Origin of the sequence: Sagittula marina (assembly GCF_014196795.1) — a bacterium.
Lineage (GTDB): Bacteria > Pseudomonadota > Alphaproteobacteria > Rhodobacterales > Rhodobacteraceae > Sagittula > Sagittula marina.
In genome coordinates this window covers 113,982-171,652 of the sequence record NZ_JACIEJ010000008.1, presented here as the reverse complement: position 1 = coordinate 171,652, position 57,671 = coordinate 113,982, and the positions used below count along the sequence as shown (strand labels likewise).

Here is a 57,671-nt window from a genome sequence, read left to right as displayed (position 1 = left end):
CGGTGTTTTCCAACGCCTCGGGCAGGTCGGCGAACAGCACGGCCATCTCCTGCGGCGTCTTGAGGTAGTGCTGCGCAGTCAGGCGGCGGCGCGGCTCGTTCTGGTCGACATAGGCGCCTTCCGCGATGCAGATCATCGCGTCGTGGGCTTCGTACATCTCGGTTTTCGGGAAATACACGTCGTTGGTCGCCACCAGGGGGATCGACAGCTCGTAGGCCATCTCCACCAGACCACGCTCCGTCAGCTTTTCCGCCTCGGGCAACTGGCCGTCTTCTTCGGGGTGGCGTTGCAGCTCCACATAAAGCCGGTCGCCAAAGATATCGCCGAGCCGCCGCAGCAGGACCTCTGCCGCGCCGCGCCCGTTAACCCGCAGCAGGCGGCCAAGCGGCCCATCCGGCCCCCCGGTCAGACAGATGATATCCTCGGAATGCTCTGCCAGTTCATCGACCGTGATGTGGCCAAGCTCGTTGTCCCGCCGCATATATAGGCAGGAGTTGAGCTTCATCAAATGTTCGTAACCGCGCTCCGTCTGGGCCAACAGGACGATGGGAGCGGGATCTTTGACACGCTCACCCGGCTGCGGATCGACGTAGCGCAAATCCATCTGGCAGCCGATGATGGGCTGCACGCCCGCACCCGCCGCACCGACTGAAAATTCCAACGCGGCAAAGAGGTTATTGGTGTCCGTCACCGCCACGGCGGGCATGCCCATCCCGGCAATGGTGCCGGGCAGCTTCTTCAGGCGCAACGCGCCTTCGAGCAGGGAATATTCGGTGTGAGTGCGGAGGTGAATGAATCGAGGATCTGACATGCGCGCACCCTAAAGCGCGGCCACCGCGCCGAAAAGCCTGTTCGTCGCGGCAGGAACGATTACATAAATCGGAAACAGTACCGCCCAACTCACGCCATTTTCATGGTAAACGATTAAGCTTAATACGCAGGCCTGCCGACCGTTCACCAGGGACGACATATGAGTGATGTCACAAAGCACGACCAATCGTTGGTCAGCCAGATACCGGCCGGCGGCATCCCCACGCCGACCACCCCCAAAGCCAAGCTGCGGCGCGCGGCACTGCTGACGCTTGCGCGGCTGGCGCCCGGGCCTACGGCGCGGTTGCTCGCGCGCCGTTCCCTTTACGCCTCGCATGGGTTTCTGGACGGGCTGACAGACCGTGGCGACAAGCGTTTCAAGGTGGTGCAGCTCGCACCAGACCTTGCAGTGCTGCGCCATGCCCCCGCCGGCGCAACAGGGCCGCGCGTCCTGTTGGTGCCCGGCCACAACGGCCACTACCGGCAATTCGCCCGCCTGCTGCGCAGCCTCGAAAAGGCGCAGGCCAGGGTCGATGTGATTGTGTTGCCCGGACATATGAAGGCGGACCACACTGTCTGCTCCATGCGCCATACGACCCACGCGATCTTGCGCGCTGTCGCCGCCGAAGGCCCTTATGACAGCATGGTAACCCATTGCGTCGCCGGAAATTCGGCCCTTGCCGCATTGGAAGAGGGGCTGAAAATACCGCGCATTGCGATGATTTCAACGCCGCTGGACCTCGTGCGTCTGGCCCGTTTGAGCGGCATGCACTACGGGCTGTCCGGCCCGCGACTGGACCGTTTCGTTGCAGAACTGGATGCCCTGTGTACGCCCTATCACCTCGACACACCCTGGCAGCCGATCGCCGAATCCCGCACCGAAGAGATCCTGATCGCTCATTCAAAGGAAGATTACGCCGCCCCGGTGCAGGACGTGAAGCGCTTCGCCGAACTGTCCGACAGCGCGCGCATCGCCCTGTTCGACCGCGCCGGGCACAACACTATCCTGTCGAACAAACACGCCGCAGCGGAGGTTACGGCTTTCCTGATGGCCCCCAAGGTCTGAGCGGACACAAAAAAGCCGGCTCTCCTCTTGGTTCAGAGAGCCGGCAGGTGCGAACGCTGTGCGTTCGGGGGAGACACCTTTGAATTCTGTCAGTTGGCCAGTGGCAGTTCCCGCAACCGCGTCGACAACAGGCAGGCCAGCAGGGCGGCTGTCGCGGCGATCCAGAACACCGGGTGCAATGCCGCGCTGAACCCTTCCATCACGCGCAATTGCATCTCTGGCGGCATGGCGCGCACGGTCTCTGCCCCCAGTGACCGCAGGCCGCCCTCCATCGCGCCAGGCACATGCCCGGCAAGGTTGCGCGCCAGACCGGCGCTGAACACCGCCCCAAAGAACGCTGTGCCCAGCGCACCGCCGATCAGACGGAACATGTTCGCACTGGCCGTGCCGACGCCCATCAGGCTGCGCGGGATGGCGTTCTGGATCGCGGCCACACCGACAGAGAACACCGGCCCAAGGCCAAGACCAACCAGCACCATCGTGCCCGCGATCATCCACAGCGGCGTGTCCTGCGACAGCGTCGTCAGCGCCACCATCGCCATGGCGAGCAAGCCGGTCGACAGCGTTGGCATCAGTTTGTACCGGCCGGTCTTCGACATGATCCGCCCCGCGCCGGTAGAGGCAAAGATCAGCCCGCCCATCATCGGCACAAGGAACAGACCGGACGTGGTGGGGGTGACGTCTTTGACCACCTGCAAGAACAGCGGCAGGAAGGTAATCGTGCCGAACATGCCCATGCCGACAAGAAAGCCGACCGTATTAATGACGATGAAAGTGTTGTTGCGAAACAGGCTCATGGGCAGGATCGGCTCTTCGGCGCGGGTCTCCGTCAGCACGAAGCCGGCCACGGCCGCGACGCCCAGCACCGCCAGTGCGGCGACCACCGGACTGGCCCATCCACCACCGGCTGCCGCTGCGTTGGGCAGCAAAACCACCGTGGACAACAGCGTCGCCAGCAGCGCCGCGCCAACATAATCGACCTTTCGTGTATTGCGGTCCGTGCGCGTCGGCAGGGCCATACCAAGAATGACAAAAGCCAACACACCCACCGGCAGGTTCACGAAAAAGATCCAATGCCAGTTCCACGTCTGGACGATAAAGCCCCCCAGCAGCGGTCCCACCACCGTCGACACGCCAAAGGCCGCGCCCAGAATGCCCTGCGCCATGCCCCGCTGGCGCGGCGGCAGCAGATCACCCACCGTTGCCATGGAGGTCACGATCAATGTGCCCGCGCCGAACCCCTGGACCGCGCGTCCGGCGATCACCATATTCATCGACGACGCAAGCCCGCACAGCACCGCCCCCACCATAAAGACAGCGATGCCCGACTGCAGCACCAGCTTGCGCCCGTACATGTCACCCAACTTGCCTGCGAGCGGCGCCGCCACGGTGGACGCCAGCAGATAGGCCGTGATGACCCAGGTGATATGATCCATCCCGCCAAGGTCGGCGACCATGGTGGGCAGTGCGGTGGACACGATGGTCTGTCCCAGCGAGGCAAACAGCAAAGTCGCCGCCACCGCCCCGAGGATCAACCGGATCATCGCCGGGTCCGCCTCGGTTTGCGGCCTCGGCTGTTCCAGATTGGCGGTATCAGTGAGTGACATTTGATCAAGTCCTTGGGTATATTCGTTCAAATTCGGCGACACGAATGGACCTTTCAGATGGGGTGCATCAAAAAAGCCGTCATTGAAAAGGGCCGGTGTTGGCAGTAAATATGTGCTCAGGGCAGATGCATGTCAACGGCATGCAAAACCGGAACTGAGACAAATGATGCGCACAAGCGCAGACAGGGTGTGTAAGAATGACCGATCGCGACGAGATCCTGAAGCAGAAGCTGGCCCACGCTGGCGTCGATGCAGAGCACGCGCAATCGGCGCTCGACATCGACGCCATCCTGCAGGCCTGGCGCCGCAAGGTGTTCAAGCGCGAACTGGGCTATCGGGCGCTGTCTGAACTGGATCTGCCGCTGGACCTGCCGCAACTGGACGTCTTGATGGCGGTCTGGGCCCCGGCCAATGAATTCGGCGGCGAGGATGGGTCAGAAACCATGGTGTCGACCGTGGCGCAGCGGTTGCATATCGACCCCTCGCGTGCCTCCCGCATGACGTCCGAGCTGATCACGCGTGGCTTTCTGAAACGCGCCGTCAGCCAAGCCGACGCCCGCCGCACCGTGCTGGAGCTGACCGACCAGGGCGCCCGCGTTGTCGACGCGGTGCGGACCTATAAATTCCTCGTGCTGGGCAGCTACCTGCAAGACTGGAGCGCGGAGGAAATCGCCACCTTCCTGCCGTTGCTTGAACGGTTCAGCCAATGGTCCGAAACCGCCGCTTGCCCCGGTGGCCTTGTGACCGAGGAAATCAACAAGCTGCGCGGCTCGTTGTCCGATCTGTCCCCGGATGAGGCTGTCAAAGAGGGTTGAGTGCGCCAACTTTTGCAGCATCTGGCGCAAGAGCGCATCTGAGACGGGCAATTTCCTCTTGCCAACCTTTATACGCCCCGCCTAGCCTGTCGGGAACGGGACATTCGCGCGCCTTCTACGCCGCATCGAGGGCGCGCACGGCAGTATCAACTGTCGGAACGGCACAAACCGTTCACGGTACTGCGGCGGATTTGCACGATGAACATCACCTTTCTTCTGAACGGAAGAGAAGTGTCTCTTGCGGACGTTCCTCCCACCCTGACCTTGCTGGATTGGCTGCGTGATGTACGCGGCCTGACCGGTACGAAAGAAGGCTGCAACGAGGGCGACTGCGGGGCCTGCACCGTCATGGTCACCGATCACAACGGCGCCCGCACGCTGAACGCCTGCATCCTTTTCATGCCACAGCTTGATGGCAAGGCGATTCGCACGGTCGAGGGGCTGGCCGATCCCGAGGATGGCGCTCTGCATCCGGTGCAGCAGGCGATGGTGGATCTGCATGGCTCGCAATGTGGTTTCTGCACGCCCGGGTTCGTCGTCTCCATGGCGACGGCGCATCTGAACGGCGACACGGGCCATGATGATGCGCTGGCGGGCAATCTGTGTCGCTGCACGGGCTATGCGCCGATCATCCGCGCCGCCGAGGCCGCGACCTCGGCACCCGTCCCGGCGCACATGACCGACACGCCGCCCGCCCCTGCCACAAACAGCTTTGCGCCCGACAGTGCCGACGCGCTGGCGCGGCTCTATGCCGAACATCCGGACGCGACGCTGGTCGCCGGGGCCACGGATGTGGGCCTTTGGGTGACAAAGCAGATGCGCGACCTCGGACCGACAATTTTCCTGAACCGCTGCACCGACCTGCAACAGATCGACATCACCGACGAAACGATCACAATTGGCGCGGGCGTCACCATGGACCGCGTTCATGCGCTCATGCAGGATCACCACCCAAGCTACGCCGAGATGATCCGCCGCTACGGCTCCACCCAGGTCCGCAATGCCGCCACCATCGGGGGCAATATCGCCAATGGATCGCCCATCGGGGACAATCCGCCCGCGCTGATCGCACTTGGGGCTTCGGTGCATTTGCGTCATGGCGAGACCCGCCGCACCCTGCTGCTGGAAGATTTCTTCATTGATTACGGCAAGCAGGACCGCGCCCCCGGCGAGTTCGTCGAAGCGCTTTCGATCCCTCGCCAACCTGACCGCCTGAAGGTCTACAAGCTGTCCAAACGCTTCGATCAAGACATCTCGGCTGTCTGCGGTGCCTTTAACATCACCGTCACAGACGGCATCGTGGCCCACGCCTGCATCGCCTTTGGCGGCATGGCGGGCATCCCGAAACGCGCCTGCGCGGTGGAGAACGCGATAACAGGCATGGCCTGGACCAAGGAAACCCTGATCGCCGCGCTCGACGCGTGGGACATGGACTTCCAACCCCTGTCCGACATGCGCGCCTCCGCCGACTATCGCATCAGCGCCGCCGCCAACATGCTGTCGCGCGCCCTGCTCGAAGACCTCGGAGCGACCACCAATGTGTTGGAGGTGACGCCATGATCGCACGCCGCGCCAACGCCCGCCTCACAGGAGCGCCCGCATGAGCATTCGCAAACCGCTCCCCCATGACGCCGCCAAACTGCATGTGACCGGCGCTGCCCGCTATGTGGATGACATCCCGTTGCCCGCCAACGCGCTGCACCTTGCCTTCGGCCTCTCGCCCATCGCCCGGGGCCGTTTGACCGCCATGGACCTCGACCCGGTGCGCGCCGCGCCCGGCGTCGTGCAGGTCTGGGCCTATGGCGACCTGCCCTCTGATTGCGATTGTTCGCCCTCGGCGCATGACGAACCGCTGCTCAGCGACGGTACGGTGCATTATCTCGGCCAGCCGTTGTTTCTGGTGGCCGCCACAAGCCACCATGCCGCCCGCCGCGCCGCGCAACGCGCCCGCGTGGAGATCGACGAAGACACGCCGATCCTGACGATCGAGGACGCCCTCGCCGCCGACAGTCGGTTCGAAGACGGCCCCGTGATCTGGTCCAAGGGCGATACGGGCAGCGCCATCGCCGCTGCGCCGCACAAGGTCGAAGGCCAGATCGACATGGGCGGACAAGAGCACTTTTACCTCGAAGGTCAGGCCGCCGCCGCGCTGCCGATGGACGACGGCGGGCTGCATGTGCACAGCTCCACCCAGCACCCCTCGGAGATCCAGCACAAGGTTGCGCACGCTCTGGGCCTGTCCATGCATGATGTGCGTGTGGAAACCCGCCGGATGGGCGGCGGGTTTGGCGGCAAGGAAAGCCAGGGCAACGCGCTGGCCATCGCTTGCGCCGTGGTCGCAAACGCCACCGGCCGCCCGGCAAAGATGCGTTATGACCGTGACGACGATTTCACGATCACCGGAAAGCGACACGATTTCCGTATTACCTACACCGCCGGATTCGACGAGGACGGCCGGCTGCGCGGCGTCGACTTTACGCACTACACCCGCTGCGGCTGGGCGATGGATCTGTCGCTGCCCGTGGCCGACCGCGCCATGCTGCACGCGGACAACGCCTACCACCTCGAACATGCGCGCATCGAAAGCCACCGGCTCAAGACCAACACCCAATCCGCCACCGCTTATCGCGGCTTTGGCGGGCCGCAGGGCGTGCTGGGGATCGAACGTGTGATGGATCACATCGCGCATCACCTTGGGCTGGACCCGCTGCAGGTGCGCCAACGCAACTACTACGCGGACCACATCGCCCACACCACACCCCCCACTCCGCAGGAGGCGCCGCCGGCCCCGGACCCCAACCAGGATATGACCTCGCGCGGGGCGCAGTCCCACACGCCGCCGGGCAAGGCTCCGCCGGAAACGCCCTCGGTGCAGACCACGCCCTACGGTCAGCCGGTCGAGGGTTTCATCCTCAATGAGCTGACAGAACAACTCGTCCGCAGCGCCGACTACACCGCCCGCCGCGCGGCGGTCGCCGAGTGGAACGCGCAGAACCCGATCCTGAAACGCGGGCTTGCCCTGACTCCGGTAAAATTCGGCATCTCCTTCACGCTCACCCACCTCAATCAGGCCGGTGCCTTGGTCCACGTTTACCACGACGGGTCTGTCGCCATGAACCATGGCGGCACCGAGATGGGTCAGGGCCTTTTCCAGAAAGTCGCGCAAGTGGCTGCGCATGGCTTCGGTGTGCCCTTGGACACCATCCGCATCACAGCCACCGACACCGCCAAGGTGCCGAACACCTCCGCCACGGCGGCATCCTCCGGGGCGGATCTGAACGGTGCGGCTGTGGCCATCGCCTGCGAGACCATCCGCGCCCGCATGGCTGCCCATGTCGCCGAGACATACGGTGGCGACGCCAGCGATGTGCGCTTTGCCGACGGTCATGTCACCACCTCCGACACGCGCCTCACCTTTGCCGAAGCCGCCGCGCTTTGCCATCAAGGGCGCGTCAGCCTCTCCGCCACCGGCTTTTACAAGACACCGGACATTTCGTGGGACCGCGTTGCCGGACAGGGCCGGCCTTTCTATTACTTCGCCCACGGCGCGGCCTGTACCGAGGTCGTGCTCGACACGCTCACCGGCGAAAACCGCATCCTGCGCACCGACATCCTGCACGACTGCGGCGAGAGCCTGAACCCCGCGCTCGACCGTGGCCAGATCGAAGGCGGCTATGTGCAAGGCGCGGGCTGGCTCACCACCGAGGAACTGGTCTGGGACGGCAAAGGCCGCCTGCGCACCCATGCCCCCTCCACCTACAAGATCCCGGCCTGCTCTGACCGGCCGGACATCTTCAACGTCGCGCTTTGGGACGGGGCAAACCATGTGCCCACGGTGTACCGGTCCAAAGCGGTGGGAGAGCCGCCCTTCATGCTGGGCATTTCCGCTTTCCTTGCCCTGTCCGACGCCTTGGCGGCAGCTGGAAAGGCCTACCCAGCCCTCGACGCCCCGGCCACGCCAGAACGTCTGTTGACGGCTTTGCAGGATTTGCGCGCCACGGGCACCGCTGTATGAGCTTTGATCTGCACAGCCTGCGTGCCGCCGTGGATGCCCATGGCGAAGTTGCCCGCGTCGTTGTCGCCGAAACCGCCGGCTCCACCCCGCGGGAGGTCGGCGCGGCGCTTCTCGTCTGGCGCGACGGCGACGGTTGGGGGCAAAGCGGCACCATCGGCGGCGGCGCACTCGAACTGGACGCCGCGCAACAGGCGTTCGCCCGCGACGGGTTCACCAGACATCCCCTCGGCCCCAATCTTGGCCAATGCTGCGGTGGGGCCGTCACTCTTCTAACCGAACACTTTACTGCCGCGACCCTGCCGCCCGAGGCTCCCTTCGCTCGTGGTCCCGGCGACATGCCCCTTGCCGTGCGCCGCCTGCTGGACCGCGCCCGCGCCCAAGGGTCAGCACCAGCGCCGCAACGCATCGACGATTGGATGGTGGAGCCGATCAGCACGCCCTCTCGTCCGCTGTGGATCTGGGGGGCGGGTCATGTGGGCCGCGCATTGGTCGACGTGCTCAGCCCTGTGCCGGAGCTCGCGCTGACATGGGTCGACACCGCGCCGGATCGCTTCCCCGATGCGATTCCCCAAGGTGTCACTCATATCCCGGCCGCCGACCCGGCGCGGCTCATGGCACATGCGCCTGCTCATGCGGAGCACCTGATCCTGACCTATAGCCACGCGCTTGACCTGGCCCTCTGCGACGCAGCGCTCTCGCGGGGGTTCGCCTTCTGCGGTTTGATCGGGTCGGACACCAAAAAGGCGAGGTTCATCCGACGCTTGCGCGCTATGGGCCACACTGATGCTCAAATAAACCGCATCTGCTGCCCGATTGGGCGAAAACATCTGGGCAAACACCCTCAAGCCATTGCCATCGGCGTTGCAGGCCAGATACTCAGCGCCTCATTCAGCCGCGACAGACAGAAGGATGAGACGTGGACAGCCCCCTCCTCCGCATCGATGGCCTGACCAAGGCCTACCCCGGCGTGATCGCCAACGACCAGGTGTCCTTCGACATCGGGCGCGGCGAAATCCACGCGCTCCTTGGTGAAAACGGCGCGGGCAAATCCACGCTGGTCAAGATGATCTACGGGCTGGTGAAGCCCGACACCGGCACCATGACGCTGGACGACAAGCCCTTCGCGCCAACCAAACCCTCGGAGGCGCGCAGCAATGGCGTCGCCATGGTGTTCCAGCACTTCTCGCTGTTCGACGCGCTTTCGGTCGCGGAAAATGTGGCGCTGGGCATGGAAACCCCCCCCGCCCTGCGCGACCTCGCCCGCCAGATCCGTGACGTGTCCGAGGCCTACGGCCTGCCGCTTGACCCCTCGCGCACCGTTGGCACGCTGTCCGCCGGTGAACGTCAGCGGGTGGAGATCATCCGCTGCCTGCTTCAGGATCCCCGCCTGCTCATCATGGATGAGCCGACCTCTGTGCTGACCCCGCAAGAGGTCGACATCCTTTTCGAAACGTTGCACAAATTACAGGCCGAGGGCACCTCGATCCTCTATATCTCGCACAAGCTCGAAGAGATACGGACCCTCTGCGACCACGCCACCATCCTGCGTCTGGGCAAGAACGTGGGTACCTGCACCCCCAGGGAGACCACCGCGCGCGCCATGGCCGAACTGATGGTCGGCAGCAGTTTTGCCTCCCCCGTGGCGCGCGATACGGAAAAAGGCGCGGTGCTGCTGGAAGCGCGCGCCCTCTCCCTGCCCGCGCCCGGTGCCTTCGGCACGCCGCTGCGCGACATCTCCTTTTCGGTGCAAGCGGGCGAAGTGCTCGGCCTCGGCGGCGTCGCGGGCAATGGGCAGGACGAGTTGCTCGACACGCTGACTGGCGAACGCAGCGCGCCCAAGGGCACATTGTTCCTCAAAGGACACGACATCAGCCAGACCGGCCCGGTGTACCGCCGCAACGAAGGCTTGCTGACCGGTCCCGAAGAACGTCTCGGCCACGCTGCCGCGCCGAACATGAGCCTGACAGAGAACGCCGTGCTCACCGCGGCCCAGCGCAAAGGGCTGATGGCGAACGGCTTTATCTCGTGGCCAAAGGCCCGCAGCTTTGCCGAAGAGGTCATTGCCCAATTCGACGTGCGCACCCCCGGGGCCAGCACCGCCGCCCGCGCGTTGTCAGGCGGCAACTTGCAGAAGTTCGTCGTGGGTCGTGAGATCGCGCAGGCGCCCGACGTGCTGGTGCTGAATCAACCCACTTGGGGCGTTGACGCCGCCGCCGCCGCTTTCATCCGGCAAGCCATTCTGGACGTGGCCGCCCGCGGCGGAGCGGTGGTCGTCATCAGTCAGGATCTGGACGAACTCATGGAAGTCTCTGATCGCTTCGGTGCCCTGAACGAGGGAAGGTTGTCCAAAATCCGCCCCGTGGCCGAGCTGAACATCGAACAGATCGGCCTGATGATGGGTGGCGCCGAGGATATGGAAGACGCTCATGCGTGACCCGGTCCTCAAACCCCGCGGCAGCGTCGCTTTGAGTATTTGTGAAACAGAAAAACAAGCGGCCCAAGGTCAGGCGTCTCTGCTTTCCAAATACTCACCTTTGCCCTCCTCCATCGGAGCCACCGCATGATCCGTCTTGAGAAACGACCGCAACCCTCGCGGCTGATATCCGCGCTAACGCCGGTTATTGCTGTTCTGCTCACCATGATCGTCGGAGGCATTCTGTTTGCCGCTCTCGGCGCAAACCCGTTCGAGGCCATCCGCACCCTGTTCTGGGACCCGCTGTTCCACCCGCAGTTCGCCGCCTATTCGCGACCACAACTTCTGGTCAAGGCAGGACCGCTGATCCTGATCGCCATTGGCCTCAGTATAGGGTTTCGCGCCGGCATCTGGAACATCGGTGCCGAAGGTCAGTACATCATGGGCGCCATATGCGGCGCAGGGGCAGGACTGGCGTTTTACCCGTCAGAGAGCCCACTGATCTTTCCGCTAATGATCCTTGCGGGCGCACTCGGCGGCTGGGCCTGGGGCATGATCCCGGCCATTCTGAAAACGCGGCTGGGCACCAACGAAATCCTCGTATCCCTGATGTTGGTCTATGTTGCGGAAACGCTTCTGGGCTCGGTCTCGACCGGTCTCCTGCGCAACCCCGAAGGCATGGGCTTTCCCGGATCGCGCAACTTCAAACAGTGGGACGCCGCCCACAACGCCGAAATCGTCTCCAACACCGGGGCGCATTGGGGCGTCATAGCCGCCTTCATCGCCGTGATCTTTGCCTATGTCCTGCTGAGCCGCCACATTCTTGGCTACCAGGTCCGCCTCACCGGAGAGGCCCCCCGCGCCGCGCGCTTTTCCGGGGTGAAGCCCGCCCGCATGGTGCTTTTCTGCCTCGGTCTGTCCGGGGCGCTGGCCGGTATGGCCGGCATGTTCGAGGTCACAGGCCCCGCGGGTCAAATCAGCATCGACTTCAATTCCGGCTACGGCTTTACCGCGATCATCGTCGCCTTCCTCGGTCGCCTGAACCCGATTGGCATCCTTCTGGCCGGGCTGCTCATGGCGCTGACCTACATCGGAGGCGAGCTTGCGCAACTGATGCTCGGCCTGCCCGCCGCCGCGATCCAACTGTTCCAGGGCATGTTGCTGTTCTTTCTGCTCGCGATGGATGTCTTTACCAATTTCCGCATCCGCATCGGACAGGGGGCAAAGGCATGAGCCCATATCTCTGCGAGCCTTCAACAGTCGCGCGCCGTCGCCGCAAAGCGGCTCTTTCCCCCTATCAAAAGGCACCCTCATGGACCTGAGCTCGATCAACCCGATCCTCCTTGTGGCCTCCATCATGGTATCCGCCACGCCCATCCTGTTTGCCGCGCTTGGCGAGCTGGTGGTGGAAAAATCCGGCGTGCTGAATCTCGGGGTCGAGGGGATGATGATCACCGGCGCCGTGGTGGGGTTCGCCATCGCGGTGAACACCGGCTCACCGCTGGTGGGCTTTGTCGCCGCCGCCGTGGCAGGCGCAGCGCTGAGCCTCGCCTTCGGCCTGCTGACGCAATTCCTGCTGTCGAACCAGGTGGCCACCGGCCTTGGGCTGACACTGGTCGGCCTTGGATTGTCCAGCCTGATCGGCAAACCCTATGAGGGCATCAAATCCCCGACCCTGCCAAAGCTCAACCTCGGTCCGCTGTCGGATCTGCCCATCGTGGGGCGCATGCTGTTCAGCCATGACATCATGGTCTACGTCTCGCTTGCGCTGGTCGTCGCCACATGGGCCTTTCTGAAGTTCACACGCGCCGGTCTGATCCTGCGCGCCGTGGGGGAAAGCCACGACAGCGCCCATGCGCTCGGCTACAAGGTCGTGCGCATTCGTCTGCTGGCAATCCTCTTCGGCGGGGCCTGTGCGGGACTTGGCGGAGCCTACCTGTCCCTCGTGCGCGTGCCGCAATGGACCGAGGGCATGACCGCCGGCGCGGGCTGGATCGCGCTGGCACTGGTGGTCTTTGCCTCCTGGCGTGCCGGCCGCGTGCTGATCGGCGCCTATCTCTTTGGCGGCGTCACCGTGCTACAGCTCAACCTTCAGGCCGCCGGGGCCGACGTCCCTGTGGCGCTGCTGTCCGCCTCGCCATACCTTGTCACCATCCTCGTTCTGGTGGTGATCTCGGCAGTGGGCAAACACGGGGCACCAGCCTCGCTTGGGCGCCCATTCCACGCAGCCTCATGACCCGGGGCCCCGCCCGTTCCACGGCCAGGCGCCCCGTCGCCTTGCAAAGTCATCCGAACATCGCAATCATCAAAAAGACCACCCATGGGAGCTAACCAAATGCAAAGACGCACTCTTCTGACCACCGCCGCCCTCGCCCTGACGTTGGGCGGCGCAGCCTTCGCCGAAAGCCACGGCGATCCCGTAACCGCAGGTTTCATCTACGTCGGCCCGGTGGGTGACGGCGGCTGGACCTATGAGCACGATCAGGCCCGCCAGAAAGTCGAAGCCGAATTTGGCGACAAGGTGAAGACCATCTATCAGGAAAGCGTTCCAGAAGGCGCAGATGCCGAACGCGCCATCACCCAGATGGCCCTGTCCGGCGCGGACATCATCTTTACCACGTCCTTTGGCTACATGGACCCGACTGTCGCCGTGGCCGAGAAATTCCCGGACGTGAAGTTCGAGCACGCCACCGGTTACAAGACCGCTGACAACGTGTCCGTTTACTCCGCGCGCTTTTACGAAGGCCGCGCCATTCAGGGCCACATTGCGGGCTCCATGACCAAAACCAACAAGATCGGCTACATCGCGTCCTTCCCGATCCCCGAGGTCATCCGCGGCATCAACTCCGCCTACATCCACGCCAAGAAGGTGAACCCGGATGTCGAATTCTCGATCATCTGGGCCTACACGTGGTTTGATCCCGCCAAGGAAGCCGACGCTGCCAAGGCGCTGATCGAAAACGGTGCCGACGTGATCTTGCAGCACACCGACTCCACCGCGCCGCAGGCCGCCGCGCAGGAAGCCGGTGACGTCATCACCTTCGGCCAGGCCTCCGATATGCTCGACTACGCGCCAAGCCCGCGCGTCTCCTCGATCATCGACGACTGGGCGCCCTACTACATCGAGCGTGTGCAGGCGGTCATGGATGGCACGTGGGAAAGCTCCAGCACCTGGGCCGGCATCGGCGCTGGCATGGTGGGCATCGGCGAAATCACCGACGCCGTGCCTGCGGACATCAAGGAAGAGGCGCTGGCGCTCAAAGAGTCCATCGCATCGGGCGAGTATCATCCTTTCACCGGCCCCCTGAACAAGGCGGACGGCTCGGTCTGGCTGGCCGAGGGCGAGACCGCGTCTGACGCGGATCTGGCGGGCCTGAACTTCTACGTCGAAGGGCTCAACGCGGAAATCCCGCAGTAAGCGATCTCGATCAAGACAAAGGGGCCCTCGCGTGAAAACGCGGGGGCCTTTGCGTTGCAGCCCCCCTGACAGGGTCCCCGCCAACGCCAGATGAACCGTTTAATCCGCGCTGCGCATTCACGCTGCCAAAGGCAATCCTCGCCGCGACCTGCAACAGTCGGTTTGCACGCTGGCAGGGGCTGCCGCCGCAGGTATAAGTCCGATCGGTTACCAGCATCACGTCGCCGCAACCTCCTACGCCCGCCAAAACGGCGGCGGCCCTGCACACCGCGTCGCTCAAGTCCGTCTGACCCGCCGGCTTGAGGCGCCCCCCTTCCGTCAGGATCGACCCGTTGGCTTTCCACTGTGGTCGCATGACGCGAAACCAGCTGTCGCTTTTCCCGCGGACGCGCCTATCTATCCGCCATGACAGAATTACCCAAAGCCTTGCAGGAGTGGTTTGACGGGCGCGGCTGGTCCGTGCACCCGCACCAGCGCGACATGCTCGACCGGTCCCGCGCGGCCCAATTGCTGCTGATCGCACCAACTGGCGGCGGCAAGACGCTGGCCGGTTTTCTCCCCACGCTGGCCGAATTGACAGAGGCTCCGCGCCAAGGACTTCACACGCTCTATATCTCTCCGCTCAAGGCCTTGGCGGCAGATATCCGGCGCAACCTCCTGATCCCCATCGAGGAGGCGGGCTTGCCGATCCGCGTCGAGGACCGCACCGGTGACACCCCCTCCTCGCGCAAACGCCGCCAGCGCGCCGACCCTCCGAACATCCTGCTGACCACACCGGAATCGCTCGCCCTGCTCACCAGTTACGAGGACGCCGCCCGCACCTTTCACGGGGTCGAGCGCGTCATCATCGACGAGATCCACGCCCTGTCCGAAAGCAAACGCGGCGATCAGCTGATGCTGGCACTTGCCCGGTTGCAAACGCTCGCGCCCGATCTGCGGCGCGTGGGTCTCTCGGCCACGGTCGAAGACCCCCAAGCCATCGCCCGCCTCATGTCCCACGGCGAAACCCCGACCGAAATCCTGATGGCCGACCCGGGCCCCGATCCCGACATCTCCATGCTGCAAACGGATGTTGCCCCGCCGTGGTCAGGCGGCGGCGCGGCCTATGCCATCCCGGCGGTGCTGGAGCAGGTGAAACAACACAAGACCACGCTGATCTTTCACAACACGCGCGCCCAGGCCGAGATCTTCTTTCACAACCTCTGGCTGGCAAACGAGGACAGCCTCCCGATCGGCATCCACCACGGCTCGCTCGATCGAGGGCAGCGTGAAAAGGTCGAGGCTGCCATGGTCGCAGGGCAATTGCGCGCCATCGTCTGCACCGGCTCGCTCGATCTGGGGATCGACTGGGGCGACGTGGACCTGGTGATCCAGGTGGGCGCACCGAAGAACGTGAAACGCCTTGTGCAGCGGATCGGACGGGCGAACCACCGCTACAACGCGCCGTCCAAGGCGCTGCTGGTGCCCGCCAACCGCTTTGAAATCGTCGAATGCGTGGCCGCGCTGGAGGCGGTGAAGGCGCATGATCTGGATGGTGAGCCACGTGGCCCCGGCCCGCGTGATGTGCTGTGTCAGCATATCCTGATCGCGGCCGCCTCCGGTCCCTTCGACGCGGACGATCTGTACGCGGAAATGGCCGCCGCCGGCCCCTATCACGGGCTGACGCGCGATGCCTTTGACGCCTGCCTGAATTTCTGCGCGACCGGCGGCTACGCCCTGCGGGCCTATGACCAATGGCAGCGCCTGAAGCAACGCGAGGACGGGATGTGGCAGCTGCGTGACCCGCGCTCCGCCGTCCGCATCCGGCAAAACGTCGGCACGATCCAGGACACCGACACGTTGAAGGTCCGTTGGCGCGGTCGTGGCGGCGCCCCCCTGGGCGAGATCGAAGAAGGCTTTGCCGCCTCGCTGACCAAGGGCGACACCTTCCTGATCGGCGGTCAGATCGTGCGCTACGAAGGATTGCGCGAACTCACCGTCGAAGTCAGCCGCGACGCGCATAAAAAGCCCAAGATCGCCACCTTCATGGGCACGAAATTCGCCACATCGACGCAACTGTCCGACCGGATCCTGCATCTGTTTCAGCAAAAGGACTGGCCGCAGCTGCCGCGCCACACCGCCGACTGGCTGCGCCTGCAACGCGACCGCTCGCGACTTCCCCAACCGGGGCGGCTGCTGGTGGAGAGCTTTCCCCACGACGGGCGCGAGCAATTTGTGGCCTATGGCTTTGCCGGGCGCAATGCGATGCAGACGCTTGGACTGCTCCTGACCAAACGGATGGAGGAGATGGGCCTGGCCCCCATGGGTTTTGTGGCCACCGATTACGCCGTGCTGATCTGGGGGCTGGACGCCGTTGTCGACCCCCGCTCCCTGTTTGACGCCGAGGCGCTGGAGGATGGGCTGGATGGGTGGCTGGCGGGAAACGCCGTGATGAAACGCACCTTTCGCGCCTCTGCCACCATCTCCGGGCTCATCGAGCGCCAGCTGGGCGGCCAGCGCAAGACCGGGCGTCAGGCGACCATGTCGTCGGACATCCTGTACGACACGCTGCTGCGCTATGACCCGGACCACCTGCTGATGCAGATCACCCGCGAAGAGGCCATGCGCGGGCTGGTCGACTTTTCCCGCATCCGCGACATGTGCGAACGCGTCGGCGACCGCATCGACCATGTCCGGCTGGACCGCGTAACCCCGCTGGCGGCACCGCTGTTCCTTGAACCCGGCCGTGTGCCGGTCAAAGGCACCGCCGAGGAACGCTTGCTCGAAGAAGAAGTCACGCGCCTGCTGAACGAAAGCGGCCTGGCCGCCGTGGATCTCACCGCGCGGCCTACGCCTGCTTCAACCGGGTAAAGGGCAGCCATCCATCAACCGCAGCATCTGGTCTACATCGTCACTGCGGATCGGTTTCTCAAAGTAGCCCTGAACCAATGGCATATCAGCCGCCCGCGCCTTGTCATTGGCTGCACTCGAAGACGAAACCATGACCACCACAACGTTGTCGGGCCACCCCAGCTTGATCATGCGCGCCCGCAGCGCGTCAACCGTCTCGAACCCGTCCATGTAAGGCATGGAAATATCCATCAGGACCAGCGGTCCCTTTTCACCCACCGGGTAGACGTCCTTGAACAGCTTTTCCAGAAAGGCTCGCCCATCTTCAGCCTCGTGCACAGCGGAAAATCGACCGCACTTGGACAGGCGACGCCGCGCTGTGTAGCGATCCACCTCGCGGTCATCGACAATATACGCCTGCATCATGTTTCTTGCTCTCTTACGACGGGGAGGCGGACTTTGAACGTCGCGCCTTCGCCCAACACGCTGGTCACAGTGATTTCACCGCCCAGTCGCTCTACATTGCGTTGCACCAGGTTCAGCCCGATGCCGGATCCCCCCTGATCGCCCAGTCGTTTAAACAATCCGAAGACCTCGGGAAGGAAATCCTCCGGAATACCAAGGCCATTGTCGGTCACGAGGAAATCTACAAATGTATTGTCCTGCCGTGCACTCACCTCAACCTGCAAGGCAGGCTTGCTCGGATCGCGATAGCGTAGGGCGTTGGACAAAAGGTTGCGCAGGATGCTGCGGAATGTGGCGACCTCGGTGTCGAAAGGGACCCTATGCGCCAGCGTCAGCGTCAATTCCTCCGGCCTGCCGCCCAGATCCTCCCAAAGCTGCGTCACCAGTGCCGCGACCTCCACCTGAGCGCTCTGGATGCCCCGCTCTGCGGTCAGGGCCACGCGCAACAGTTCTTCGATATCGCCTATGCTGCGTTCTGCAATGGCCTGCGCGCGGGTCAGCGTGCTGTCCAGATCATCGAAACTGCCATCCACCAGATCCTCGCGGCACAGGCTGAGCAGTCCGGCAATCGACGACAGCGGCGCCTTCAGGTCGTGACTGACGCAGCGATTGAACTGCTCCAGATCGGAATTCAGCCGCTCCAGCTCCCTCGCCCGTTCTGCCATCAACTTTTCGGTGGCAATGCGTTCGGACAGATCGACCAGCGTGACCACAACGCTGCGCGCGCCATCGACCTCGATCTGGTTCAGGCTTCCCTCCACCGGCACCTCGTAGCCATCGCGATGCCAGCCGCAAACCGTCCGCCCGGGTGCCATGGCGCGCTGATCGGCAAGGCTGGCGAAACTTCGGCGGTACACCTGATGCGCAGAATGCAGATGTGGCGGCACCAGCATCTCGACCGTTTCCCCCAGCAATTCCTGCGGCGTGTACCCCAACAATTCCGTGACCGCGCGGTTGACGAACTCAATGCGCCCCTCGCCGTTCACAACCAACATCGCGCAGGACGCCGCGTCCAGAATAGCGCCAATGCGCGCCTTTCCCGCCATGCGCGCCCGCAAATCCAGCGCCGTGACGATCACCATGGCCTCATCTTCGAGGCAAACCGGCTCCAACCCCAATTCAATGGGCAAGACGGTCTTTGTGGCAGTCAGCCCGTTGATGACACGGTCCACACCCATGCGGCGTTTGGCAGGCAACACGGCAAATGCATCGCGCAGCACAACATGCTCTTCACGCATCCCCTCGGGAATCAGCGTCTCTATGACCCGACCGATCAATGCGCCATCATCGTAGCCGAACAGCTTGTCCAATTCGCGATTTGTCAGGCAGATCTTCCCATTTGAGTTGACCAGAAGCATCGCAACTGGACTAAGCTCAAAGGCAAGCTCCACGGTGTCAAAAGTTGTCACCGGCCCACCTTGTAGCCGAGCATGTTCTCCCCTTTCGTTGATCATGTCAGGCCACGCCATTTTTTCAGGCGCTTGAGTGAATTGATGCATTTGAGACTGGACTGAAAACATGAAGATTCCCTTGTCGCCTCCGCGACACATCGAATTTTCGGCCGTATCTAAGGCAACTTGAACAGCCCATCGAACGGTTAGTCGCTTGCATTTGCCTCACATTTTCCAGAAGCGTCCGGGCTTGCTCTTTCCCGGCGAGGCTGTCAAAAACAAAGCATGAACACCCTGGAATTCACCTTTTCCGGCGAAGCCTTGACGGCCCTGCCCTCCGGCGGCCTGTACTGGGCTGACGCGGATTTGTTGGTTGTCTCCGACCTGCATCTGGGGAAGTCCGCACGGCTGTCCGCGGTGGGCGGCGCGCAACTCCCCCCCTATGAGACCCGCGCCACCCTGGATCGGTTGAACGCCGATCTGGCGTGGACCGGTGCGACAGAGGTGCTGTGTCTTGGTGACAGTTTCGATGCGCCGGGCCTGGACCAGTGCCTGCCCGAGGACGACCTGCTCTGGCTCACACGCCTGCAAGCCGGCCGGCGCTGGACATGGATGGAAGGCAACCACGATCCCGGCCCCGTGGCTCTGGGCGGCGCGCATCGGGCCGATCTGACGCGCGGCCCGTTGACCTTCCGCCACATTGCGGCAGCCGCACCTCGGGGTGAAGTCTCCGGCCACTACCATCCCAAAGCGCGCGTGCGCCTACGCGGAACCACACTGTCTCGGCCCTGCTTCCTGATGGATGCACAGCGACTGATCCTGCCTGCATACGGCACCTACACCGGCGGGCTTTTCAGCCACGATGCCGCGCTTTGCGCGTTGATGGGGCCTGAGGCGCAGGCCATCCTGACCGGGCCGCGCCCAATGGCCATGCCGATGCCCCGCGCCGGTCGCGCCTCGGCCTGAGGGCGGGGCCGAAGACCCGCCCTCAGCCGCATCAATACGGCATGGGATGCGCCTTGTGCGCCTCGTCCAACGCCGTCAGCACCTCCTCCGACAATGCCAAATCGGCAGCGGGCAGCAAGTGGTCCAGCTGCGCCAATGTTGTTGCGCCAAAGATCGAGGACGCCACGAAAGGCCGCTGTGCCGACCATGCCAATGCCATTTGCACCGGGTCGAGCCCGAAATCTGCGGCCACTTTCAGATAGGCCTCCGCCGCTTCGAAGGCGCGCGGCGTCTTGCGACCGCCCATTGTCTCGTTCAGTGACATCCGCGACCCTTCCGGCACTGCGCCACCCTGATACTTGCCGGTCAGGAACCCAGCGGCCAGCGGCGAAAACGGCAGCAGCGCCACGTCTTCATAAACCATCAGCTCCGCCAGATCGGTGTCCGCGAGGCGGCACATCAGCGAATATTCGTTCTGGATCGAGGCCACCCGCGGCCCGTTCACGCGCTTTGCCGCATCGAGCCACATCTGTGTGCCCCAGGCGCTTTCGTTCGACAGGCCAAACGCACGGATCGTGCCACGCTCCACCTCGGCCTGCAGCGCGCCAAGGCAATCTTCCATATCCTCGATGACCTGCTGTTTGGTCCAGCCGGATTGGGATGGGTCGTAGGACCAGTTCTTGCGGAACATATAGCTGCCCCGGTTTGGCCAATGAAACTGATACAAGTCGATGTAGTCGGTTTTCAGTCGCTTCAGGCTTTCCTCTACCGTCTGGCGAATGGTCTTCGACGAGATCAGCGCACCGTCGCGCGCATGGCTGCCTTCGCCGGAATGCTTCGTGGCCAGGATCCAATCCTTGCGCCGCCCGGTCTTTTCAAACCAATCGCCAATGACCTTTTCGGTGTTGCCCATGGTCTCTGCCGCCACGGGGTTCACCGGATACATCTCGGCGGTGTCCATGAAGTTGATCCCAGCGTCGAAGCTGCGTTCGATCTGGGCAAAGGCGTCCTCCGCCGGGGTTTGGTTGCTCCAGGTCATCGTGCCAAGGCACAGTTCCGAGACCATCAGACCTGTGCGGCCCAGCGGATTCATTTTCATATCGAATGTCCTGCGGTTTGCATGCGTTTGGCACACAATGACCCGACGGCTCGGCAAGTTCAAGGAAGCGACTGCCCGCCCGAGGCATCAGCCCCACGGTCTCCGTCATGTCAGCGTCCATCTTAAACCTGTCAAAAGCAGACAGACCAAGTTGCACGACATGCCACAGGACGTGCAGCACTGCTTGCGCCCACGCCCCTCCGGCCAACACGTAAAACAGGACGCCCATCGTCACCTCCCCGCAACCACCACAGCTTTCGTGCCTCCGACCCCTACAGCGCAATTGAGAACATTTCGCGAACATGCTAGACTGAATCGCATGAAAACCAGCGCCCTCCTCACCCGTGGATCTCATCGTTCCCCGCCCAGTCTGTCCTTGGTGGAGGGGATCGACTTTGCCCTTTCCCGCGTGCATGAAATCTGCGGCGCGGCGCGGCGTACACTGGCTTTGCAAGTCGCCGCACGGGCCTTGCAAGGGCGCGACGGGCCGTTGATCTGGATCACCGCCGACCGTGACCGGACGATGCTTTGCGCCCCTGCCGTTGCGGCCTTCCTGCCACCGGGGCGGGTGCTGTTCGTAACGCCAGAGCAGCGGCGCGACGGGTTGTGGGCCATGGAAGAGGCCTTGAAAGATGGCGGCGCGCCGGTTGTCGTCACAGAAGTGGCGGAGCCTCCGGGCATGACACCGGTTCGCCGTCTGCATCTGGCTGCCGAAACAGGGGCGACCAGCGGCCCACACATCCCGTTGGGACTGCTTTTGACGCCCGGCGACGGCGGCGCACCGGGGATCGAAACCCGCTGGCGCTGCGATCCGGCCCACATGGAGACACGCCCCGGATGGCGCCTGGAACGGTTGCGCGCCCGCATGTTGCCGCCCAGCACATGGCACTGGACCGGCACAAAGGCGACCGCGTGGACGCCGCCCCCCCAGCAGGCGCCGCCGGGGCACCCCGCACCCGTACGGCTCGGCAAGGTGTAGAACAAGGCACGCCGCACGCCCTCCCCGCGGTCGGGCAAGGCACGCGGTGTCACAGGCTGCGACCACCTCGTTGATGGGGTATCCACCGCGCCATAAGGTCAAGAGCCCGCGCAGCTCGGGATTAATCCCGAGCTACCCACTGGCAACGCCGCGCCGCCTCGGCTATTCCCTGCACCAAACCTGCGCCCGAATTTCTGCCGAGGACATCCCATGGCCCGCCACCTGATCACATCCGCGATTCCCTACATCAACGGCATCAAGCACTTGGGCAACCTCGTCGGCTCCCAACTGCCCGCCGACCTGTACGCCCGGTATCTACGTGCCCGCGGGCACGAAGTTCTGTACCTCTGCGCCACCGACGAACACGGCACGCCCGCCGAACTCGCCGCCACCAAGGCAGGCAAACCCGTCGCCGACTACTGCGCCGAGATGCATGAGGTGCAGTCCAAGATCGCCGAGGGGTTCCGCCTGTCGTTCGACCACTTCGGCCGGTCCTCGTCGGAGGCGAACAAGACCCTGACCCAGCACTTCGCAAAGGTGCTCGACGAACAGGGCCTGATCCACGAAGTCTCTGAAACGCAGATGTATTCCAAGGCCGACGGCCGCTACCTCCCTGACCGCTACATCGAGGGCACCTGCCCCAACTGCGGCTTTGACAGCGCGCGCGGCGATCAGTGTGACAACTGCACCAAGCAGCTTGACCCAGTGGATCTGATCAACCCGCACTCCACCATCTCCGGCTCCACCGATCTGGAAATGCGCGAGACAAAGCACCTGTATCTCGCGCAAAGCCAGATGAAGGACCAGATCGAAGAGTGGATCGACACCCGCGTCGACTGGCCGGTTCTGACCACCTCCATCGCCAAGAAATGGCTCAACGACGGCGACGGCTTGCAAGACCGGGGCATCACCCGGGATCTTGACTGGGGCGTGCCGGTGCAAAAGGGCGACCAGCCGTGGCCCGGCATGGAAGGCAAGGTGTTCTACGTCTGGTTCGACGCCCCCATCGAATACATCGCCTGCGGTCAGGAATGGGTCGACGCCGGCAAAGGCACCGACTGGGAACGCTGGTGGCGCACCGACAAGGGCGCCGACGACGTGCGCTACACCCAGTTCATGGGCAAGGACAACGTCCCCTTCCACACCCTGTCCTTCCCGGTCACGATCCTGGGTTCGGGCGAACCGTGGAAGCTGGTGGATTACATCAAATCCTTCAACTACCTGAACTATGACGGCGGTCAGTTCTCCACCTCGCGCGGGCGCGGCGTCTTCATGGATCAGGCGCTGGAGATCCTGCCGGCGGACTATTGGCGCTGGTGGCTGCTGTCCCATGTGCCGGAAACCTCGGACGCGGAATTCACATGGGAAAGCTTCCAGTCTGGCGTGAACAAGGATCTGGCCGACGTGCTGGGCAACTTTGCCTCCCGCGTGACGAAATTCTGCCGGTCCAAATTCTCCGAAGCGGTGCCCGAGGGCGGCACTCCCGGCGCGGCCGAAGCCAAGCTGATCGCAGACATGACCGCCAAGATCCGCGAATACGAACAGCACATGGAAGCGATCGAGATCCGCAAGGCCGCCGCTGCGTTGCGCGGTGCCTGGGTGCTGGGCAACGAATACCTGCAGGAGGTCGCGCCCTGGACCACCTTCAAGACCGACCCGGAACAGGCCGCGATGCAGATCCGCCTCGCCCTGAACCTGATCCGTCTCTACTCCGTGATTTCCGCGCCCTTTATCCCCGACGCCTGTGCCGATCTGCTCAAGGCGATGCAGACCGATGACGACAGCTGGCCCACGGATGTGCCCGCCGCGCTGGAACTGTTGCCCGCCGGACACGCTTTCACGGTGCCGGACGTGACCTTCCGTAAGATAACCGATGACGAACGCGCGGATTGGCAGCAACGTTTCGCCGGGACGCGAGGCTGACTCGCGCCCCATAGCCTGGGAGAGTTCGGCGTGTTGGTGAAAAGCATCGAGGATGCGCTGCGACTGGTCCTGACCTGGGCGGGACGGGCTGATCTTCCAGTGCCGCCCCGACTTGATCCTCCCGGCCTGCCTTCGGGCCTCGCGTCGGTGGTTTCAGTCTCCGACGCGCTTGGCGTCGGGGCCTTTACGCCAAACGCCTCCCCCCTGCTCACCACCCAGGACCGCATCCTGCGCCCGGATGTGATGCGCACGGACAAAGACGGCTACACCACCTTCATCGTGGAGAACCAGGGCGCGTTCAGCCTTGGCTTTCGAAGCGACGACCCAGACAGACTTTTCCTTTCCGGCGACTGGTACACCGTTCCCGATTGTCCCGTCCCGACGGGGTGGCGCAGCCTGCCCATGCTGCCGGAAGAGGCGCTGATCCTCACGGTTCTCACCAATGGCTTCATGGGGCTGACAGGGCGCCTGAAGACCCGTGACGAGCCGGATTTCGACAGCGTGCCTGCCGACTGCGGCATTCAGGTCTGGCGTCATGACGCCATGGGCGCGCTTTGGCCGGGCTTCTGGACGGACGCGGATCGCTCGCGGCTGTATTACGGCGGCATGGGCATGACCCTTTTGCTCTGACCCGTCAGGCGACACAACCGCTTCACCCCTGCCAAAAACTGCAATCGCCGCCGCCGCCGCGCCCATTTGCGACGGCTTGCCACCCGTCGCGCGAAATGCGCAGCCTCCGGTCCGGCGGGTTGATCGGAAACGGTTTTGAGGATGGGGAACGGATGCATGATTTTCACCTATGAAAGCCAAAGGGCCATATTCCACAGGCTGACACCCGACATCTGTTGAAAATAGCCGCGCTTTGCGCAACGCTACTTTCATGAATGAAACCCCGAGCCTTGACGATCTGGCGCTGTTCCAACGCGTGGCAGAGCACGGCAACCTTACCGCCGCCGCGCGGGAGGCCGGCGTCCCGTTACCCACCGCCTCGCGTCGCATGACCCGGCTCGAGGCACAGACAGGCCGCATCCTGTTCCTGCGCGGCAAGGCGGGATACGCCCTCTCCGCAGAGGGCCGTGCCCTCGCTGCCGAAACCGCCGGGCTGACCACTTTGCAACGCAGGCTTTCCCGCCATCTCGACAGCACACCGGGACCGCGCCGGGTGCGCATAACCGCCGGGGTCTGGACCGCGCGCTGTCTCGCGCAACGCCTCCCCCCGCAGCCAACCCCGACCTGGCTGCCCGAATTCATCCCCTCCAACACCCACCTCGACCTCGCCCGCCGCGAGGCCGACATCGGCATCCGCAACCGCCCGCCGGATCACCCCTGGCTCGCTCGACAGCGCACCCGCCAGGTGAGCTACGCGGTCTACGGCCTGCCCGACGCGCCAAGCGGCTTCGTGACGCTCCCCGGCGAGCCCTTGCCGCCCTCACAGGCATGGGTGCATGCACACCACGGTGACGCCATCGCGACCACCGCCACCGACCCGCGCCTCTGCCTCGATCTGACCCTCGCGGGGCTTGGCCGCATGGTGCTGCCGGACTTCACCGCCGCGACAGAGCCGCGCCTCATCCGCCTGTCTCCGGTCATCGACGCGCTGACCCATGACGAGTGGCTCGTGTCCCACCACGAGGCACGCCACGACCCGCCGATTCGCCTCGCGCTCGACGCCCTGATGCAGGTGCTGACCTAGACTGCGTGCAGGGGCGCACAGATCCCCTTCGGAAATAGCCTTGCCTTCGCGTCCATGCGCTACATTTCCGGCCTCATGGCAGATCGCAACCTGAACAAGGGCCCCGTGGCCCGCGCGCTCTGGCGCGTCTCCGCGCCGATGAGCATCGGCATCCTTGGCACCCTTTCCGTGGGGCTTGCCGACGCGGCGTTTCTCGCCCGCGCGGGGGAGGCCGACCTGACCGCCGTGGGCTTCATCTATCCCGTGACGGTGGCGTTGACCTCGCTCAGCATCGGCCTTGGCGCGGGCACCTCCGCCGTGGTCAGTCAAGCGCTTGGCCGTGACGGCGACGACGATGCCACAGCCGCGCGGCTCGGCCTGCACGCGCTGATCTTTGCCACCGCTCTCGGGCTGCTGGTGGCCTTGGCCTTCTGGCTCACCGCGCCGTGGATCTACGGCCTCATGGGCGCCACCGGAGAGGTCGAGGACAAGGTTCTGGCCTACGTCCCATGGTGGTGCGCCAGCTTCCCCTTCCTCGTCGCGGGCATGGGGCTGAATGCCGTGTTCCGCGCGGGCGGTGAAAGCCATATCTCCGCCACCGTCATGGTGCTGCAGGCCATCATCAACATCGCCGTCACCCCGGTGTTCATCTTCGGCTGGTGGCTGGTGCCCGCCCTCGACACCGAAGGCGCGGCCATCGGCACCTTCATCGCCCGCGCGCTGGGGTTCGTTGGGCTGATGCTGTTTTCCCTGCGCAGCGGACGTTTGTCCCTGACGCCAGGCTGCCTGACGGGCCTCCGCGCCAGCCTGACCAAGATCGCGCGCATCGGCGGCCCCGCCGCCGCCTCCAACGCCATCAACCCGCTGGGCCTCTTGCTGGTGACCTCCGCTGCCGCAACGCTGGGCGATGCGCAGGTCGCGGGCTTTGGCGCGGCAACACGGGTGCAATCGCTGCTGATGGTGCCGATGCTGGCGCTGTCCGCCGGAATTGGCCCCGTGGTGGGCCAGGCCTGGGGCGCAGACCGCATCGACCGCGCCCAAGGCGCGGTCAGGCTGACCTTCCTCACCTGCCTGACCTATGGCGCGGTCCTTGCCGCTGCCCTCTTCTTCGGCGCGCCGTGGCTTGCCAAGGTGATGACCGACGGCAGCGCCGCGGCGGACCACGCCACCACCTACCTGCGATGGGGCGGGCTGAGCTTCTTTGGCTACGGCATTCTCGTCACGGCCAACGCGGCGATGAATGCACGCGACAAGGCGCTCTGGTCCATGGGGCTCTCCGCGTCCCGCATCGCCGTGGTCTACGTTCCGCTGGCATGGCTCGGCGCAACCATCGCGGGCTTCCCCGGCATTGTCGCCGCCTTCGTGGCCGCGAACCTCTGGGCCGTGGCGGGCGCACTCTTTCTCACGCGACGGGCCGACATTCTGCGCTTCGATCCGCCCGAAACAACCAAGGCCGCCGCCGCCGATTGACAGCCCAGCGCGCCCTTGCTACCTCCCGCGCCTCAATCACCCGAGAGGCAAGACATGGCACGCAAGCGCAAGGGCCGCGATATTTCCGGCTGGTTGATCGTCGACAAACCCGCAGGCATGACCTCGACTGCCGTGGTGAACAAAGTCCGCTGGTCGCTTGAGGCGAAAAAAGCTGGCCACGCAGGCACCCTCGATCCGGAAGCCACCGGCCTGCTTGCCGTGGCTTTGGGCGAGGCGACAAAGACCGTGCCCTACATCACCGACGCGCTCAAAGCCTACAGCTTTGTGGTGCGCTGGGGGCAAGCCACCAACACCGACGACACAGAGGGCGAGATCATCGCGGAGAGCGACAAGCGTCCCTCCGATGACGAGATCAAGGAAGCGCTGCATGGCTTCGTCGGCGACATCCAACAGGTGCCGCCGCAGTTTTCGGCGGTGAAGATCGACGGCGAACGCGCCTACAAGCGCGCCCGCGATGGCGAGGAAATGGATATCGCCGCCCGTCCGCTCTACGTCGATGAACTCCTGCTCATTGATCGCCCCAATGCGGACACCGCGGTGCTGGAAATGACCTGTGGCAAGGGCGGCTATGTCCGCTCCATCGCGCGCGACCTTGGCAACACGCTGGGCTGTCATGGCCACGTTCTGACCCTGCGCCGCCTGTGGTCCGGCCCCTTCACGCTCGATGATGCCATCACCATCGAACAGGTCGATGCCCTCGCCCGCACCCCGGACCTCGACGCCTTCATCAAACCCCTCGAGCTGGGTCTCACCGATCTGCCGGAACTGCGCGCCACGCATGAGGGCGCCACACGTCTGAAAAACGGCAATCCGGGCATGGTCATCGCGTCGAACGTCGAATACGGCGACGAATGCTGGGCCAGCCTGGATGGCAAGCCGCTCGCAGTCGGACGTTACAAAGCGGGTGAACTGCACCCCAGCCGGGTCTTCAATCTCGACTGACGGCATGGGGGCGCTGCCCCCGTCCCTTCGGCACTCGCCCCGGAGTATCTGGACAGCAAAGAAGCCGACGCACGCTGCGGCGTCTGGCTGACTGCCGTCCTTCACTGTCCGGCAGCGCATTGCCGGTTTGAGACCGTTTGATCCGCCTCAATCACCGCAACCCCAACGCGGAAGTGGACTTCGGGGCAAGATGCCTCCGACCGGGACCCACGTCTTGACGACCGCCCCTCGACGCTTTCGACAAACCGCTAAACCATCTCAATCCAGCGGCGCAGCGCGGCGAGGCTCTCCGGCTCATCGAGGAACGGGATATGCCCGCGCCCCGGCACCTCGGTTGTCACCGCGTCGGGCCTGCGTCGCAGCATCTCGGCGTAGGTCTCCGGTGACAGAAGGTCGGAATTCGCCCCCCGGATCACGCACAACGGCAAATCCACCAAGGCGTCGTAGAATGGCCAAAGATCCGGCACCGGCTGCGCCCCGCCGCCCAAGACCGCATCGCGCAGCTTGGGATCATATGTCAGCGACAGACCGTCCTCGGTTTCCACAAACAGCCGCTCTGCCTCCGCACGCCAACGCGCGTCCGGCAGATCAAAGCCCGTCATCACTTGTTTGCGCCGCGCCGCCACCTCGTCCAGCGTCTTCATCGCAGGCACCTTGCCCAGATATCCCTTGATGACGTCCAGCCCTGCGTCCGCAATCACCGGGCCCACGTCGTTCAGCGCCACACCCATCAGGCGGTCCTTTGCGCCGAACGCCAGGCCCATGGCGATCAGCCCACCCCGCGATGTGCCCAGCACCGCCGCCTTCTCCAACCCCAGATGATCGAGCAACTCCACCGCGTCGCGACCCTCCACCGGGATCTGATAGGTCTCCCACGGGGCCCAGCCGGATCGCCCGCGTCCGCGATAATCCATACGGATCAGGCGCACACCCATATCCAGCAGATGCGGCGCGACGAAATCGAAATCCCGCCCGTCGCGCGTCAGCCCGGCAAGGCACAGCACCGGCACCCCTTCGCCCTCATCCGTGTAATACAGGTCCACCCCGTCCGAAGTCTTGAAAGTCGCCATCACACCAGATCCTCTATCGTGTTCAGATCGCTCAAAATATGCGCAGGTTCCGCCATCAGCCTGTCCACCGGCGCGCCCGCACGGTTCACCCAGGCTGTCTCGAACCCATAGGCCGCCGCGCCCGCCACATCCCAGCCATTGGACGACACGAACAGCACATCGCCCACCGCACAGCCCATGCGCGCGCCGACAAGGTCATAGACCGCTCGAGCCGGCTTGAAGATGCCCGCACTCTCGACCGAGATCACCTCTTCGAGAAAGCTCCCAAGGCCCGAGGAGTCCACCGCGCCCTCCAGCATGTCCTTGTTGCCATTCGACAGGATCGCGCACCGCACCCCAGCCGCCTGCAACCGCGCCAAAACAAAAGGCGCTTCCTTGAAAGCGGGCAATTCCCAATACAGCGCCAGCAGGCGCTCACGCAGTTCAAGGTCGTCCAGACCCGCGCGTGCCATCGCCCAGTCCAGACCATCCTGCGTCACCTGCCAAAAGGTCACATAATCCCCGGTGATCGCGCGCAGCCACGAATACTCCAGCTGCTTTGCCCGCCAGTCCGCCGCGATCTGCGGCCAGACCTCTGCCAGCGCCTCGCGCCCCGGCTCCTCCGCCGCAACCCGGGCCGCTGCTGCCACGTCGAACAACGTCCCGTAGGCGTCGAAAATGCAAACCTTGGCCACCGCACAACTCCCCTGTTGCTGCAAAAAATTCACCGAAACCCTAAGCCGATCCACTTGGAAATGGCCACCCGGTTTGCAATTTGGCACAGCAAGCCCTATCTTTGTGGGGATCGACAGAGCACCCGGGCGATGCACCGGCCTCTCAAACCCTTCCCCAAAGACTACAGGATACCCCATGACGCAGGTAAAATCCGGCGACACCGTGCGCCTTCATTACACCGGCACCCTTCAGGACGGCTCCGAGTTCGACAGCTCGCGCGGGCGCGATCCGCTGGAATTCGAAGTCGGCTCCGGCCAGATCATTCCCGGCCTCGACAAGGCCCTGACCGGCATGACTGTCGGCGACCAGAAAAAGGTCGAGATCCCCGCGGACGAAGCCTACGGCCAGCCTGATCCGCAGGCGCTTCAGGCCGTGCCGCGCGCCGACATTCCCGACGACATCCCGCTCGAAGTCGGCCTGCAACTGCAGGTTCAGACCCAGACCGGTCAGGTGATGCCCGTCACCGTGCAAGAGGTCTCCGAGGAAACCGTCACGCTCGACGCTAACCACCCGCTGGCCGGCAAGGACCTGACCTTCGACATCGAGCTGGTCGCGATCGCGTAAGCGAACCGCCCGCAATACAAAGGCCCCGCCACCCCGGCGGGGCCTTTTCGTTTCAGGGCCTCTCGGTTCGGTCTCGCCGCCGCCCCGTCGCGGAATGTGTCTTCCCGATGCTCGACCAGATCACACTCGGCGCGAATGATGGCTCCGACGAGGTGAACGAGCCTCTTGCCCGCCGCGAAGAGGCAAACGGCTTCCTGGCCTGCCGACGTGGGTCAAAAGGCAACAGGAGCGCGCTTTGCCCCCCTTGGCCAAGCGGACCGAACCACCTTTCTCAGCGTCTTTGCTTCGCAACACTTCCGGGCGACGCCGCACTACTGCCAGCGCCACCCGCTTTCTCCGCCCCTGACAGCGCCCGGCAGACAACCACCCCAAACCATCCTCTTCCTTCCAGCGGGCACAGCCGCTACACAGCACGCAAACCCGGAGGACCATACATGCAGATGGCACAGATCGGCGATATTCGCCTGCATTACGCGCTGACCGGCCCCGAGGACGGGATGCCCGTCGTCTTCGCCAATTCCCTCGGGACGGATTTCCGGCTCTGGGACAAGATCCTGCCCCTGCTGCCCGAGGGTCTGCGCATCCTGCGTTTTGACAAGCGCGGCCACGGTCTGTCCGAAGTGCCCGACGCCCCCTACTCCATGGGTGCGCTCATCACCGACACCGAACGGCTGATGGACCATGTGGGGATGAAAAACGCGGTCTTCGTCGGCCTGTCCATTGGGGGCATGATCGCCCAGGGTCTGGCAGCCAAGCGGCTCGACCTTGTGCGCGCCATGGTTCTGTCCAACACCGGGGCAAAGATCGGCACCCGCGACATGTGGGCCGACCGCATCGCGGCCGTCAATGAAAACGGGCTGGGCTTTATCCTCGACCCCACGATGGACCGCTGGTTTTCTCAGTCCTTCCAACAGACCGAAGAATTCCCCGGCTGGCAGCAGATGTTCCTGCGCACCCCCGTCGCGGGCTGGACCGGCTGTGCCGCAGCCATCGCCGGCACGGATTTCATGAACTCGACCAGTGGCTTGCGCCTGCCGACGCTGGCCATCGCCGGATCAGAGGACGGCTCCACCCCGCCTGATCTGGTGTTCGAGACCGCCGACCTGATCCCCGGCGTGCAAAAGCACCTGATCCGTGGCGCAGGACATCTGCCCTGCGTTGAAAACCCAGAGGAATACGGCCGCGTTCTCAGCGACTTCCTCAAGGCACAAGGCGCGTAATGGCCCGTTTCCTACTGGTCCACGGCGCATCGCACGGCGCATGGTGCTGGCGCGATGTGATCCCGGCCCTGCAGGCTTTGGGGCACGAAGCGGTTGCCATAGATATGCCAGGTCACGGCGACGATCCCGCCGACATCGAACAGGTCAGCCTGCGCGATTACGGCCAGCGCATCGTCGAGCATCTGGACCAGCCCACGATCCTCGTCGGCCATTCCATGGGCGGCTATTCCATCACGCAGGCCGCAGAATTGTCAGCTGACAATATTCGCCGCCTCGTGCATCTGTGCGCCTACACGCCCTGGCCCGATCACAGCCTGTCCCAGATGCGGATGCAGGCGGACGAACAGCCGCTCGTGCCACTGATCCGCCCCTCGGGGACCAAGCGCAGCTTCACCTTCGACACCTCCGGCGGCACCCATGCCTTTTACCACGATTGCCCGGCAGAGACGGTTCTGTTCGCCGTGGCGAACCTGTGTCCCGAAAGCACCGCCGCCTCCAACACCGCCATCGCGCTGACCGAGCAATCACAAAGCCTGCCAAAGAGTTACATCATCTGCACCGAGGACGGGGCCATTCCACCCGCCTTTCAACGTGTGATGGCAGACCGCTTTGATCCACAGGATGTGAGCGACCTGCACAGCTCACATTCGCCCTTCTTTTCCATGCCTGATCGGCTGGCCGCGCGTCTTGATGAGATCGCGCGCCAGACCCACGACCTAGACGGACTTTGACACATGCCCGCAACGCCCTTTGACAGCATCCACCTCAGCGGCCTGTTTCCCACCGGGGACACCGCCCGCCTGTTCTCTGACAGCGCCGAGGTGCGCGCCATGATGCTGGTCGAAGGCACGCTGGCACAAGTTCAGGGCGCGCATGGCGTCATCCCCGAAACCGCCGCCGTCGCGATCCACCGCGCCAGCCTGGAATGTCAGATCGATCCCGTTGGTCTGGCCAAGGCCACGGCGCAGAACGGCGTGACCACGCCCGCGCTGGTCGCCGCCTTCCGCGAAGCGATGCAAGCGCCGGAGCACGCCGCCTACCTGCACTGGGGCGCGACCTCGCAGGATATTCAGGACACCGCGCTGATGCTGCGGCTGCGTCAGGCGCTGACCCAACAGGCGGAGCGTCTGACCGCCACGGTCACGGCGCTTGGCAAACTGGCAGCGGCCCACGCCGAAACCCCCATGGCCGCGCGCACCTACGGTCAGCACGCGACGCCCACATCCTTCGGGGCGCAGGTGGGGCAGTGGGGCTGGCCGCTGCTGTCTCTGGCCAAAGGCGCCGACGCCGTGCGCGGCAACCTCTATGTCTCGCTCTCCGGCGCGGCCGGAACCGGTTCTGCGCTGGGGGACAATCCGGCTCGACTGCGCGCCGATCTGGCGGAGAAACTCAACCTGAGCGACCCCGGCCACAGCTGGCATGCGGACCGCTCCCCTGTGCTGAACATCGCGGCATGGTTCACCCGGTGCGCGCTGGCGGCGGGCAAGATGGGCGAGGACCTGATCCTTGCCACGCAATCGGGGATCTCAGAGGTCACACTGGGTGGCTCCGGCGGCTCCTCCACCATGCCGCAAAAGCAAAACCCGGTTCAGCCTTCGGCCTGTGTGGCACTCGCCCGCCATGCCCAGGGACTGCACAGCACGCTCGAAGGTGCCAGCCTGCACCGCCAACAGCGCGACGGGGCGGCGTGGTTCACCGAATGGCTGGTGCTGCCGCAGCTGATCCTTGCCTGCTCCGCCGCCATGACCCACGCGCAACAGCTGGCCGAGACACTGGCACCCAACCAGCAAGCCATGCAGGACACGCTCGACGGCACCGGCGGCCTGTTGCTGGCGGAGGCGCTGACCTTTGCGCTGACCGACCAGATGTCCCGCCCCAAGGCTCAGGCCGCAGTCAAAGAGCTTTGCACGCAGGCGCGCACCACCGGAAAGCCGCTGGCGGAGCTGGCTCTGACCGCCTACCCGGAGCTGCCCGGCAGCTTGTTCGATGCCAGGAACACGCTTGGCACCGCGCCGGACGAGGCGCGCGCCTTCGCCAAAGCGTCCACGGACCTCGGCTGACATATGGCCCTGCCGAAACTGCAATTGCCGGTCGTCTTCCTGCTTGTGACCGTGGCCATCGACGCCATGGGGATCGGGCTGATCCTGCCGGTGATGCCCGACCTGATCTCGGAGGTGTCGCATCGCGGCCTGTCGGGCGCGGCGGTCTGGGGCGGCGTGCTGGCCACGGCCTATGCCATGATGCAGTTTCTGTTCGCCCCTTTCCTGGGCGCCCTGTCGGACGCGGTGGGGCGCAGACGCATCCTGCTGGCGACGCTGGGACTGATGGTGGTGGACTACGTGGTCATGGCGATGACCAACGACCTGACGGTGCTGCTGATCGCACGCATCATCGGAGGCTTTGCCGCTGCCACCCATTCCACCGCCTTCGCGGCCATGGCGGACCTGTCGCCGCCTGAGAAACGCACGCAAAGCTTCGGGCTGATCGGCGCGGCCTTTGGCCTTGGCTTTGTCCTTGGTCCCACCATCGGGGGCCTGCTGGGCGAATTCGGCACCCGCGCGCCGTTCTGGCTGGCAGGGGCCTTGGCCGCCGCAAACACGCTGCTGGGGTTGGCCGCCTTCCCCGAGACCCACAAGCAGGAGAACCGCCGCCCCTTCAACTTGCGCGAAGCCAACCCCTTTGGCGCGTTCAAGGCCCTGTCCAGAATGCCCGGTATCACACGCGGCATGTCTATCATGTTCCTCTACCATGTGGCCTTTGCCGTCTATCCGGCGGTCTGGTCGTTCTTCGGTCACGCCCGTTTCGGCTGGAGTGCGAGCATCATCGGCATTTCCCTGGGCATTTTCGGCCTGTCTTACGCGGCGGTACAGGCGGGCATCATCCGCCTGCTGCTGCGCTGGTTCGGTGAAGGTGGCACAGCCGTGTTCGGGCTGCTGTGTGCCGGGACTGCCTTTGCGCTGATCCCCTTCATCGACAACGGCATGACTGTGCTGGCGCTGACACCCGTGGCCGCCATGGGCGGCACCCTCGGCCCCGCGATGCAAGGCATGATGAGCCGCTCGCTGACACCCGACCGCCAGGGGGCGTTGCAAGGGGTCCTGTCCTCGACCGCGGCGCTGGCCTCTGTTGTGTCGCCGTTGATCATGACATCGGTCTTCGCCGCCTACACCGCGCCGGGCCGCGATCCCTTCCCCGGTGCGCCGTTTCTGGTGTCTCTGGCGCTGATTTTCGTGGCGCTCGGGCTGTTTCTGACCCGTGAAAAGCAAATCCTTTCCTCGTGAAAGATCGCGCCGCTTTCTGCGCGCCTGCAAAAATCATCCTGAACGAGGGGTGACACGCCGAAACCAGCCACCTACATGACCACGTGTTCGCGACCGCGTTCCAAGTTCCACCCTCATGGCACTGACCTCAGCCGTTCTCGCCTTCCGTGATGACAAGCTGTATAATATGACAATTGCGTGAGGCAGCGAGATCGAGACATGGACACCAAAGCGCCCCCGGCCCCGCCGGAAGAAATGGAAACCAATGCCCAAAATGCCGCCGCGTTCCTGAAGACGCTGGCGCACGAAGGGCGGCTGATGATTCTCTGCCATCTCGGCAGCAGCGAGAAATCCGTGGGCGAGCTGGAATCCCTGCTGGGCATCCGACAGGCCGCGGTCAGCCAGATGTTGGCACGCCTGCGCGAGGAAGGTCTGGTCAAGACACGGCGCGAGGGCAAGACCATCTTCTACAGCCTCGCAAACGAGAACACTTCTCGCGTGATCGGCCTTTTGTATGAAATGTTCTGCGCAGGTCCAAATGACGCGCGCTAAGCCTGCCTTCACCGGCCCCGACCTTTGTGGCCTGAGCGCCTGCGACGCGGTCAAGGCGCTGCGTGCCGGGGAGGTCTCCGCCAGTGAACTGGTCGCCGCCAGCCTGACGCGCATCAATCAAACCTCGCCCGCGATCAACGCCATGGTCACCCCCTGCCCGGAGCGCGCCAACACGGCTGCGCAACGGCTGGATCAGACAAGCCTGCTTGCCGGTCTGCCCATCGGCATAAAGGACCTGACGCCCGTCGCCGGGGTCCGCACCACCTGGGGCAGCGCCGCCTTTGCCGATCATGTCCCGGAACGCTCCGATCCCCTCGTCACCCGTCTGGAAGCACGTGGCGCCATCGTCATGGGCAAGACCAACACGCCGGAAATGGGCGCAGGCGCCAACACGTTCAACGCCGTCTTTGGGGCGACCCGCAACCCGTGGGACACACGGATGAACGCGGGCGGGTCCTCTGGTGGGGCGGCGGCCGGGCTGGCGGTGGGAGAGGTCTGGCTCAGCCATGGCTCTGACTTTGGCGGCTCGCTGCGCACGCCCGCCAGCTACTGCGGTGTCGTGGGCCTGCGCCCGACACCGGGCCGCGTGGCCTCTGGCGGGGGCGCGGACAGCTTTGATCCCTTCGGGGTGGAGGGGCCGATGGCGCGCAGCGTGTCCGACGTGGCCCTGTTTCTCGACGCGATGACGGGCTTTGACCCGCTGGACCCGCTGTCCTACCCCGGTGACGGGTTCCTCGACGCCTGCCAAAGGGACGCAGGCCCGGTGCGCGTCGCGTTCTCTGACGACCTCGGCCAGCTGCCGGTCACCGCAGAAATCCGTGATGTTCTGACCGGGGCGCTGACCCGTGTGCAGGCCTCCGATCTCACCGTGACGGAGCATCGGCCAAAGCTGCCCGGTCTTGAACATGCCTTTCGGACGCTGCGCGGCGTGAGCATGTGGACCAAGGCGCAGGTCACGCCCAAGCGGGTCTCTGACCATTTCAAACCGACGCTCGCCGCCAATATCGCCCAAGGTGGCACGCTGACGGTGGACGACATCGCGCAGGCCAATATCACGCGCGCCCGCAGCTATGCCTCGATGATGGATCTCTTTGCCACGCATGACGTGCTGGCCTGCCCGGTCACCGGCCTTGCGCCTTTGCCGGTCGAGATCGAGTACCCCACCGAGATCGCGGGCCACCCGGCCAGGGATTACCTCGACTGGCTCGGCTTTGCCTTTCTGGCCACGCTCACCGGTCTGCCCGCGCTGAGCCTGCCTGTGGGCTTCACCCCAAGTGGCCTGCCCGTCGGCCTGCAACTGATCGGCCCCCCGCGCGGCGAAGCTCGCCTGTTGCAGATTGCCCGCCGCCTGGAACAGGCGCTGGCACTTTCGGCCACGCCCATCGACCCGAACATCACCCACTGACAGGCCGCCATCACGCGGGTCGGGACGCCCTGCGTCGGTCGCATTGAATACAGAAACCCCGCGCAGAGGTCTTTTCCCTGCGCGGCCATCCTGTAGGTTCTTGGCAAAACCATCGGAGCGGACCTCATGAGCACATTGGAAACACGCATCGCACAAGGCAAGGGCGACGCCCCGGCGGACAAGGTGCTGCGCGGTGGCAAGATCTTTGACCTGATGACCGGCGAGCTGCTGGACGGCGACATTGCCATCTGCGGCGACACCATCGTCGGCATCATGGACAGCTACGACGCCGCCGAAGTGATCGACGTCACCGGCCTGATCCTTGTGCCCGGCTTTATCGACACGCATCTGCATATCGAATCCTCGCTGGTCACACCGTTCGAGTTCGACCGCTGCGTCGGTCCGCGCGGCGTCACCACGGCCATTTGCGACCCGCATGAGATCGCCAATGTGATCGGCTCCGACGGCATTCGCTATTTCCAGCAGGCCAGCGAACACACTCTGATGGACATCAAGGTCCAGCTGTCTTCCTGCGTGCCCTCTACCCACATGGAAACCGCCGGGGCGGAGCTGCACGCGCCTGAAATCGCCGCGCTCAAGGGGCATGCCTCCGGCCTCGGGCTTGCGGAGTTCATGAATTACCCCGGCGTGATCTTTCGCGACACCGGCTGCATGGAAAAGCTGGCCTTGTTCGAGGGCGGGCACATTGACGGCCATTGCCCGCTGCTGACGGGCAAGGATCTGAACGCCTATATCTCCGCCGGTATCCGCACGGAGCATGAGGCGACCAGCGCCGAAGAGGCGTTGGAAAAGCTGCGCAAGGGGATGCGTGTGCTGATCCGCGAAGGGTCGGTGTCCAAGGACCTGCACGCCTTGCAACCTCTGCTGAGCGAGCGCACAGCGCCCTACATGTGCCTGTGCACCGACGACCGCAACCCGCTGGACATCGGCGAACACGGGCATCTCGACTACATGATCCGGGAGCTGATCCGGCTGGGCACGCCGACCCTGGCCGCCTATCGTGCCGCGTCGCTGTCCGCCGCCGAGGCCTTTGGCCTGAAGGACCGCGGCCAGATCGCACCGGGAAAGCGGGCCGACATCGTCGCCCTGCGCAGTCTTGAGGCCTGCGATGCGCAGATGGTCATGGCGGGCGGCGTGGTGGTGACGGATGCGGCCTTTGCCGCGCGCCAGATCGTGCCGCCCGTGGGCCGCAGGTCAGTGAAGGCCCCGACCGTCAGCGCCACGGATTTCCGCCATCGCGGCAACAAGGTCGAAACCGATGTGATTGGCATCCGCGAGGGGCAGATCCTGACCGATCATCTGCACGAGGACATCGAGATCGCGGATGGCGACAAGCGGCCCGATCCGGCGCGAGACCTGATCCGCATTGCCGTGGTGGAACGGCATGGAAAGAACGGCAACATCGCCACGGGGTTCGTGAAGGGGTTTGGCCTGAAGGCGGGGGCCATTGCCTCTACCGTCTGCCACGACCATCACAACATCGCCTGCGTCGGTGCGTCCTACGATGACATGGCCGTCGCCGCCAACCGACTGTCGGATATCGAAGGCGGCTTTGTCGTGGTCAAGGACGGCGCGGTGCTGGCAGAGCTGGCGCTGCCTGTGGCGGGCCTTATGTCATTGGAACCGTTCGAGGTGGTTCGGGATGCGCTGGAACAGTTGCGGGCCGCGGCAACCTCTCTGGGTGTCACGCTGGAGGAGCCGTTCTTGCAGTTGGCGTTCCTCGCCCTGCCTGTGATTCCCGCGCTGAAGATCACCGATCGCGGCATGGTCGACGTGGTGAAGTTCGAGATCATTTCCTGACCGACCCACCGCCCGCCGGATCAAAGGCGGGCGGTTCCGGGACGGCGCGGGGTCAAGCAGCGCGCAGGACGTTCCTGATTGGCGCTTGCCCGAGGAACGCCCTGCTGGATTGGCAAGCGTCCTTAGAGACGGTTCAGAAGATCTGCGGTCGGCCACGCATCGGCGGGCATCCCCAGTTCGCGCTGCACCTCGCGCACCGCATCGCGCGTGCCGGAGCCGAGGATACCGTCCACTTCCCCCACATCGTAACCGCGCGCCTGAAGCTTGGATTGCAGCGACTTCATCTGTGCCCCGGAAAGGCCCGGCTCGGGATTGCCCGCGTCGTAGACCGGCGCGCCCTCCAACCGAGTGCCAAAGTAGGCGGCGGTCAGAACGTAGGTAAAACTTTGGTTCCATTCGAAATATACCCGAAAGTTCGGATAGGCGATGAAGGCCGGGCCACGGCGCCCCTGTGGAATGATGATCGACGCATCAAGCCGCGCGTCGTCCAGCGGGCCATTGCGCCCGCGCACGCCAAGCTGCTCCCACTCGGCCACGGTTTTGGTGTCATGCAGGCCGGTGTCGTACCAGTTCAGGTCATCGGGCAGCTCGACCTCCTGCAGCCACGGCTCATTCGGACGCCACCCCAGATTCGACAGCATCTTGGCCCCGGACAGCAGCGCATCGGCCGCGGAGGTTTTAAGCGTCACATGTCCGTCGCCGTCACCGTCCACACCGTTTTCGAGGATATCCTTTGGCAGCATCTGCACTTGCCCGATTTCGCCCGCCCACGCGCCCGTGGTGGTCGACGGGTTGAAGTCACCGTTCTCGAAAAGCTGAAGCGCGGCAAAGATCTGCGGCCGGAACAGCTCTGGTCGGCGGCAATCGTGTGACAGGGTCACCAGCGCATTGAGCGTGTTGAAATCCCCCTGAAACGCGCCGTAATCGGTTTCGAACGCCCAGAACGCCAGCAGCACGCCCGGTGCGATGCCATAGTCCTGCTGGATCCGGGCGAACACATCAGAATAGCGGCCTGCCAGTTGCCGCCCCTTGTCGAGACGGCTTTGCGAGATCAGCTTGCGGGAAAAGGTGATGAAAGGATCCTGAAAGATTCCTTGCCTTTGATCGGCTTTCAGCACCGACGGGCTTTGCTGCACACCGGAGAAGAACCGCGCCACGCTGGCCGAATCAAATCCCATGGAGATGGCTTCGTCCTCCAGCCCGTTCACAAAGCCCGAAAAACTGCCACCGCAGGGCACATCCTGCGCTCTGACCGGGGCACCAAGGGCCACTGCCATGAGGGCAGACCCGATAAAGGTCGAAAAACGCATGATATCCTCCCGCGCGATGTTTGCGCGCAACCTAGCAGAGGGGTACCAGCGGGCAAGCAGATCGCGCCTTGAGTGGCGGCAAAAAACCGGCATCGGCATCGGCGGGTTGTCGCCAGGTTTACACACAAGGTGTCTAGCCGACGCTACGGAAGGTGAGGTTAACCCTTTGTTCATATCTGTAAAATAAATTTATAAAAGTACTAAGGACCTCGGGTTCGACCTAGCAACATTCCCTTTTCGATTGGACGCATCGTGCGCATTCTCATCGTTCAGAGCAACCTGAAGTTGGCCGAATTGTGGCAGACGAGCCTCGTGGCGAGCGGCGCCGATGTCACAATCGCCGCAACGGAATTCGACGCGTTCGGCGCTCTCGAAGAGGCCAGCTTTGATGTGATTATTCTCGATATCGTCATCCAGGACCGTGCGGCGCTGGGGATCAGCGATCTGGCCTGCGTGTTGCAGCCAGATGCGCGCCTGCTGTTCGTGACCGCGTCGAACTTTTTCTCCGACGGGTCCATTTTCCTCATGTATCCAAATGCTTGTGCGCATCTGCACTGTGACACCAAACCAGATGATCTGACGGCGGTCGCAGAACACTACGCCGCCGCCTGACTGATACATCGCCTTGCCGTCACTTCATGTGGTCGCGCCCGTGAGGCTCGGCGAGATTTAGCGACGGACCGATGGGTATGATACGGTTCGGGTTCACCGTTTCGTGGCTGTAGTGGTAGTGGCGGACGATGTGATCCATGAATACGGTTTCTGCCACACCCGGCCACTGATACAACTCTCGCGTGTACGCCCACAGGTTCGGGTAATCCACGATTCGCGCGCGATTGCATTTGAAATGACCGTGATAGACCATGTCGAAACGGATCAACGTGGTAAACAAACGCCAGTCCGCTTCGGTCAGCCTGTCTCCCATCAGATAGCGGTTCTCGGCCAGAATGCCTTCGATCCAGTCGAGGCTGTCGAACAAGGGATGCACGGCGGCGTCATAGGCGCGCTGCGACGTGGCAAAACCTGACTTGTAAACACCGTTGTTCACCGTGTCGTAAATGCGGTCATTGATCGGCTCGATCGCGTCACGCATGGCTTCGGGCCAGTAATCGTCGGTGTTGCCGGTGATCCCGTCAAAAGCCGAATTGAACATGCGGATGATCTCGGAGGATTCGTTGGAGACGATGGTCTCACGCTGCTTGTCCCACAGGATCGGCACCGTCACCTTGCCCGAGGCCTGCGGGTCAGCCTTGGTGTAAATGTCACGCAGGAATTCCTTGCCGTAAAGCGTGTCGCCCGTTGCCCCGGAAAAGGTCGCGTGAAGTGTCCAGCCATCGTCCAGCATATCGGGGTGCACCACATCGACGGTGATCAGGTCGCGCAACCCCTTGAGGGCACGGAAGATCAGCGCACGATGCGCCCACGGGCATGCGTAAGACACGTAAAGGTGGTAGCGCCCGGCCTCTGCCTTGAAGCCGCCCTCGCCGGACGGTCCTGCGCTGCCGTCTGCGGTGATCCAGTTGCGAAACCCGGTGGTGGTGCGCTGAAACTCGCCCCCCGTGGATTTCGTGTCATACCAGCCGCTGTGCCATTCGCCGTTTTGCAATTCGCCCATAGGGTCCTCCCTTTCGTTGAAAGAGAACCTAGGGCTGCGCGCGACACCGGCCAATCCCGGTCACCGCATAGGATCAGTGCGTGCCCGCACAGGGCCGGGATTAGCGCCGCGTGCCCCAGCGCCAGAGCGCGAGCAGCAGAATGGCCCCAAGCACAGCCCCCACCAGTCCCGCAGCAGCGCCCGTCAGCACCAAAAGGAAGCGCAACACCAGCCCGCCCAGAAGCGCGCCGCAGATGCCAATGGAGATGGTCGGGATGATGCCCGCCTCGATCCCCATCAACCGCGTTGCGATAAACCCCGCCGCCGCCCCGATGATCACAAGAAAAAGGATCGACATGGCTCTAACGTCCCCGGCGCTTGCGTCTTGAGACTGGGCGATAAGACGCAGGCACCAGCAACAGCGCCCCGAGAGAGGCCACGATTGCGTTCCATGCCGGCGTGCGAAAGCCGATGCCGAACATGATCTTCATGAAATAGAACAGGAAGGCGCCGCCGACGCAGATGATGATGGAGGCCAAGACGCCGTTGCGCGTGAAGCCCGTCTTTTCAGACAGGTAACCGACGATACCCGCAATCACCACGGTGCCGGTCAGGACTGGGAACATGGGCGTCTCCTTTGACCCTGAGTATGGGGGCGCAGGCGCAGTCTGCCAAGGTTTAACCGCCAAAGACCGTGCCTGCCGGAACGGTCTGGCCACGCAGGAATGTCGCTGCATCCTGAACGGATTTACCCGCGCGCTGCGCTGACAGCACCCGAAGCGCGCCCTCGCCGCAGGCGATCATCAAGGCGTCGTCCAACGCGACGCCCGCAGCGCCGGTGCCCGGTGCCTCTGCGGCTGCCAGCAGTTTCACCCGCGCCCCGTCCAGCATCGTCCAAGCCCCGGGAAAGGGAGACAAGCCATTGATCTGGCGCACGATGTCGGAGGCCGGGCGGGTCCAGTCAATGGCGGCCTCTGCCTTGTCGATCTTGCTGGCATAGGTCAGTCCTGCGTCAGGCTGCGGCACGGGACACAGGTCGGGCAGCTTGTCCAAAGCTTCGACGATGGCCGCCGCGCCGATCTGGCTGAGCCGGTCATGCAGCTGGCCCGTTGTCTCGCCCGAGCCGATGGGCGTGGCGTGACGCAGCAGCACCGGGCCGGTGTCCAGCCCGGCTTCCATCTGCATGATGCAAATGCCCGTCATGTCGTCGCCCGCCATGATGGCGCGATGGATGGGGGCGGCCCCGCGCCAGCGCGGCAGCAGCGAGGCGTGGATGTTCAGGCAGCCATGCGTCGGAGCATCAAGGATCGCCTGAGGCAAGATCAGGCCATAGGCCACGACGACAGCCGCATCGGCGTTGAGTGCGGCAAAGTCCTGTTGCGCCTCTGTCCCCTTGAGAGAGACGGGATGGCGCACCTCCAGCCCCAATGCCTCGGCACGGGCGTGCACCGGCGTCGGTCTTTCCTTCTTGCCCCGTCCAGCGGGGCGCGGCGGCTGACAATAGACGGCGGCCACGTCATGGCCCGCTTCGACCAGAGCGTCCAGGACCGGAACCGAGAAGTCTGGAGTGCCCATGAAAATCAACCGCATTCGCCTGCTCCTTATCGTGGAAAAGCGGGTTGCCTCCCGCCATGCATATCGCTGCCCTGCTTGCCGTATCGCGCGACAAGGAACAAGGTGCGGACTTTGACGGGCGCTTTCAGAATTGATGATGTGCGCCGCGCCTTCCGGCGGCGGCAGACGCCCATGTCGGCCGCTCTTTTACCGATCCGCCGCCGCGCGACTGAGGCGGTCGTTGATAGCAACGCCCAAGCCCAGATGCGGGATCGGAGAAACGGCAATGCGCTCTGCTCCGGTGGCGTCCAGACGGTGAAGGTATTCAAACAGGTTCGCCGCCGCTTCGGTCAGGTTTTCGGCCTCTGACAGGTTCAGATCGCAGTCCGTTGCCCCAAAGCCCAGCCGGGCTTCGCCGTCCACGAAATCCACCGCGTTCAGGCGGACCTCGGCATTCGGCGCGTAATGCGAGCGGATCTGGCCGGGGGCGGTGATGCCTTCGGTGGCGTGACGCTCTGCCACACCGCCACCCAGCACGTGGGCCAGCGCTTCGCGCGTGATGCCGCCGGGCCGCAGCAGGGTTGGCCGCCCCGTCAGACCAAGGATCGTCGATTCCAGCCCGACATCGCAGGCCCCGCCCATCACAAGGCCGTCAATGCGCCCGTCGAGGCTGTCGAGCACATGCGTTGCGCGGGTCGGGCTGATCTGTCCAGACCGGTTGGCCGAGGGCGCGGCCACGGGAATCGCCGCCTGCGACAGCAGGTCGCGCGCAATGGGCGCGGCGGGCATCCGCACCGCCAGCGTGTCCAGCCCGGCCGTCACCAGACGCGACACGCCAGCCCCCTCACGCAAAGGCAGCACAAGCGTCAGCGGACCGGGCCAGTAGGCCTCTGCCAGCGCGTCAGCCTGCTCGGACCAGACCACCAGCTCCTTTGCCGCTTCGACGCTGGAGACGTGTACAATCAAGGGGTTGAACGACGGTCGCTGCTTGGCCCCAAAGATCGCGGCCACCGCCTGATCGTTGCGCGCATCGGCGCCAAGGCCGTAGACTGTCTCTGTCGGGAAGGCGACCAATTTGCCCGCACGCAGCATTTCTGCGGCACGGGCCAGTCCGTCGGAAGTTGGCGAAAACTGCTGTGTCATGCGTCGATCCCGTGGGTGTCTGCCCGTGACGTGGCGTTCCTGTGGACGCGCCCCGCTGCGTGCATACGCTTGTTCTAACGGGCCGCTTGCTACTAGGTCGTGGTGGGCTTGCCAAGCCGGAGGAGTATTTTGATGACTTATCGCGCACCATTGGGTGATTTTTCCCGCATTCTGAAACATGTGGTCGGTTACGACCGGGTCGCCGAGACGACGCTTTTCGAAGAAGCCTCGCTCGAGACCGTAGAAGCTGTTCTGGGCGAGGCCGCAAAGATGTGTGAGGAGGTCATGGCACCTCTGCAACGCAACGGCGACACCGATCCGGCGGTGCTGGAAAACGGTGTGGTGCGGACTTCCAAGGGGTTTGCCGAGGGGTACAAGGCCATCGCCGAGGGCGGATGGATCGCGTCTTCGGCGGACCCCGCGCATGGTGGCATGGGCCTGCCGATGGTGGTCACCACCTGCGTCAACGACATGATGTCGGGGGCCTGCCTTGCGCTGCAACTGAACCCGCTGATGAGCCAGGGCCAGATCGAAGCGCTGGAGCACCACGCCTCTGACGCGCTGAAGGAGATATACCTCCCCAAGCTGGTCACCGGCGAATGGCAGGGCACCATGAACCTGACCGAACCGCAGGCAGGTTCCGACGTGGGCGCGCTGACCACCAAGGCGGAGCCGCTCGACGATGGCAGCTATGCCATCACCGGTCAGAAGATCTACATCTCGTGGGGCGACAACGATTTCACCGGCAACGTCTGCCATCTGGTGTTGGCGCGCCTGCCCGATGCGGTGCCGGGCACGAAAGGCATTTCGCTGTTTATCGTGCCAAAGTTCATCCCGGACGAGACAGGCGAGCCGGGCCAGCGCAACGATCTGCGCGTGGTGTCGCTGGAGCACAAGATGGGGCTGCACGGCTCCCCCACCTGCGTCATGAGCTACGAGGGCGCAAAGGGCTGGATCGTGGGCGAACCCAACGACGGAATGCGCGCCATGTTCACCATGATGAACAACGCGCGTCTTGGCGTCGGCGTGCAAGGCGTCGGCGTGGCCGAAGGCGCGTATCAGCACGCGCTGGCCTATGCCAATGACCGCAAGCAGGGGCGCTCTGACACCGGGACGATCCTTGGCCATGCCGATGTGCGCCGGATGCTGGCAGAGATGAAGGCCGACACTTTCGCCGCGCGGGCCATTGCCTTGGCGCTGGCCGTGGCGCTGGACATGGGACGTGCCACAGGCGACGCCGCATGGAAAGCGCGCGCCGGGGTATTGACCCCCATCGCCAAGGCGTTCGGCACCGACACCGGCATCGACGTGGCCTCCAAGGGGGTGCAGGTGCATGGCGGCATGGGCTACGTCGAGGAAACCGGCGCCGCTCAATACATGCGCGATGTGCGGGTCACGTCGATCTACGAGGGCACCAACGGCATTCAGGCGATGGATCTGGTGGGCCGCAAGCTGATGGACGGCGGCGAGGCGGTCTTTTCCCTGCTCGACGAAATCGAAACCCACGCCGAAGCGGGCAAAGAACACATGCCAGATCTGGCCGAAGCCGTCTGGCAGGCGACGGAAACCCTGCGCGAAACCACCGAGGACCTCTTGGCCCGCGACATGGCGGACCGCTTTGGCGGGGCGGTGCCCTATTTGCGCGCCTTTGCCCGCGTGCTGGGGGCGGACGCGCACCTGCGCGTGGCCTGCGCCGAACGCGGCGGTGCCGTTGAACGGCTGGCCCGGTTCTACATCACGCGCCTGCTGCCGGAACATTCCGGCCTGTGCGCGCAGGCCCGTGCAAGTGATTTGCCTGCAGCCGAAGACTTCGCCGCGTGATGGACGGTAGCCTCCACCCGATCCGCACGCCCTTCGACACGCCCCCCGAACACGGTGCGGCGGTCGAAGTGGCGGACGGCGTGCTCTGGATGCGGCTGCCGCTGCCGCTGAAGCTCGACCATGTGAATGTCTACGCGCTGGATGACGGCGACGGCTGGACCGTGGTCGACACCGGCATGGCGTCAGATCACTCTCGCGAGATCTGGGAGACCCTTCGTGCCGGCCCGCTGGGCGGCAAGCCGATCAACCGCGTGCTGGTCACGCATCACCATCCCGACCATGTGGGACTCGCCGGGTGGTTTTACGAGAACGGCGCGCAGGTTGTGGCGTCGCGCACCGCATGGTTGCTGGCACGGATGTTGCAGCAGGACCCACATGACACGCCTGCCCCGGAAATTGTCGCCTATTGGCGCGCCGCAGGCATGGCGGAGGACGTGATCGCCGAGCGCATGACCGAGCCGCCTTACATGTTCCGTGCCACGGTTCACCCCATGCCCTACGGCCACAAGCGGTTGGCGCAGGGGGATACGTTTGTGGCTGGCGGTCGGACATGGGACGTGCACAGCGGCGGTGGCCACGCGCCGGAACATCTGACGCTGTGGTCACGCGACGACATGCTGATCGTTGCAGGGGATCAGGTGCTGCCCTCGATCTCTCCCAATCTTGGAGTTTATGCCACGGAGCCGGAGGCCGATCCGGTCGCCGACTGGCTGGAAACCTGCAAGCGCTTTCAACCGATGGCGCGCGAGGATCACCTTGTGCTTGGCGGTCACAAACTGCCGTTTACCGGATTGCCGGCACGCCTGAAGCAGATGATCGACAATCACCACAGCGCTCTGAGCCGGCTCGAAGCGCATCTGACCACGCCTGCCACGGCCGCAGAGTGTTTTCATGCGCTGTTCAAGCGCCGTATCCGCCCCGACGAATATGGCCTCGCACTGGTCGAAGCGATGGCGCACTGCCTGCACCTTTGGCACGAAGGCCGCGCCACGCGTGAGATCTGCGCCGATGGTGCCTGGCGTTTCCGCTGTCCTGACTGACCCCTGCCCGCGTGGCTTGCAAACGCCTTGAAGGCGAAGCGTAATCTTGCGTCTGCCAGCGATGCCCCAAGCGGGTCGCTGGCAGACGCAGGCGAATATTCTCAGGCAGTCGCCTTTTCCTCTGCCCACTCCCATGGACGGGTGAAGTCACCCAGCACGCGCCCGACATCGTGTTCAGAGGCGCCATTCGGCTTCAATTGCGCCACCAACCCACGAGACTTGTCGTCCACAACCGAGACCACCCGCGCGGGGCACTCCGCCGCCTGCAACGCCGCATTGTAAACCCGCGTGATCGCATGTTTGCGCAGGTCGGGCTTGAACACCTTGCCCACAGCGGTCTTTGGCAGTTCGTCGAGGATCGTCATGTGCTTTGGCTGCGCCGCGCGTTCGTGAACATGGACCTTGGCGTATTCCAGAAGCTCCGCCTCGGTCACGGTCGCACCGTCCACCAGCTCGACAAAGGCACAGGGCAGTTCGCCGGAATGCGCGTCCGGTTGACCGATCGCACCGGCAAAGCAGACCGCCGGATGGGTCAGCAACGCCTCTTCGATCTCGGCGGGGTCGATGTTGTGGCCGCCGCGAATGATCAGGTCCTTGGCACGTCCGGTGATCCAGAGGTAACCATCCGCATCCAGACGCCCCAGATCCCCGGTCCGCAGATGCGTGCCGAAGTGAAAGAGACCCTTGTTCTTGTCGACCTCGGTGTAGGTCTTGCCCGCGTAGACGCCGGGGTTGGACACACAGATCTCGCCGATCTCATCAGGGCCACAGTTGACCGGCTGGCCGTCCTTGACCTTCAGGATCTTCACGTCCGTGTACGGGAACGGAATGCCCACGGAGCCGACCTTCTTCTCGCCATCTGGCGGGTTCACCGACACAAGGCAAGTCGCCTCTGTCAGGCCGTAGCCTTCGCAAATGGTTACGCCACAGGCGGTCTCGAAGCGTTTGAACAGCTCCATCGGCATGGGCGCGGATCCGGAAAACGCCGTTTTCACCGTCGAGATATCCGCATCCACGGTGCGCTGCATCAGCGCCGACACTGCCGTCGGCACGGTGATCACGAATGTCGTCTTCCACCGTTCGCACAGCTTCCAGAAGTTGTCGAACACCCCCTCCCCGCGGTATCCCGCAGGCGTGGGGAACACCACATGTGCGCCGGACCGTACCATCGCCATCAAGATCACATGGCAGGCAAACACGTGGAACAGCGGCAGCGGACACATCACGCTGTCTTCCTCGGTGAACAACAGCTTTGAGCCGAGCCAGCCGTTGTACAGCATCCCGGAATACAGGTGCTGTGCCACCTTGGGCATTCCGGTGGTGCCGCCGGTGTGGAAATAGGCCGCCACGCGGTCGCCTTTGGAATCGGCAAAGGTGAGTGTCTTCGGCTGCTTGGCCACTTCCTTGCGGAAGCACTTGTAATCAGTGTGGCGCGGGCCTTCGAGCTTGGGCCGCACAAACGGCACGATCCACTTCTTCGGCGGGGTCAGGTAGCGGTTGAGATCGACCTCAAGCACCGTGGTGACGCCCGGCGCATGGCGCACGGCCTCGTGGACCTTCTGCGGCACGTCGGTTTTCGGAAAGGGCTTGAGCGTGACCACCACCTTTGCCCCCGTCTCCCGCAGGATGGAGGCGATCTGTTCCGGCTCCAGCAAGGGGTTGATCGGGTTGACGATGCCTGCGACGGCACCGCCCAGCAAGGTGGTGACCGTCTCGTTCGCGTTGGGCAGAACATAGGCGATCACGTCGGTCTCGCCGATCCCCAGGCTGCGAAAAAGGTTCGCCACCTGCGCGGTCCTGTCCCGCAGTTCTGCCCAGGTCAGGGTTTCCGCCTTGTCGTTTGGTCCCGACAAAAGCTGATAGCTGACCGCAGGTCGGTTCGGAAAAGCCTGCGCCGTGCGCTCCAGCTGTGCCCAAAGCGTGTCGGGCACATCCCGCTGCTCATAGGGCTTCTCGGCCTCCAGGGCCGCGCGATCCTCCATCGTGGCAAACGCCATGCCAGTCCTCCCCTCATGTCTCCGACTTTAGTGTTGGCCTGTACGCGGCTCTGGCGCAAGGCTTGGCGACGTGGCGTGAGCGGCTTCGTGACGCAGCGTTTCACATGGCGCCTTTTCCGACATGACGGTCTGTGGCACTTTGGAGCCATGGACCATCCGCTGATCGACCTCATCAATGCGCGCATCGCAAGGGCAGACGCCGACGGCATGTTCGACAACCTGCCTGGCGCGGGCAAACCGCTGCCGCGCATCGACGACCCCGACACGACCGTGTTGAATCGCATCCTGAAGGACAACGGCGCGGTGCCAGAGGCAGTCGCCGTTGCCCACGAGCTGTCACGGTTGCGCGCCGAGCTGCTGGAGTGTTCCGACCGCACCGAACGCCGCCGACTGATCGCCGAGATCGCGGTGATGGACACGCGCCTGGAGATTGCAAAAAAGCGCTAATCCGCCTGCTGTCATCACGCACTCCCCGTTTCTATGCTTTCCAAATAGCTCTGGGGGGGGCCTATGGGGCGGGGGCAAAGCCCTTTCTGGACGCTTTCTACAGCCCCCCGGCCTCTCTGGTCTTTCGCGCTGCCATGCGGCAAAAAGGCCGCGAACACGAGGGGGTGCACATGGTTACGGTCAAGGAACACTACGAACACTTCCCCTACCCCGCCCGCGATCCCGCGGATGAGGCCAAACGGCTGATCTCAGGCTCCCCCTCGCGCCCGTCCGAGATGGATCACTTTCTTTGGGGCGGGCAACGCGACTGGTTCAGGCCCTTGCGCGCCCTGATTGCCGGGGGTGGCACCGGCGACGCGCTGATCCAGCTGGCACAGATGATGACCTCCGCCGGTGCGCCCTATGACATCACCTATATCGACCTCTCCACCGCCTCCCGCGAGATTGCCGAGGCGCGGGCCCGCGCACGCGGGTTGACGGGCATCACGTTTGTGACCGGCTCGCTGCTGGATGCGCCCGACCATGGCCCTTTTGACTACATCGACTGCTGCGGGGTGTTGCACCACCTGCCCGATCCCGACGCGGGCTTTCGTGCCTTGCGCGCCGCGCTCGCGCCGGGGGGCGGCATGGGCTTCATGGTCTACGCCACCTACGGACGCTCCGGCGTCTACCCCCTGCAGGAGGCGTTCGGCGCATTGTTCGACGGGCTGCCCCCCGGCGAAAGACTGGCCCGCGCCAAAGAGATCGTCGCCGAACTGCCTGACGGCCATCCCTTTGCCAGCAACCCCAACCTGATGGATCACGAACAAAGCGACGCCGGGTTCTACGATCTGCTGCTGCATGGGCAGGACAAGCCCTATGACGTGCCGGAGCTGCTGCGCACCTGCGCCGACACCGGTTGGCGGGTGCAGAGCTTCGTGCAGCCGGGGCTTTACGATCTGTCGCGCGTGACCACGGTGCCTGCTGGCATGGAGACGGCTCAAGGCATGGCCATCGCGGAAAAGCTGCGCGGCACCATCCGCAAACATGTTGGCTACCTCGTGCCGTCCGACGAGGACCGCGCCCTGCCAAAGCCATCGCAGTCCAGCCTGGTGCCTCGCTTCCAACTGCCGTCTTTGCCACGCGTGGCGCAAGCGGTGGCCCAGGGCAAGCCCCTGCCCGTCTCCCTGCCAGAGGTGAAAACCCAGATCACACTGCCGAAAGACGCGGCAGGTTTGATCGCGGCCGCCGATGGGCGGCGCAGCCTCGCCCAGATCGCGCAACAGGCAGGCGTGGACCCGATGCGCTTTGGCGCGCTGTGGGGGAAGGTGCACCGGGAGTTCACCGATTGGGGCCTGCTGCATTACACCCGGTTCGGGCTGTCTTGAGCAAAGAATGGATATTGCGGCGGTCCGCGGCCTGTTCAGGTCTGTGATCGCGACATTTGAGGCCGCGTTTTTGGCTCCTGTCGCATAGATATCGCCACGGGTCAGACGGTGGAGGCCGCAAGGTGTCTCCTTGCGGGCCCGAGCGATGTAGGCCCGGGCGATGAGGTCTGCGGAGCCTTTGACTGGCGTTCCGTCTGTCCCATGTTACGTCTCAGGAAAACCCGGAGGTTTGCCATGTGTGGCCGTTTCGCCGTAACCCTGCCCGCTGACGCAATGGCCCAGCTGTTCGACGCGCGCCCGGCCAATGATTTGCCACAGGTGCCAAATTTCAATGTCTGCCCGACCAACCAGATTCATGTGGTCCACAGCGACGGCGCGCGGCGACTGGTGTCGATGCGCTGGGGGTTTCTGCCGCATTGGTACACCGCACCGAATGCGGGTCCCCTGCTGATCAATGCGCGGGCGGAGACCATCGCCGAAAAGCCTGCGTTCAAGGCCGCCTGCCGCGCACGGCGCTGCCTGATCCCCACCAGCGGCTTTTACGAATGGACCAAGGACCCCGACGGCAATCGGCTGCCATGGTACATCACGCGCCGCGACGGCGCGCCGCTTGTGATGGCCGGCGTCTGGCAAGATTGGGTCGTGGGCGATGAGGCCTTTCGCACCTGTGCCATCGTAACCTGCGCCGCCAACGGCCCGATGTCCGACATCCACCACCGGATGCCGGTTGTGCTGCCGCCCGACGACTGGGGCAAGTGGCTGGGCGAGGCCGGCCACGGGGCCGCGACGCTGATGCAGCCAGCCCCCGACGACACGCTTCGGTTCCATCGTGTTTCGACGCAGGTGAATTCCAACCGCGCCTCCGGGCCGGAACTGATCGAAGAGGTGATTGAGGACTTCTGACGCGCGCGCTCAGCCCAGCAGAAAGAGCAAAGGCATCAAGCCAAGCAGCCACATGCTGCCCATGTCGCCGCCGTCTTCGTCCCGCTCGGCTTCGTCGTCCGGAGCCCGCGCTTCGTGATCGGGCACGTCGATGCCATCCTCGCTGTCGTCCACGACACCTGCCACTTGGTGGGCTGGCCGCCCGCCGTCGAAGGCCGTTTGCGCGAACGCATCGGCAAAATCCGCCGTAGGCTGCACATTGTCGAGGCGCACCTGCATGATCTCGCCCGGGGCGAGGATGGTCTCGATCAGACCGTCCACATGCAGATCCTCCGCATCGGGATGACCCACCTGCGGCGCGCTTTGCGTGTCGCCCGGCGCCGCGCCTCGAGCCACGCCGAGGGTCGTGATTTCCATACTGTCAAAGCCGTCAACAAGATTGGAGATGTCCACCTCCGTATTCACGACCCCATCGCGCAGGTTGGAGGTGAAATACATCACCATGTCCTCGCCATCCGCAAAGACGTGCACATCCATCTCTGGCGTGGTCAATTCCGTGTCGCGGTCGTCGTCCTGCGGGGTGAAATCCAGCATCCGCATACCCGTAAGGTTCTCCGACAACATGGAAAACATCTGTCCCGGGGCGGTCGCGGCGTCGAAGTCCCGGCCCAGCGCAAGTGCGGAGTCGGTGTTCTGGATCAGTGGCCAGACCTGCGCGGCATCCACATCCATGCGCATGAATTCCTCGACCTGTTCCAGCATTTCCTGAGCCTGAAACAGCCCGTAATCTTCGGTCCCCTCCAAGGCCTCCGTGTTGGCTTTCTGGTTCCATTCGGTAACGTGGATCTCCAGATCCGGATCACGCGACAGCCAGTGTTCCTCGATCTGCTCAAGCTGGAACCAGCGGGAATGCTCCACCGTCGGCGCGCGGGAGTACACATGGGCGATCACCCCGTCAGTTGCGGCCATGGCGGTGTCGTCGAAGTGGGAGAGCAGGATTTCATTGTTGATCTCCGTCCAGTCGAGCCCACCGTTCGGGAAAATCACATCGTCGTCGAGCGACAGATCGTAGGTGTCATTGAGGTCCGCAAGCACCTCGTCAACCGGCACCCCCACATAGGCCGCCGAGAGGTCGGAGCTGCCAAAGTTCGTGCCCACCTGGACCAGAACATCAATGTCCGCCGCCTGCGGGAATTCCTCAGCGAGGTCGTTCAATTCACGGTCTATGATCTCCGCCATGTCGGCGGAAAGGCGGCCATATTCGGCGGCCGTCATCTCTCCCGAGCCCCAGTATTCGTTACCGATCTCGAAGGCGGTCACCGTGCCCGCGCCATATTCACCAGAGACCACATCGTTGACAAAGCCGGTCAGGACGTCGCGATCAATGGCGGGCATCCGGTCGCCGTTGTCATCCAGAGCACTGCTCGACAACTGGTCGCGTGTGGGGATCACGATGCTGACCCCGCGCCCGGTGTCTGCGGAATATTCCATGACATCGGACAGCGGAATGAAATCGACCTCCTCCCCGGTCAGGGGATCAATGGCGGTCGTCGCGTCCGGATTGCGCATGTCAAATAGATATTCCGTCAGCGAACCGCCCGGATAGCGCAGGCCAGTGACGCCCAGCGCCTCGATCGCCTGGGCGTAGCTCTCTGGACCGGTCATATGCGCGCGCGGGGCAAGGATATTGCCGCCGAACAGGGCCGCATCCGCCGGCGATCCAAAGGCCGCGACATTGGTTGCTAATTTTGGCATCGATTCCACATATCCCTCTGAGACGCGGCTCAGATTGATGCGAAAATGGAAACGATCCCTCTACAGGAGTGGGAAAAGCCCGTAAATTACTAGGTATTCACTACGCTCACGCGTCCGAAGAACGGTCTTTGCCCCAAGCGTGTCAGAGCGCCAGTCCGCTAGCGAAAGCGGGACGGGCTATACGGGGCCAGGTCGATATTCGGCGTGGTGCCGGAAATCAGCTGTGCCAGAAGACGCCCGGTTTTGGGACCGCCCGTCAGGCCGACGTGGTCATGGCCGAACCCGGCAAAGGCCCCCTGCGCACCCGGCACCGCCCCGATCATCGGCAGAGAGTCGGACATGCTTGGACGATGGCCCATCCATTCGACGCGGCGCTTCCACGTGATGCCGGGAATGGCCTTGCGAATGTTGTTTTCCAACAGGGCAAAGGGCGCTTTGGAAGCAGGCGCGTCCAGTCCGCCGAATTCCACAATCCCCGCCAGCCGCAACCGCCCGTCCATGGGCGTGGCAACGAATTTTCCGCTGGCGATCATGACCGGCGCGCGGGGCATGACCGAAGGCTCCCACAGCTCCAGATGGTAGCCGCGTTCGCTTTCCATCGGGACCGTCACCCCGAGCTGCCGCGCCAGTCCTGCCGACCATGCCCCGGCCGCCAGCACCACGGCATCGCAGGCGAGATGCTCGCCGGAGACCCGGACACCCGTCACGCGCCCGTTCTCGCGGGCGATGTCCGTCACATCCCCCCGCAGGATGCGTCCGCCTTCGGTTTCCACATGGGCGGCGAGTGCCTTGACATAGGCGCCGGGGTCGCTGATGCGCCCGTGGTCCTTTTGCCGGACAGCGCATTGATACGCGGGGCCAAACGACGGATCGTAGGCGTGAAAGGCCGGACCATCCATCACCTCACAGTCGAATCCCGCATCGCGTTTGACCTGCCATGTGGCGCCGTCAGCGAGATAATCCTTATGCGTATCATAGACATATAGGTAGTCGCTTGGCACGACAAAGCGTTCTGCCCCCGTACCTTTGGACAGGGCGATGTGGTCATTGAGACTGTCGCCGATGATGGGCAGAATGGCGCGGGCACGTTTGGCGACGCCCTCGGCGGTGGCCTCGCCCATGTAGCGCGTCAACCACGGCAAAAGACGCGGCAGATACCCCCATTTGAGAAACAGCGGTTCGTGCGGGTCGAGCAGCATCCTCGGCGCGCGTTTCCACAAACCCGGCGTCGGCACAGGCACCAGGGCTGCGCTGGCAAGCACACCGCCGTTGCCGTGGCTGGTGCCCTCGCCCGGCCCCTTGCGGTCGATAAGCGTGACGGCATGTCCGGCGCGTTGCAGCCAAATTGCCGTGGACACGCCCACGATTCCCGCTCCGACAATCACCACCGTCTTTGACATAGGCCCCCCAGTTTTGCCGGAGGTTGAGCGCGCCGCGCGCGCCATGTCAACGGTGCGCGTGCTGCACCACAAGATTACCCGCTGATCAGACCGTCCATCAGCGCATCCGCGGCCGATGGGGACAGCGCCAGCGGCGTATCGTGGTAAATCGCCAAGCGGGTCAGCGCCTGCAGATCCGCATCGCCCGCGTGGCGATCAGAGGGGTCGGCAAAGAAGATCACCGCGTCCAGTTCTCCGGTCGCGATCAGCGCGCCGAGCTGCTGGTCGCCGCCCATGCTGCCGCGTTGCAGACGGTGGACGGTCAGGTCCGGCACCGCATCCGTGACCAGACGCCCCGTGCCGCCGGTGCAGATCACGCGCTGGCCGGACAACAGTTTCGCATGGCGCAGCACCCAGGCGCGCAGATGCGATTTGCGCGCATCATGGGCCACCAAAGCGATGCGGCGCGGCGCGGCAGACAACCGCCGTGCCCGGCCTGTCATATCGAGGATGGACCGGATCTGGCTGGTAAAGCCCTCTCCCTCGGCAGGAAAAACCCCGTCCAGCGCCGCTGTGCCCACGGTAAAGCCAGCCGCCCCCGCTTCGGCCACGGCGCGCACGCGGTCCTCTGAGTCGATGGAGCCGGCCATGATGACGGGCTTGTCCACCGCGCTGCACACCGCGCGCATCAGGTCCGGCACCTCACCGTCAAAGCGGTACGCCAGCAGGTCCAGACCGTGCACATGCTCCAGATCAGTCAGGCGACGCGCGCTGTCAACGATGGCCTCCACCGGCCCTTCGAGCACTGACGGATGGCCGACGATCCGCCCGGGAAACGGGTAGTAGCGCAGGGGATGACTGCGGGTGATTTCCGTCACTTCGGCAGCGCGCGTGCCCCCAAGGAGACAGTCCACGTCAAGGCCCACCGCCGCGCGGGCCGAGGCGATTTCCGAATCGGCATCAAGGCTTACAACTTCCAGGTAAGACCGCCCTCCTGCGGCGCGAATGGCGTCGGACAGGCCGCGCAATTCGTCGAAGGGCAGGCCTACGTCCTTGAACCCGATATGGCGCACACCGCCTGCGAGCGCCTCTTCGAGCCGCACCCGCGCGTCAGGAATGGTGCGGTCGTTGGAGGTCAGCATCAGGATGAAATCAAAGGCCATGTGGCTCTCCTTTCAGGGCGGTTGCCCGCGTCCATATGTCGTTCGCTTCGGCGATGGCCAGATGCGGCGCACCAAGACTGGCGGCAATCAGCGATTGCAAGTACCCGAGCGCCTGCCCCAGCGGCACATCCGCCGCGATCAGGGCGGCCAGCACGTCGCCGGTGCCCTGCGGCACGTTTGCCTGTTTGGCCACCGGGTAGAACGTGGCCCCGTCGGCGGACCTGTCCAGCGCGCCGAAACGCGCGCCAGCCCGCGCTGAGGTCTCTACCACGCGCGCGGTCTGGGGCAGCACATGCCCCAGCCACTCCGCTTCGAACCGGTTCGGCGTCACGATGTCGGCGCGCGGCACCAAGGATTCGCGCATCGTCATGGCCGTGTCCTGCGACACGTACAGCCCGCCGGGATCGTCACCCAGGACAGGATCAACGATGACACGCAGACCGGGGCGCAAGGCCCGCATCCGGTCGATCATCTCGCAGGCAAAACCCACATGCGCGGGGCTTGGCAGATAGCCCGTCTGCACCGCGTCATGGACGCCAAGCCACCCATTGTCCGCCAAAGCGTCGACCATGGCGCGCAGACGCTCCACCGGAACACGGTCGCCCGCCGCATGGGCAAAGCCGGGATGGTTCGACAGCATGATGGTGGGCAGGCCCGTCACGCTGTGGCCAAGCCGTTGCAGCACAGGCTGCCCTGCGGACAGGCCCACATGACCGCAGGCCACAACGCTCGACAAAATGAGAATCCGCGCCACGACGCCCCCTTGCGAAAACTGCCGCAGAACGGCTTGACCGGGGGCGTTTGCTGGCATAGATACGGCACTGCCCCGAGCGGGTATAGCTTAATGGTAAAGCACCTGCCTTCCAAGCAGGCTATCTCGGTTCGATCCCGTGTACCCGCTCCAATACCCTCCCCTTTCTGACAGACCGGCTAAGGACGCCTCGCGACCTATGAATACTTGACCCCACGGTCGCGGCGTTCCACAACCGCCTGTGCGTCAGACCACAGGAGAAGACATGGCCCGCAAACCGGCAAAAGCCGCTGGCGAAGAGCGTGAAAAGTCAAAAAACGTCGGCGCATTGCGCGCCCTGTGGCCTTTTGTGCGGCCCTACAAGGGGCTGATGTTCGCCGCAATCACCGCGCTGGTGCTGACAGCCTGCACCTCGCTTGTGCTGCCGCTGGCGGTGCGCCGCGTGGTGGACAATTTCAACGGCAGCGATGGCGCGATGCTGGACCGCTACTTTGGCGCGGCGCTGGCGATTGCGGGCGTGCTGGCGATCGGCACGGCGCTGCGCTACGCACTGGTGACCCGGCTGGGCGAGCGGGTCGTGGCCGACATTCGCAAGGCCGTTTTCGACCGCGTGATCGGCCTGTCGCCGGCGTTTTACGAGAAGATCATGACCGGCGAAGTGCTGTCGCGGATCACCACGGACACCACCCTGATCCTGTCGGTTATAGGCTCCTCCATATCTATCGCATTGCGGAATATCCTGTTGTTTTCCGGGGGCTTGGTCTTGATGCTCTTCACCTCGGCGAAGCTGACCGGGATGGTGCTGCTGATCGTGCCGCTGGTGATCGTGCCGATCCTTGTGCTGGGGCGGCGGATGCGCGTGCTGAGCCGCGAAAACCAGGATTGGATTGCCGCATCTTCGGGCAACGCATCCGAGGCGCTGAGCAGCGTGCAGACAGTGCAGGCCTATTCTCACGAAACGCTGTCGCGCTCGGCCTTTGCC

The 57,671-nt window shown here is 64.2% G+C and carries 50 protein-coding genes and 1 tRNA gene (2 of these 51 cut by a window edge); 33 read left to right on the top strand and 18 right to left on the bottom strand.

Annotated features, from left to right (window positions below):
- Positions 1-811, bottom strand: partial view of a DNA polymerase III subunit alpha gene (dnaE, locus tag GGQ68_RS16185; RefSeq protein WP_183967799.1) — the 5' end (the start) only. The gene continues 2,690 nt to the left of window position 1, outside the view; the window shows 811 of its 3,501 coding nt (coding positions 1-811); the start codon lies at positions 809-811; its stop codon lies beyond the left edge, outside the window.
- A 159-nt stretch (positions 812-970) separates the two neighbouring features.
- Between dnaE and GGQ68_RS16180 the strand changes: the two genes are divergently transcribed.
- Positions 971-1,876: an alpha/beta fold hydrolase gene (locus GGQ68_RS16180; RefSeq protein WP_183967797.1), complete on the top strand. Its 906-nt coding sequence runs from the start codon at positions 971-973 to the stop codon at positions 1,874-1,876.
- Between the two features lie 89 nt (positions 1,877-1,965).
- On the opposite strand, the gene GGQ68_RS16175 is transcribed toward GGQ68_RS16180, so the two are convergent.
- A complete protein-coding gene (locus GGQ68_RS16175) occupies positions 1,966-3,483 on the bottom strand; it encodes an MDR family MFS transporter (RefSeq protein WP_183967795.1) in 1,518 nt (505 codons plus the stop codon).
- A 197-nt stretch (positions 3,484-3,680) separates the two neighbouring features.
- Between GGQ68_RS16175 and GGQ68_RS16170 the strand changes: the two genes are divergently transcribed.
- The 9 genes from GGQ68_RS16170 to GGQ68_RS16130 all read left to right on the top strand — a co-directional run bounded on the left by GGQ68_RS16170 (position 3,681) and on the right by GGQ68_RS16130 (position 16,994).
- Positions 3,681-4,298: a MarR family winged helix-turn-helix transcriptional regulator gene (locus GGQ68_RS16170; protein WP_183967793.1), complete on the top strand. Its 618-nt coding sequence runs from the start codon at positions 3,681-3,683 to the stop codon at positions 4,296-4,298.
- Positions 4,299-4,496: 198 nt separating this feature from the next.
- Entirely contained in the window at positions 4,497-5,858 is a 1,362-nt protein-coding gene (xdhA, locus tag GGQ68_RS16165; protein WP_183967791.1) for a xanthine dehydrogenase small subunit, read from the top strand.
- Between the two features lie 40 nt (positions 5,859-5,898).
- Entirely contained in the window at positions 5,899-8,313 is a 2,415-nt protein-coding gene (gene xdhB / locus GGQ68_RS16160; RefSeq protein ID WP_183967789.1) for a xanthine dehydrogenase molybdopterin binding subunit, read from the top strand.
- Positions 8,310-9,263, top strand: a complete 954-nt coding sequence (xdhC, locus tag GGQ68_RS16155) for a xanthine dehydrogenase accessory protein XdhC (protein ID WP_183967788.1) — start codon at positions 8,310-8,312, stop codon at positions 9,261-9,263. Before xdhB ends, xdhC begins: the two co-directional genes overlap by 4 nt.
- Complete coding sequence (locus tag GGQ68_RS16150) at positions 9,230-10,747, top strand: ATP-binding cassette domain-containing protein (protein WP_183967787.1); 1,518 nt, start codon at positions 9,230-9,232, stop codon at positions 10,745-10,747. Before xdhC ends, GGQ68_RS16150 begins: the two co-directional genes overlap by 34 nt.
- Before the next feature lie 126 nt (positions 10,748-10,873).
- A complete protein-coding gene (locus tag GGQ68_RS16145) occupies positions 10,874-11,959 on the top strand; it encodes an ABC transporter permease (protein WP_183967786.1) in 1,086 nt (361 codons plus the stop codon).
- A 79-nt stretch (positions 11,960-12,038) separates the two neighbouring features.
- Positions 12,039-12,962, top strand: a complete 924-nt coding sequence (locus GGQ68_RS16140) for an ABC transporter permease (protein WP_183967785.1) — start codon at positions 12,039-12,041, stop codon at positions 12,960-12,962.
- Positions 12,963-13,061: 99 nt separating this feature from the next.
- Complete coding sequence (locus tag GGQ68_RS16135; protein WP_183967784.1) at positions 13,062-14,144, top strand: BMP family ABC transporter substrate-binding protein; 1,083 nt, start codon at positions 13,062-13,064, stop codon at positions 14,142-14,144.
- Between the two features lie 405 nt (positions 14,145-14,549).
- On the top strand, positions 14,550-16,994 hold the full coding sequence (locus GGQ68_RS16130) for a ligase-associated DNA damage response DEXH box helicase (protein WP_183967783.1): 2,445 nt from the start codon (positions 14,550-14,552) through the stop codon (positions 16,992-16,994).
- Here GGQ68_RS16130 and GGQ68_RS16125 read toward each other — a convergent pair.
- Both GGQ68_RS16125 and GGQ68_RS16120 read right to left on the bottom strand, forming a co-directional pair.
- Positions 16,983-17,399 carry a response regulator gene (locus GGQ68_RS16125; protein WP_183967781.1) on the bottom strand — a complete coding sequence of 139 codons (417 nt, stop codon included), beginning with the start codon at positions 17,397-17,399 and terminating at the stop codon, positions 16,983-16,985. The genes GGQ68_RS16130 and GGQ68_RS16125 overlap by 12 nt on opposite strands.
- Positions 17,396-18,847, bottom strand: coding sequence for a PAS domain S-box protein (locus GGQ68_RS16120; RefSeq protein WP_183967780.1), 1,452 nt, complete (start codon positions 18,845-18,847; stop codon positions 17,396-17,398). Before GGQ68_RS16120 ends, GGQ68_RS16125 begins: the two co-directional genes overlap by 4 nt.
- 267 nt (positions 18,848-19,114) lie before the next feature.
- On the opposite strand from GGQ68_RS16120, the gene pdeM reads away from it, so the two are divergent.
- Complete coding sequence (pdeM, locus tag GGQ68_RS16115) at positions 19,115-19,795, top strand: ligase-associated DNA damage response endonuclease PdeM (RefSeq protein WP_183967778.1); 681 nt, start codon at positions 19,115-19,117, stop codon at positions 19,793-19,795.
- Positions 19,796-19,826: 31 nt separating this feature from the next.
- On the opposite strand, the gene GGQ68_RS16110 is transcribed toward pdeM, so the two are convergent.
- A complete protein-coding gene (locus tag GGQ68_RS16110) occupies positions 19,827-20,873 on the bottom strand; it encodes an aldo/keto reductase (RefSeq protein WP_183967776.1) in 1,047 nt (348 codons plus the stop codon).
- 319 nt (positions 20,874-21,192) lie between these two features.
- Here GGQ68_RS16110 and GGQ68_RS16105 point away from each other — a divergent pair, with 319 nt between their 5' ends.
- The 6 genes from GGQ68_RS16105 (at position 21,193) to truB (ending at position 27,880) form a co-directional block, all read left to right on the top strand.
- Positions 21,193-21,852, top strand: coding sequence for an ImuA family protein (locus tag GGQ68_RS16105; protein ID WP_183967774.1), 660 nt, complete (start codon positions 21,193-21,195; stop codon positions 21,850-21,852).
- Positions 21,853-22,062: 210 nt separating this feature from the next.
- Positions 22,063-23,775 (top strand): methionine--tRNA ligase, encoded by a 1,713-nt coding sequence (gene metG / locus GGQ68_RS16100; protein ID WP_183967772.1) that lies wholly within the window; start codon positions 22,063-22,065, stop codon positions 23,773-23,775.
- 30 nt (positions 23,776-23,805) lie between these two features.
- Positions 23,806-24,405 carry a hypothetical protein gene (locus tag GGQ68_RS16095; protein WP_183967770.1) on the top strand — a complete coding sequence of 200 codons (600 nt, stop codon included), beginning with the start codon at positions 23,806-23,808 and terminating at the stop codon, positions 24,403-24,405.
- Positions 24,406-24,655: 250 nt separating this feature from the next.
- Positions 24,656-25,468 (top strand): LysR family transcriptional regulator, encoded by an 813-nt coding sequence (locus GGQ68_RS16090; protein ID WP_183967768.1) that lies wholly within the window; start codon positions 24,656-24,658, stop codon positions 25,466-25,468.
- A 54-nt stretch (positions 25,469-25,522) separates the two neighbouring features.
- The gene (locus tag GGQ68_RS16085; RefSeq protein WP_246429396.1) at positions 25,523-26,917 is read left to right on the top strand and encodes an MATE family efflux transporter; all 1,395 of its coding nucleotides are present in this window, start codon (positions 25,523-25,525) and stop codon (positions 26,915-26,917) included.
- A gap of 54 nt (positions 26,918-26,971) precedes the next feature.
- Entirely contained in the window at positions 26,972-27,880 is a 909-nt protein-coding gene (gene truB / locus GGQ68_RS16080; protein ID WP_183967767.1) for a tRNA pseudouridine(55) synthase TruB, read from the top strand.
- Between the two features lie 248 nt (positions 27,881-28,128).
- Here truB and GGQ68_RS16075 read toward each other — a convergent pair whose 3' ends face one another.
- Both GGQ68_RS16075 and GGQ68_RS16070 read right to left on the bottom strand, forming a co-directional pair.
- Entirely contained in the window at positions 28,129-28,950 is an 822-nt protein-coding gene (locus tag GGQ68_RS16075; protein ID WP_183967766.1) for an alpha/beta fold hydrolase, read from the bottom strand.
- The gene (locus GGQ68_RS16070) at positions 28,950-29,624 is read right to left on the bottom strand and encodes a haloacid dehalogenase type II (protein WP_343055958.1); all 675 of its coding nucleotides are present in this window, start codon (positions 29,622-29,624) and stop codon (positions 28,950-28,952) included. Before GGQ68_RS16070 ends, GGQ68_RS16075 begins: the two co-directional genes overlap by 1 nt.
- A gap of 175 nt (positions 29,625-29,799) precedes the next feature.
- On the opposite strand from GGQ68_RS16070, the gene GGQ68_RS16065 reads away from it, so the two are divergent.
- The 8 genes from GGQ68_RS16065 to ade all read left to right on the top strand — a co-directional run bounded on the left by GGQ68_RS16065 (position 29,800) and on the right by ade (position 38,486).
- Positions 29,800-30,228 carry an FKBP-type peptidyl-prolyl cis-trans isomerase gene (locus GGQ68_RS16065; protein WP_183967764.1) on the top strand — a complete coding sequence of 143 codons (429 nt, stop codon included), beginning with the start codon at positions 29,800-29,802 and terminating at the stop codon, positions 30,226-30,228.
- Positions 30,229-30,662: 434 nt separating this feature from the next.
- Positions 30,663-31,448: a 3-oxoadipate enol-lactonase gene (pcaD, locus tag GGQ68_RS16060; RefSeq protein WP_183967763.1), complete on the top strand. Its 786-nt coding sequence runs from the start codon at positions 30,663-30,665 to the stop codon at positions 31,446-31,448.
- The gene (locus tag GGQ68_RS16055; RefSeq protein ID WP_183967762.1) at positions 31,448-32,179 is read left to right on the top strand and encodes an alpha/beta fold hydrolase; all 732 of its coding nucleotides are present in this window, start codon (positions 31,448-31,450) and stop codon (positions 32,177-32,179) included. The genes pcaD and GGQ68_RS16055 overlap by 1 nt, the downstream gene beginning before the upstream one ends.
- A 3-nt stretch (positions 32,180-32,182) precedes the next feature.
- Positions 32,183-33,508 carry a lyase family protein gene (locus tag GGQ68_RS16050; protein WP_183967760.1) on the top strand — a complete coding sequence of 442 codons (1,326 nt, stop codon included), beginning with the start codon at positions 32,183-32,185 and terminating at the stop codon, positions 33,506-33,508.
- Between the two features lie 3 nt (positions 33,509-33,511).
- Entirely contained in the window at positions 33,512-34,729 is a 1,218-nt protein-coding gene (locus GGQ68_RS16045) for a TCR/Tet family MFS transporter (RefSeq protein ID WP_246429394.1), read from the top strand.
- 198 nt (positions 34,730-34,927) lie between these two features.
- Positions 34,928-35,260, top strand: coding sequence for an ArsR/SmtB family transcription factor (locus GGQ68_RS16040; protein ID WP_246429393.1), 333 nt, complete (start codon positions 34,928-34,930; stop codon positions 35,258-35,260).
- The gene (locus GGQ68_RS16035; RefSeq protein ID WP_183967758.1) at positions 35,247-36,665 is read left to right on the top strand and encodes an amidase; all 1,419 of its coding nucleotides are present in this window, start codon (positions 35,247-35,249) and stop codon (positions 36,663-36,665) included. Before GGQ68_RS16040 ends, GGQ68_RS16035 begins: the two co-directional genes overlap by 14 nt.
- Before the next feature lie 126 nt (positions 36,666-36,791).
- The gene (gene ade, locus GGQ68_RS16030) at positions 36,792-38,486 is read left to right on the top strand and encodes an adenine deaminase (protein WP_183967757.1); all 1,695 of its coding nucleotides are present in this window, start codon (positions 36,792-36,794) and stop codon (positions 38,484-38,486) included.
- 122 nt (positions 38,487-38,608) lie between these two features.
- Here the strand turns inward: ade and GGQ68_RS16025 are convergent, their stop codons facing one another.
- Positions 38,609-39,796 (bottom strand): lytic murein transglycosylase, encoded by a 1,188-nt coding sequence (locus tag GGQ68_RS16025; RefSeq protein ID WP_183967755.1) that lies wholly within the window; start codon positions 39,794-39,796, stop codon positions 38,609-38,611.
- A gap of 252 nt (positions 39,797-40,048) precedes the next feature.
- Between GGQ68_RS16025 and GGQ68_RS16020 the strand changes: the two genes are divergently transcribed.
- Positions 40,049-40,408: a response regulator gene (locus GGQ68_RS16020; RefSeq protein WP_183967753.1), complete on the top strand. Its 360-nt coding sequence runs from the start codon at positions 40,049-40,051 to the stop codon at positions 40,406-40,408.
- Positions 40,409-40,427: 19 nt separating this feature from the next.
- On the opposite strand, the gene GGQ68_RS16015 is transcribed toward GGQ68_RS16020, so the two are convergent.
- The 5 genes from GGQ68_RS16015 to GGQ68_RS15995 form a co-directional block, all read right to left on the bottom strand.
- Positions 40,428-41,411 carry a glutathione S-transferase family protein gene (locus GGQ68_RS16015; protein WP_183967751.1) on the bottom strand — a complete coding sequence of 328 codons (984 nt, stop codon included), beginning with the start codon at positions 41,409-41,411 and terminating at the stop codon, positions 40,428-40,430.
- A gap of 100 nt (positions 41,412-41,511) precedes the next feature.
- On the bottom strand, positions 41,512-41,748 hold the full coding sequence (locus GGQ68_RS16010) for a GlsB/YeaQ/YmgE family stress response membrane protein (RefSeq protein ID WP_183967749.1): 237 nt from the start codon (positions 41,746-41,748) through the stop codon (positions 41,512-41,514).
- A 4-nt stretch (positions 41,749-41,752) separates the two neighbouring features.
- Positions 41,753-42,016, bottom strand: coding sequence for a hypothetical protein (locus tag GGQ68_RS16005; RefSeq protein WP_183967747.1), 264 nt, complete (start codon positions 42,014-42,016; stop codon positions 41,753-41,755).
- Positions 42,017-42,068: 52 nt separating this feature from the next.
- Positions 42,069-42,980, bottom strand: a complete 912-nt coding sequence (gene fmt / locus GGQ68_RS16000; protein WP_183967745.1) for a methionyl-tRNA formyltransferase — start codon at positions 42,978-42,980, stop codon at positions 42,069-42,071.
- Between the two features lie 171 nt (positions 42,981-43,151).
- Positions 43,152-44,087 (bottom strand): L-threonylcarbamoyladenylate synthase, encoded by a 936-nt coding sequence (locus GGQ68_RS15995; protein WP_183967743.1) that lies wholly within the window; start codon positions 44,085-44,087, stop codon positions 43,152-43,154.
- 132 nt (positions 44,088-44,219) lie between these two features.
- Here GGQ68_RS15995 and GGQ68_RS15990 point away from each other — a divergent pair, with 132 nt between their 5' ends.
- Positions 44,220-45,908, top strand: coding sequence for an acyl-CoA dehydrogenase family protein (locus GGQ68_RS15990; RefSeq protein WP_183967741.1), 1,689 nt, complete (start codon positions 44,220-44,222; stop codon positions 45,906-45,908).
- Positions 45,908-46,948, top strand: coding sequence for an MBL fold metallo-hydrolase (locus GGQ68_RS15985; protein ID WP_183967947.1), 1,041 nt, complete (start codon positions 45,908-45,910; stop codon positions 46,946-46,948). Before GGQ68_RS15990 ends, GGQ68_RS15985 begins: the two co-directional genes overlap by 1 nt.
- A gap of 101 nt (positions 46,949-47,049) precedes the next feature.
- Here GGQ68_RS15985 and GGQ68_RS15980 read toward each other — a convergent pair whose 3' ends face one another.
- Positions 47,050-48,945 carry an acyl-CoA synthetase gene (locus GGQ68_RS15980; protein ID WP_183967740.1) on the bottom strand — a complete coding sequence of 632 codons (1,896 nt, stop codon included), beginning with the start codon at positions 48,943-48,945 and terminating at the stop codon, positions 47,050-47,052.
- A gap of 147 nt (positions 48,946-49,092) precedes the next feature.
- On the opposite strand from GGQ68_RS15980, the gene GGQ68_RS15975 reads away from it, so the two are divergent.
- From GGQ68_RS15975 to GGQ68_RS15965, 3 genes are all read left to right on the top strand, one after another.
- Positions 49,093-49,392, top strand: a complete 300-nt coding sequence (locus GGQ68_RS15975) for a DnaJ family domain-containing protein (protein WP_183967739.1) — start codon at positions 49,093-49,095, stop codon at positions 49,390-49,392.
- 170 nt (positions 49,393-49,562) lie between these two features.
- Entirely contained in the window at positions 49,563-50,759 is a 1,197-nt protein-coding gene (locus tag GGQ68_RS15970) for a class I SAM-dependent methyltransferase (protein ID WP_183967738.1), read from the top strand.
- A gap of 234 nt (positions 50,760-50,993) precedes the next feature.
- Positions 50,994-51,662 (top strand): SOS response-associated peptidase, encoded by a 669-nt coding sequence (locus tag GGQ68_RS15965; protein WP_183967737.1) that lies wholly within the window; start codon positions 50,994-50,996, stop codon positions 51,660-51,662.
- 9 nt (positions 51,663-51,671) lie between these two features.
- Here GGQ68_RS15965 and GGQ68_RS15960 read toward each other — a convergent pair whose 3' ends face one another.
- The 4 genes from GGQ68_RS15960 to GGQ68_RS24325 form a co-directional block, all read right to left on the bottom strand.
- The gene (locus GGQ68_RS15960; RefSeq protein WP_183967736.1) at positions 51,672-53,396 is read right to left on the bottom strand and encodes a hypothetical protein; all 1,725 of its coding nucleotides are present in this window, start codon (positions 53,394-53,396) and stop codon (positions 51,672-51,674) included.
- 158 nt (positions 53,397-53,554) lie between these two features.
- The gene (locus tag GGQ68_RS15955; RefSeq protein WP_343055956.1) at positions 53,555-54,841 is read right to left on the bottom strand and encodes an NAD(P)/FAD-dependent oxidoreductase; all 1,287 of its coding nucleotides are present in this window, start codon (positions 54,839-54,841) and stop codon (positions 53,555-53,557) included.
- Between the two features lie 29 nt (positions 54,842-54,870).
- The gene (locus tag GGQ68_RS15950) at positions 54,871-55,938 is read right to left on the bottom strand and encodes a methylglyoxal synthase (RefSeq protein ID WP_183967734.1); all 1,068 of its coding nucleotides are present in this window, start codon (positions 55,936-55,938) and stop codon (positions 54,871-54,873) included.
- On the bottom strand, positions 55,928-56,692 hold the full coding sequence (locus GGQ68_RS24325) for a bifunctional hydroxymethylpyrimidine kinase/phosphomethylpyrimidine kinase (protein WP_183967732.1): 765 nt from the start codon (positions 56,690-56,692) through the stop codon (positions 55,928-55,930). Before GGQ68_RS24325 ends, GGQ68_RS15950 begins: the two co-directional genes overlap by 11 nt.
- A gap of 76 nt (positions 56,693-56,768) precedes the next feature.
- On the opposite strand from GGQ68_RS24325, the gene GGQ68_RS15940 reads away from it, so the two are divergent.
- Positions 56,769-56,842: transfer RNA gene (locus GGQ68_RS15940), tRNA-Gly, on the top strand.
- Positions 56,843-56,954: 112 nt separating this feature from the next.
- A protein-coding gene (locus tag GGQ68_RS15935; RefSeq protein ID WP_183967731.1) for an ABC transporter transmembrane domain-containing protein crosses the window boundary here: on the top strand, positions 56,955-57,671 show its beginning. It continues 1,080 nt past the right edge of the window; only the first 717 of its 1,797 coding nucleotides appear in the window; the start codon lies at positions 56,955-56,957; its stop codon lies off the right edge, out of view.

Excerpts from the sequence above, each read along its gene's own strand:
- GGQ68_RS16180 (WP_183967797.1), top strand. The coding sequence starts at position 971 with ATGAGTGATGTCACAAAGCACGACCAATCGTTGGTCAGCCAGATACCG.
- GGQ68_RS16175 (WP_183967795.1), bottom strand. The coding sequence starts at position 3,483 with ATGTCACTCACTGATACCGCCAATCTGGAACAGCCGAGGCCGCAAACC.
- GGQ68_RS16170 (WP_183967793.1), top strand. The coding sequence starts at position 3,681 with ATGACCGATCGCGACGAGATCCTGAAGCAGAAGCTGGCCCACGCTGGC.
- xdhA (WP_183967791.1), top strand. The coding sequence starts at position 4,497 with ATGAACATCACCTTTCTTCTGAACGGAAGAGAAGTGTCTCTTGCGGAC.
- xdhB (WP_183967789.1), top strand. The coding sequence starts at position 5,899 with ATGAGCATTCGCAAACCGCTCCCCCATGACGCCGCCAAACTGCATGTG.
- xdhC (WP_183967788.1), top strand. The coding sequence starts at position 8,310 with ATGAGCTTTGATCTGCACAGCCTGCGTGCCGCCGTGGATGCCCATGGC.
- GGQ68_RS16145 (WP_183967786.1), top strand. The coding sequence starts at position 10,874 with ATGATCCGTCTTGAGAAACGACCGCAACCCTCGCGGCTGATATCCGCG.
- GGQ68_RS16140 (WP_183967785.1), top strand. The coding sequence starts at position 12,039 with ATGGACCTGAGCTCGATCAACCCGATCCTCCTTGTGGCCTCCATCATG.
- GGQ68_RS16135 (WP_183967784.1), top strand. The coding sequence starts at position 13,062 with ATGCAAAGACGCACTCTTCTGACCACCGCCGCCCTCGCCCTGACGTTG.
- GGQ68_RS16130 (WP_183967783.1), top strand. The coding sequence starts at position 14,550 with ATGACAGAATTACCCAAAGCCTTGCAGGAGTGGTTTGACGGGCGCGGC.
- GGQ68_RS16125 (WP_183967781.1), bottom strand. The coding sequence starts at position 17,399 with ATGATGCAGGCGTATATTGTCGATGACCGCGAGGTGGATCGCTACACA.
- pdeM (WP_183967778.1), top strand. The coding sequence starts at position 19,115 with ATGAACACCCTGGAATTCACCTTTTCCGGCGAAGCCTTGACGGCCCTG.
- GGQ68_RS16110 (WP_183967776.1), bottom strand. The coding sequence starts at position 20,873 with ATGAAAATGAATCCGCTGGGCCGCACAGGTCTGATGGTCTCGGAACTG.
- GGQ68_RS16105 (WP_183967774.1), top strand. The coding sequence starts at position 21,193 with ATGAAAACCAGCGCCCTCCTCACCCGTGGATCTCATCGTTCCCCGCCC.
- metG (WP_183967772.1), top strand. The coding sequence starts at position 22,063 with ATGGCCCGCCACCTGATCACATCCGCGATTCCCTACATCAACGGCATC.
- GGQ68_RS16090 (WP_183967768.1), top strand. The coding sequence starts at position 24,656 with ATGAATGAAACCCCGAGCCTTGACGATCTGGCGCTGTTCCAACGCGTG.
- GGQ68_RS16085 (WP_246429396.1), top strand. The coding sequence starts at position 25,523 with ATGCGCTACATTTCCGGCCTCATGGCAGATCGCAACCTGAACAAGGGC.
- truB (WP_183967767.1), top strand. The coding sequence starts at position 26,972 with ATGGCACGCAAGCGCAAGGGCCGCGATATTTCCGGCTGGTTGATCGTC.
- GGQ68_RS16075 (WP_183967766.1), bottom strand. The coding sequence starts at position 28,950 with ATGGCGACTTTCAAGACTTCGGACGGGGTGGACCTGTATTACACGGAT.
- GGQ68_RS16065 (WP_183967764.1), top strand. The coding sequence starts at position 29,800 with ATGACGCAGGTAAAATCCGGCGACACCGTGCGCCTTCATTACACCGGC.
- pcaD (WP_183967763.1), top strand. The coding sequence starts at position 30,663 with ATGCAGATGGCACAGATCGGCGATATTCGCCTGCATTACGCGCTGACC.
- GGQ68_RS16055 (WP_183967762.1), top strand. The coding sequence starts at position 31,448 with ATGGCCCGTTTCCTACTGGTCCACGGCGCATCGCACGGCGCATGGTGC.
- GGQ68_RS16050 (WP_183967760.1), top strand. The coding sequence starts at position 32,183 with ATGCCCGCAACGCCCTTTGACAGCATCCACCTCAGCGGCCTGTTTCCC.
- GGQ68_RS16045 (WP_246429394.1), top strand. The coding sequence starts at position 33,512 with ATGGCCCTGCCGAAACTGCAATTGCCGGTCGTCTTCCTGCTTGTGACC.
- GGQ68_RS16040 (WP_246429393.1), top strand. The coding sequence starts at position 34,928 with ATGGACACCAAAGCGCCCCCGGCCCCGCCGGAAGAAATGGAAACCAAT.
- GGQ68_RS16035 (WP_183967758.1), top strand. The coding sequence starts at position 35,247 with ATGACGCGCGCTAAGCCTGCCTTCACCGGCCCCGACCTTTGTGGCCTG.
- ade (WP_183967757.1), top strand. The coding sequence starts at position 36,792 with ATGAGCACATTGGAAACACGCATCGCACAAGGCAAGGGCGACGCCCCG.
- GGQ68_RS16025 (WP_183967755.1), bottom strand. The coding sequence starts at position 39,796 with ATGCGTTTTTCGACCTTTATCGGGTCTGCCCTCATGGCAGTGGCCCTT.
- GGQ68_RS16015 (WP_183967751.1), bottom strand. The coding sequence starts at position 41,411 with ATGGGCGAATTGCAAAACGGCGAATGGCACAGCGGCTGGTATGACACG.
- GGQ68_RS16010 (WP_183967749.1), bottom strand. The coding sequence starts at position 41,748 with ATGTCGATCCTTTTTCTTGTGATCATCGGGGCGGCGGCGGGGTTTATC.
- GGQ68_RS16005 (WP_183967747.1), bottom strand. The coding sequence starts at position 42,016 with ATGTTCCCAGTCCTGACCGGCACCGTGGTGATTGCGGGTATCGTCGGT.
- fmt (WP_183967745.1), bottom strand. The coding sequence starts at position 42,980 with ATGCGGTTGATTTTCATGGGCACTCCAGACTTCTCGGTTCCGGTCCTG.
- GGQ68_RS15995 (WP_183967743.1), bottom strand. The coding sequence starts at position 44,087 with ATGACACAGCAGTTTTCGCCAACTTCCGACGGACTGGCCCGTGCCGCA.
- GGQ68_RS15990 (WP_183967741.1), top strand. The coding sequence starts at position 44,220 with ATGACTTATCGCGCACCATTGGGTGATTTTTCCCGCATTCTGAAACAT.
- GGQ68_RS15985 (WP_183967947.1), top strand. The coding sequence starts at position 45,908 with ATGGACGGTAGCCTCCACCCGATCCGCACGCCCTTCGACACGCCCCCC.
- GGQ68_RS15980 (WP_183967740.1), bottom strand. The coding sequence starts at position 48,945 with ATGGCGTTTGCCACGATGGAGGATCGCGCGGCCCTGGAGGCCGAGAAG.
- GGQ68_RS15975 (WP_183967739.1), top strand. The coding sequence starts at position 49,093 with ATGGACCATCCGCTGATCGACCTCATCAATGCGCGCATCGCAAGGGCA.
- GGQ68_RS15970 (WP_183967738.1), top strand. The coding sequence starts at position 49,563 with ATGGTTACGGTCAAGGAACACTACGAACACTTCCCCTACCCCGCCCGC.
- GGQ68_RS15965 (WP_183967737.1), top strand. The coding sequence starts at position 50,994 with ATGTGTGGCCGTTTCGCCGTAACCCTGCCCGCTGACGCAATGGCCCAG.
- GGQ68_RS15960 (WP_183967736.1), bottom strand. The coding sequence starts at position 53,396 with ATGCCAAAATTAGCAACCAATGTCGCGGCCTTTGGATCGCCGGCGGAT.
- GGQ68_RS15955 (WP_343055956.1), bottom strand. The coding sequence starts at position 54,841 with ATGGCGCGCGCGGCGCGCTCAACCTCCGGCAAAACTGGGGGGCCTATG.
- GGQ68_RS15950 (WP_183967734.1), bottom strand. The coding sequence starts at position 55,938 with ATGGCCTTTGATTTCATCCTGATGCTGACCTCCAACGACCGCACCATT.